Below are 57,522 nucleotides of genomic sequence, written 5' to 3'. Positions count from 1 at the left end.
CCTCAAACCTATGAGGCCTACATTGTGATTCCCGAGGCCGCGCGGGAAATCATGCGCAAACCGGAAAAGGCTTTTTGCAGACTGGATGGCAAATGGATCACAGATTACCGCGACCGCATAGGTATTGGCTTGGCTCCCGGCGGCATTGCCAAGGTCTGGCTGGGGGCGCCTTGTCTCAAGTCTGTCGAGATTGCTCGGGTTGAAGGGAGCATCGTCAAGCAAGGGCCGTATCAAGGGAAAAATGGAGGGCGCTACGCGCTACCTCTTTCACCGGAGTCCAAAACCTACATCGAAAAATACGGCATCCCCTTCGGGAGCTGGTAAGGCATCACAAACACCCTCCAGTCACTTGCCATGTGCAATCGCTGCACAAAGGGATTTGTAAGTAATAAAGGGAGCGTTAAAAGCATCATGAGCGGTAGACACAATAAACAATCAATATCGGGGATTGGATGCGCACTGGTTGTCATGTTGACGCTCACAACCAGCACCTCTGTTCGAGCGGAAGGCTGCGTTGGTATTGGATGCCTGGTGAACGGTGGCCCCCTGGAGTTCTCAATGCTGACGGGTATCGGCTTGCTTCTCACCGTGGCGGGACCGTTCATTTCCACTTCGGAAGCCAGTGCAAACAAATCCTCGAAACATTACACCCAAGCCCTGATAGACGATGCAGCCACACATCTGGCGACGGAGGGCGAATACGAAAGCCCCATACTCGAGTCCGAATGGCATAAATACCTGAAATCTTATGGACACCAGCCAAGCAAGAACGAGTTTGCCAAGATGGTATTGGCTACCTATGAGTGAACGGCTAAAAGCAGTATCTGCGGTCACCCGATTATCGAGCGCCGTCTACCGGAAGCAACGACAGCTGATCGGTGGCTGCATGTTCTGGATGACTCCGATCAGCTTCGCCGCACCGATTTTCTTTCACATGACCCGGTACATCTTCTCTACCTGATCAGACAAATGCCTCACCGAGATAGAGACGATGCGTCTTCTCGATCTCATCGATCAATCGCGGCGCAACGCCTACCGATCCCGCGATTTCGCGCCAGCGCTTAACAGCAGCGCAAACCTCCTTGATGATGGCCGGCGCGTCGATGCCCCGGATCTGTCCGGCCACAGCCTCCAGGTCCGCGAGTTCGAAGTTGTCGCGCTTGCCGTTGATCGTCATCTGGTGGGTAGCCACCCAAAAGCTGCCCGGCTGGTACGACCACGAAACGTCATAGGCCGGGGAAAGAGACCAGGTGCCTGCCCGATCCATCAGGAAGCTGGTGTTCTTGGTGTGGTCATCCTGATTGCGGCCCACCACGTTGAAAACCATGCGGCGGAAGTACTCTACGGCGTCACGGCGCGGCAAACCAAGAACCCGCATGACCCCGAACGCCTCCTCGTAGGAGTAGCCGCCCGGCTGTTTGTAGTCGGCATGATCCATGGCACACAGAGTGGCCATGTGGATCTTTTCCCCGTCATCGGTACGATCAAAGCGTTTGGTCAGAAAGTGCGCGCGGCCACCCTCTTCCAGCAATTCACACGGGCTCATGGTGATGCCGGCAGCTTTGGCCATGAGCGAATAGGCGTACTCCACGCGGCCGAAGCCTTGCGAATCGGCCAGGACGTCGGTGTTCTTCGCAACGTCGAACTTCAGCAGCCAGTAGGAAAACCCTTTTGGCGCCCTGACTTGCCCCGAGCGGATCTCGCCAGCCGCATTCATCGCGATAACCGCTTTGGCCCGGGCACCGCCAGCGCTGGTACCGACCTGGATCAAACGCTTCAGTGCCTCGTCATCGACCTCGGTGTCGTGATGGGCGAGGCGATCGGCCAGGCTTTCCCGCTGCGAGAGCACTTCACTGGCGAGCTCTACCAGCGCATCAATCTGAATACGTTCACTGGCATTTACGGAACCGCTGAGAGCGGGCCGGTATTCGAGCCCGCCCATTCCGCGCGAGCCCTGATACAGGACCCTTTCAACCGGGGTGAACGTCGCTTTGTCTCGGCCCTCCTTGGCGAGCCAGGCGTCGATCAGTGCGTTACCGAAATCATCCGGCAGAGAGTCCGCCAGGATGGCCGGAAGGCCTTTGTAGGTTTCCCGATTCAGGCCGGGAAAGGCGTATGTCTGATTGGCGGCCAATGGCATATGGATGGGCGAGATTTCGATACCGGTCTTGACGAATTCAGGATCGTATTCGAACAAACCCAGCTGGGTGCCCTCATCCCAGAGCAGCCCCCCGACAAACCGCTCGAAGAGATAGACCTTTGCCGTAATCACCAATCAACCTCCTTTTTGACTTCGCTGCCGGACACCGGATCGCCTGCGCTCCACGCCGAGGCCTTGCCCACCGCCCGCGTGCCGGTTGCCCGCATACGCCGGGTTCCGGCCATCTTGATTACCTGCAACGGGCTCGGTCGAACGGGCTCCACAAGTGAGGCCGCTCTTTCCAGCTCGCCGATGACACGCAGGACGGCCAGCAGATTCACCAGGGTGCCTTTGCCATGGAGAAGATTGATCAGGGTCTGGCGGCTGACGCCGGCTTCCCTGGCGACATGCTCCTGGCTGAGATTTTTCTTCAGGCGCAATTCCTGGAGCCGGGCACCAATGGCACTGGCAATCGCATCGTCGGTCATGGCTTGGAGGCGCATAGTGTCTGAATTCCTGGAGCGAATGTGCAAATCACGAAGTGTGTGTACTCAATACTAGACATTGCAGAAGGATCGATTTGCATGACAGCCAGCGCCAACCCTGCGTACGCGAATCTGGTCACTAACTGATGAAACGAACCTTATATCTCAATTCAAAGGCATTGGATTACAGCAATATCTACGACATGCGCAATATCAATACTGCCTAGATAGCTAGACAATAGCGAAGATTATGGCGGATAAAGTATGCATATCAAGACAAAGCGATACATGAATAAAGGCAAGAAGAGAACCGCCTCGGGATTCTCCAGACACAAAAAATGGGCACCCGACCGCAATCGGTGTGCCCATTTTTTATTACGGTTCTCCCCGCTATTCAGGGATGCGCCGCAATTATGGATTGACGCTGTCTTTCAACGACTTGCCCGGCTTGAACGCAACAGTGTTGCTGGCCTTGATTTTGACGGGTTCACCGGTTTGCGGGTTTTTGCCGGTGCGGGCACCGCGATGGCGTTGCAGGAAGGTGCCGAAGCCGACGAGCGTGACGCTGTCCTTGCGATGCAGGGCGCCGGTGATTTCTTCGAGGACGGCATTGAGAACGCGGTTGGCCTGCTCTTTGGTCAGATCCGCTTTTTCAGCGATTGCAGCGGCGAGTTCTGGTTTACGCATTAGTGAAGCCCCTTTGAGTCGGTTTTTTGTTGTTATGTCCGTGCTGCTCTCGTTGGAACAGCGCCCAAGGCGCCGCAGGCTCTACTCTGCGGCAGACGGGAGTGAGAATGGCACGCGGATAAGGGCGGCGCCAGTCTCCCCGCGACCTTTGTGGGGGCAAAAGCGGGGTGATTCCGACAGAACGACCGGTATTTACGCCAGCAAGGCCGGAAGCTGTTTGTTCAGCGCGAGTTTTTCCATCACCGCCGCACCCGTCAGGGCGTAGCCGAGCAATTGCCCTTGCGCATCGTGACAGAGCGCCTTGACGTCGGCGCCCTGCCCTTCGACGGTCCAGACACCTTCGCGGCCCCGTGGCGGCGGCGAAACCACCAACGGGCAGACCGGGGTTTTCACGGTGATCGGCATCGGTCCGTAGTTCACCACGGTCGGGTTGCCGGCCAGGGTCTGTGCCAGCGCTCGCGCACAACTCATGAGGGGCATGACGTACAGAAGATTCAGCCCGTCGACCTCGGCGCAGTCGCCCAGAGCGTAAATATTGGCGTGAGAGGTTTGCAGATGGCGGTCGACCATCACACCGCGGTTGGTCTGGATACCGGCAGCCGCTGCCAGATCGATACGCGGGCGCAGGCCAATGGCCGACACCACCACATCGCACGAAATCACCTGACCATCGGAGAGGTGTGCTTCCAGCCCATCGGCAACTTTTTGCAAACGGGTCAGCACCGGGCCGAGGTGGAAACGCGCGCCAAGGCTTTCCAGCCCGGACTGCACCGCTGCGGCGGCGGACGGGTGCAACAGGGTCGGCATCACCTGCTCGCACGGCGCAACCAGTTGCACTTCGTAGCCGCCGAGGATCAGGTCGTTGGCGAACTCGCAGCCGATCAGCCCGGCGCCGAGCAGCAACACCCGACGCTTGCCCGCCGCCGCGGCGCGAAAACGTGCGTAGTCTTCGAGATCGTTGATCGGGAACACCAGATCCCCGCCGTCGCCTTCGATCGGCACACGCACGGTTTCGGCGCCCCAGGCGAGGATCAGGTCGCGATAACTCACCGCTTCCTCACCGATCCACAGGCGCTTGTGGCCCGGGTCGATGCCGCTGATGCGAGTGTGGGTGCGGATTTCGGCCTTCAACTGCTCGGCCATGGCGCCCGGTTCGGCCATGCTCAGGCCGTCGGCGTCCTTGTTCTTGCCGAAACCGGTGGACAGCATCGGCTTGGAGTAGGAACGACCGTCATCGGCGGTAATCAGCAGCAGCGGGGTTTCGCCATCGAGTTTGCGAAACTCGCGGGCCAGGTTGTAACCCGCAAGCCCGGTGCCAACGATTACGACAGGTGCGCTCATGCCCTACTCCTCAGTGTTTTCTCAGTTGATTTCGATCATTTCGAAGTCCATCTTGCCGACGCCGCAGTCCGGGCACAGCCAGTCTTCCGGCACGTCCTGCCACAGAGTGCCCGGCGCAATGCCGTCATCCGGCCAGCCGTCGGCTTCGTTATAGATCAGGCCGCAGACCACACATTGCCACTTTTTCATTCAGGTACTTCCTCAGGATTCAGGCTTTAGCCGGCGCGGACGGTCGATGGTGCAGCACTGCCATCCGGCTCAGGGCGTTTTGTACTGATGGTACCGGCCAGATGCAAGCCTGTTCGGCGCAATGGCGGCCCGGATCAATCAAATTCGCGGTGCGCCATGGTAAGCTCGCCGCCTCATTTGCTGCCAATAATGACTCATTGTGCAACTCAAAAACGCCCCGCTGTGGCGCCCGCAAAGCCACCTGACACCCCTCCCCGACACGTCCACGCTCGACTGGCTGTTCGACGAAGGCTCCCTGACCCGCCGCCTGACCCGCCTGTCCGATGACGGTTTCAGCGTCACGCCGCTGTTCGAAGGCTGGCAGACCCTGCGCGACGATGAATGCGCGGCGCTGGACCTGGCCGAAGGCAGCGAAGGCTGGGTGCGCGAGGTGTATTTGCGCGGTCATGGCGAGGCCTGGGTGTTCGCCCGCAGCGTGGCGTCGCGCAGCGCCTTGCAGGGCGACGGGTTGCATATGGATGAGTTGGGCAGCCGCTCGCTGGGCGAACTGCTGTTCTGCGATCACGCGTTTCAGCGCCGCGCCATTGAAGTCTGCCATTACCCGGAACACTGGCTGCCCGAGGATTCCCGGGCCATCGGGTTGTGGGGTCGTCGTTCGCGTTTCGATCGTGGTGCCTTGAGCGTACTGGTGGCGGAGATTTTCCTGCCTACGCTGTGGGAAGCCGTCCGCGCCCGTCCGGAGAACTGCTGATGTATCAAAACCTGCTCAAATCCCTGAATCGCCTGAACCCGCGCGCCTGGGACTTCATCCAGCTGACCCGCATGGACAAGCCGATCGGCATCTATCTGCTGCTTTGGCCGACACTCTGGGCGCTGTGGATTGCCGGCAAAGGTTCGCCGTCGCTGGCCAACGTCGTGATTTTTGTCCTCGGCGTGGTGCTGACCCGTGCCGGTGGCTGCGTCATCAATGACTGGGCCGACCGAAAGGTCGACGGCCATGTGAAGCGCACCGCCGAACGCCCGCTGGCCGCCGGGCGGATCAGCTCGAAAGAGGCGCTGGTGTTCTTCGCCCTGCTGATGGGCGTAAGTTTCCTGCTTGTGCTGTGCACCAACGCTGCGACGATCTGGCTGTCGTTGGGTGGCCTGGCGCTGGCGTTCACTTATCCGTTCATGAAGCGCTACACCTATTACCCGCAGGTGGTGCTGGGCGCGGCGTTTTCCTGGGGCATGCCGATGGCATTCACCGCCGAGACCGGTGAGCTGCCAGCGACGGCCTGGCTGCTGTGGATCGCCAATCTGCTGTGGACCGTGGGCTACGACACTTATTACGCGATGACCGACCGCGACGATGACCTGAAGATCGGCGTGAAATCGACGGCGATCCTGTTCGGCGAGGCGGACCGGGTGATCATCCTGACCTTGCAGGCGCTGTCACTGGGCTGCCTGTTGCTGGCCGGGTCGAAGTTCGAGTTGGGGACATGGTTCCACCTCGGCCTGCTGGTGGCTGCCGGGTGCTATGCGTGGGAGTTCTGGTACACCCGCGACCGGGACCGGATGCGCTGCTTCAAGGCGTTCCTGCACAACCATTGGGCCGGTCTGGCGATCTTCGTCGGGATCGTCCTGGATTACGCGTTGCGCTGACTCACAAAACTGTGGGAGCGAGCTTGCTCGCTCCCACAGGGGACTTGCGTTTACTTGTGCTCGTGAACCACGTGCCACGCGTCCATCTTGCCGTCGCCCATCACGTCACCCGGCTTGGCGTCCATCTTGAAGGTATACAGCGGCTTGCCGTCGTAGGCGTACTGCATCTTGCCGTCGTCGCGCTTGATCACCGTCCACTTGCCTTCCGCCTTCGCACCGGCCGGCGCCATCATCGGAGGCCAGTTGTCGGCGCACTTGTCATTGCACATCGACTTGCCGCCAGCGTCCTTGTCGAACGTGTAAACGGTCATGCCTTTGTGATCGACCATCATGCCGTCTTTCATCATTGCCGGTTCAGCGGCCATCGCAAGGCCTGGCAGAGTCACGGCAGCAGCCATCAGCAGAGCTTTAAAGGAAGCAGTCATTTGAGTCATGGAAACCTTCTTTTGTGGTTGTCAGGATTCGGACTTAGAGCTTAGTTCAGGATTTGCACAATCGCCGCTGGACTAAAATACTGTCACACGACTGCAATAATTCCGTTATCTAATGCGGCGCAAGACAGTTAAATGACAAGAGGATTAAGGCATGGTTGGCAGGAGCATTCTGATCGTCGACGACGAAGCGCCCATTCGCGAAATGATCGCCGTTGCGTTGGAAATGGCCGGCTATGACTGCCTCGAGGCAGAGAACTCGCAGCAGGCGCACGCCATTATCGTCGACCGCAAGCCGGACCTGATCCTGCTCGACTGGATGCTGCCCGGCACCTCCGGCATCGAGCTGGCCCGCCGCCTCAAGCGTGACGAGCTGACCGGGGACATCCCGATCATCATGCTCACTGCCAAGGGTGAAGAGGACAACAAGATCCAGGGCCTGGAAGTCGGTGCCGACGACTACATCACCAAACCGTTTTCCCCACGCGAACTGGTGGCACGCCTCAAGGCCGTGCTGCGCCGCGCCGGCCCGACCGATGGCGAAGCGCCGATCGAAGTCGGCGGCCTGCTGCTCGACCCGATCAGCCACCGCGTGACCATCGACGGCCGTCCGGCCGAGATGGGCCCGACCGAATACCGTCTGCTGCAATTCTTCATGACCCACCAGGAACGCGCCTACACCCGTGGCCAGTTGCTGGATCAGGTCTGGGGCGGCAACGTCTATGTTGAAGAGCGCACCGTCGACGTGCACATCCGGCGCCTGCGCAAGGCTCTCGGCGACGCCTACGAAAATCTGGTACAAACCGTGCGCGGCACCGGCTATCGGTTCTCCACCAAGGCCTGAGCCTACCGCCAGACTCGCTGACAAGGACCGTATTTCCCGTGAATCAAAACTGGCATGGCACCCTGATTCGCCACATGGTGTTGCTGGTCACCGGCTGCCTGGTGATCGGCCTGATCACCGGCTACTACGGCTGGAGCCTCGCGGCGGGACTGGGCCTGTACCTGGCCTGGACGCTCAAGCAACTGCTGCGCCTGCACGAATGGCTGCGCCTGCACCAACCCGATGAAGCCCCGCCCGACGGCTACGGCCTGTGGGGTGAAGTGTTTGACAGCATCTACCACCTGCAACGCCGCGACCAACGGGTACGCGGACGCCTGCAAGCGGTGATCGACCGCGTTCAGGAGTCCACCGCCGCGCTGAAAGATGCGGTGATCATGCTCGACAGCGACGGCAACCTGGAATGGTGGAACCGCGCCGCCGAAACCCTGCTCGGCCTCAAGACCCCGCAAGACAGCGGCCAGCCCGTGACCAACCTGGTCCGCCATCCGCGCTTCAAGGAATACTTCGAGCAGGAAAACTACGCCGAGCCGCTGGAAATCCCCTCGCCGACCAACGACCGCGTGCGCATCCAGATGTACCTCACGCGCTACGGCAACAACGAACACTTGATGCTGGTGCGCGACGTTACGCGCATCCATCAGCTGGAACAGATGCGCAAGGACTTCATCGCCAACGTCTCCCATGAGCTGCGCACCCCGCTGACGGTGATCTGCGGCTACCTGGAAACCCTGCTCGACAACGTCGAGGAAGTGAACCCGCGCTGGAGCCGCGCCCTGCAGCAGATGCAGCAACAGGGCGGGCGCATGCAGACGCTGCTCAACGATTTGTTGCTGCTGGCCAAACTGGAAGCCACCGATTACCCGTCGGACAACCAGCCCGTGCACATCGACACCCTGTTGCAGTCGATCAAGAGCGATGCGCAACAACTGTCCGGGTCGAAGAATCAGAAAATCACCCTGGAAGCCGACGCCAGCATCCTGCTCAAGGGCAGCGAGGCGGAACTGCGCAGTGCGTTTTCCAACCTGGTGTTCAACGCCGTCAAATACACCCCGGCCGAAGGCAATATCCGCATCCGCTGGTGGGGCGACGATCAGGGCGCGCACCTGAGCGTGCAGGATTCCGGGATCGGCATCGACAGCAAACACCTGCCGCGCCTGACCGAGCGCTTCTACCGCGTCGACTCCAGCCGCAACTCCAACACCGGCGGCACGGGCCTGGGCCTGGCCATCGTCAAACACGTGTTGCTGCGCCATCGCGCGCGGATGGAGATCAGCAGCGTGCCCGGCCACGGCAGCACGTTCACCTGCCATTTCGCCCCGGCGCAGGTCGCCCAGGCACGGCTCATCAGCGCCGCTGAGTAATGCCGGACTAGGCAATCGCCAGGTCAGCCGCTACATTGGCTGACTTGCGCCTGCCTTTCAGGCGCGATTTCTTCTCTCTTACGAATCACACGGAACCCGCAAAACTCCATCATGGACCCTTCCCCTGGCTTGTCCCTCGCAACAATATTCGCCGATTTCGGCATGATTCTTTTCGCTCTGATCCTGGTTCTGCTCAACGGCTTCTTCGTTGCGGCGGAATTCGCCATGGTCAAACTGCGCTCGACCCGGGTCGAAGCCATCGCTGAACAGCACGGCTGGCGCGGGCACATCCTGCGCACCGTACACAGTCAGCTCGATGCGTATCTCTCGGCGTGCCAGCTCGGTATCACCCTCGCCTCCCTCGGCCTGGGCTGGGTCGGTGAGCCGGCGTTCGCGCACATTCTCGAGCCGCTGCTGAGCGCGGTCGGCGTGCAGTCGGCGGAAGTGGTCAAAGGCATCTCGTTCTTCACCGCGTTCTTCATCATTTCCTACCTGCACATCGTGGTCGGCGAGCTGGCACCCAAGTCCTGGGCGATCCGCAAACCCGAATTGCTGTCGCTGTGGACGGCGGTGCCGCTGTACCTGTTCTACTGGGCCATGTACCCGGCGATCTACCTGCTCAACGCCAGCGCCAACACCATCCTGCGCATTGCAGGCCAGGGCGAACCCGGCCCGCATCACGAACACCATTACAGCCGTGAAGAACTGAAACTGATCCTGCACTCCAGCCGTGGCCAGGACCCGAGCGACCAGGGCATGCGCGTGCTGGCCTCGGCAGTGGAAATGGGCGAACTGGAAGTGGTTGACTGGGCCAACTCCCGGGAAGACCTGATCACCCTCGAATTCAACGCACCGCTGAAAGAAATCCTGGCGATGTTCCGTCGCCACAAGTTCAGCCGCTATCCGGTGTACGACAGCGAGCGCAAGGAGTTCGTCGGCCTGCTGCACATCAAGGACCTGCTGCTGGAACTGGCGGCGCTGGACCACATTCCCGAGTCGTTCAACCTTGCCGAACTGACCCGCCCGCTGGAGCGCGTCTCGCGGCACATGCCGCTGTCGCAGCTGCTGGAGCAGTTCCGCAAGGGTGGCTCGCACTTCGCCGTGGTCGAAGAAGCCGACGGCAACATCATCGGTTACCTGACCATGGAAGACGTGCTGGAAGTGCTGGTCGGCGACATCCAGGACGAACACCGCAAGGCCGAGCGCGGCATCCTCGCCTACCAGCCGGGCAAACTGCTGGTGCGGGGCGATACGCCGCTGTTCAAGGTCGAGCGCCTGCTGGGTATCGACCTGGACCACATCGAAGCCGAAACCCTCGCCGGGCTGATCTACGAAACCCTGAAACGGGTGCCGGAAGAGGAAGAAGTGCTGGAAGTCGAAGGCCTGCGCATCATCATCAAGAAGATGAAAGGTCCGAAGATCATTCTGGCCAAGGTGCTGATGCTCGACTGACGGGGATTACCGCTTGCCCAACGCAAAGTTGGGCAATGCCCCCAGCGGCCGGTTGAACTGATACGGAATCGATACCAGACCCCCTCCGGTATTGCGCTGCACCACGAAGTGCAGGTGCGGGCCGCTGCTGTTGCCGGTATTGCCGGACAGCGCCAGCGGACTGCCCACCGCCACTCGCTGCCCCTCCCGCACACTCACCGACCCTTGCTTGAGATGCAGGTACACGCCCATCGTGCCGTCGTCGTGCAGCACCCGCACGAAATTGCCGGAAGGATCGGTGCCGCGCCCGTTCTGCGAGTTCTCTATCTTCACCACCACCCCGGCCCGCGCCGCGATGATCGGCGTGCCCACAGGCATGGCGATGTCCATCGCGTATTTGTTCTTCGGCCCGTAGTGGCTGTAGTCGCCGTTGGCGCCCTGACTCAGACGGAACGGCCCGCCACGCCACGGAAACGGATAGCGATAGCTCTGGGCAGCGCCTGCGGGGTCACCGAGGGAATACTGGAACTGCGGCGTGTAAACCAACGGCTTGCCGCCGGACACCGCCGTCAGCAACGCCAGCCGCGTATTGCTGCGCGCCGGCAGCACCCGGCGGATCGTTTCCGTCGGTGCACCACGCACATTGCTCATCCCGGTGAACGCCAGTGCGACCTCCACCGGCGCATACAGGTCGTTGCGCACGAACACCAGGTCCGTGCCCTTCTGCTTCTTGATGTCGAGATACACCTGACGCTCGAGCCTCTCGACCATCCGGTCCTGAAACACGAACACCTGGGAGCCTTTGCTCGGACGGTCGCTGTACGAAACCACTCCGTTGGCATCGGTGGATTTGTAGATCGTCATGGCCACAGTCGAGGTGGAGGCCATGAACAGACCACAGAAAAACAGCAGGCGCAGGGGCATGGGCAAAAGTTCTGTCGAGTAAGGCCTGGGAATGAGCCTAGCAGCTGAAGCAGACCAGGCTAGTCGACAGATGTTTCAAATTTGGCACAGCATGAAAAAAGACCGCAGCCTGTGTCAGGCGGCGGTCTTCTTTTGCCCGCGACGCTTACGCGCCCGGAACGAAGTGCTTCTGCGCCGTGCCGCGAGCGATCAGGCGGGAGATGTAGTCGAGCTTCTGCGCGTCCTGGTCGACGAAACGGAAGGTCAGTTGCAGCCAGTCGCTGTCGGGTTTCGGCTCGTGGGCGACGACGGCGTGCAGATAGCCGTTGAGGCGGGCGATTTCGGCGTTGTCGCCCTGCTCCAGATCGAGCACGGCGCTGTCGAGGATCTGCGGCAGGGTGTCGGTGCGCTTCACCACCAGCAGCGCTTCCTTGATGCTCAGGGCCTTGATCACGCATTGCTGGGTGCCACTTGGCAGACGCAACTGACCCTGGCCACGGCCGCTGGCCGGAGCAGCAGAGGCTGTCGGGGCTTTCACGGGCGGGCTGTTGAGCAGGCCACGCTGCGGCGCGGCGGCAGGTGCCGGGGCTGCTGCGGCAGGCTTGGCAAACGGGTTGGCCGCAGGCGCAGCCGGCGCGGAGCCGACCACTGCAGCCTTGCCGCCGGTCAGTGCGCTCAGGGAGTCGTTGCCGAATGCCGAGTTCATCTTGGTCGGGGCGCTGTTCATCAGGGCATCGAGCTTGCCGATCTTGTTCAGGGCCTGCTTGACCTTGGTCAGCAGTTGCTCGTTGGTGAACGGCTTGCTGACGTAACCGGAAACGCCGGCCTGAATCGCCTGCACCACGTTTTCCTTGTCGCCACGGCTGGTGACCATGATGAACGGCATGGTCTTGAGGTTGTCCTGCTCACGGCACCAGGTCAGCAGTTCGAGACCGGACATTTCCGGCATTTCCCAGTCGCACAGCACCAGATCGAAAGCCTCCTTGGCCAGCATGGCCTGGGCTTTTTTACCGTTGACGGCGTCCTCGGTGCGGATCCCCGGGAAGTAATTACGCAGGCACTTTTTCACCAGGTCACGAATGAACGATGCATCGTCCACGACCAACACACTGATCTTGCTCATCCAACACCCCTATTAAAATCCCGGCAAGCATAACGCTGGCTGATGGCACATTGCCAAAACTCTTCAGTCACGCCGGGACTTTTCGTTCGCGGGTGCTGCTTTTTAATTCGGTTCTGCCTATGAAAAGCAGAAACAAAAACGCCCGGCCAAAGGGCCGGGCGCTTTTCTCAGGCAATCTTACTTATCGTCAGCATCGCCCGGAACATTAGCGGTTTCGCCGCTTGTTCCTTCAACTTCTTCCTTCATGCGCTTGAGGCCCATGTGGCGTACGTCGGTGCCGCGCACCAGGTAGATCACCAGCTCCGAGATGTTGCGCGCGTGGTCGCCGATCCGCTCCAGCGAACGCAGCACCCAGATGATGCTCAAGACCCGCGAGATAGAGCGCGGGTCTTCCATCATGTAGGTCGCCAGCTCGCGCAGGGCGGTCTTGTATTCGCGGTCGATGATCTTGTCGTACTGCGCCACCGACAACGCCAGATCGGCGTCGAAGCGGGCAAACGCGTCCAGCGCATCGCGGACCATGTTGCGCACCTGGTCGCCGATGTGACGCACTTCGACGTAACCACGCGGCGCTTCACCTTCTTCGCACAGCTGGATCGCGCGGCGGGCGATCTTGGTCGCTTCGTCACCGATACGCTCCAGGTCGATCACCGACTTGGAGATGCTGATGATCAGACGCAGGTCGGACGCCGCCGGCTGACGACGGGCCAGAATGCGCAGGCATTCTTCGTCGATGTTGCGTTCCATCTGGTTGATCTGGTCGTCGATCTCGCGCACTTGCTGGGCCAGGCCCGAGTCGGCCTCGATCAGCGCGGTGACCGCGTCGTTGACCTGCTTCTCGACCAGCCCGCCCATGGCCAGCAGGTGGCTGCGCACTTCTTCCAGTTCGGCGTTGAACTGCGCGGAAATGTGATGGGTAAGGCCTTCTTTACTAATCATGTTGGCGTCCTTGGAGCGTCCGGTAAGGTGCGAGCGTCAATTCAGTGAGCGACAACCAGCGTCTGCTAGCCGTAACGACCGGTGATGTAGTCTTCGGTCTGCTTCTTGGCCGGATTGGTGAACAGGGTATCGGTGTCGCCGAATTCCACCAGTTTGCCCATGTACATGAACGCCGTGTAGTCGGACACCCGCGCCGCCTGCTGCATGTTGTGGGTCACGATGACGATGGTGAACTTGGATTTGAGCTCGTAGATCAGCTCTTCGACTTTCAGGGTCGAGATCGGGTCGAGGGCCGAGCACGGTTCGTCGAGCAGCAGCACTTCCGGCTCCACGGCGATGGTACGGGCGATCACCAGACGCTGCTGCTGACCACCGGACAGGCCGAGCGCCGAGTCATGCAGACGGTCTTTTACTTCGTCCCACAAGGCCGCGCCCTTCAGTGCCCACTCGACGGCTTCGTCGAGGATGCGCTTCTTGTTGATGCCCTGGATGCGCAGGCCGTAGACCACGTTTTCGTAGATGGTCTTCGGGAACGGGTTAGGCTTCTGGAACACCATGCCGACCCGGCGACGCAGCTCGGCCACGTCTTCGCCCTTGCGGTAGATGTTGTTGCCGTACAGGTTGATCGCGCCTTCGACGCGGCAGCCATCCACCAGGTCGTTCATGCGGTTGAAGGTACGCAGCAGCGTGGACTTGCCGCAGCCGGACGGGCCGATGAAGGCGGTCACGCGCTGTTTCGGGATGTTCATGCTGACGTCGTACAGCGCTTGTTTCTCGCCGTAGAACAGGCTCAGGCCCGGCACTTCGATGGCCACGGTTTCCTGCTCGAGGTTCAGGCTCTGCTTGTCGCGGCCCAGGGCAGACATGTTGATGCCGTGGGTATGTGTTTCGTGCTGCATGGGAGATCCCCTGTGCTAACAAATTCGGTTCGGTTGGCTGCCGGAAATCAGGCCGGCAGCCCTTCAATTCTTGTGACGGCGATCAGCTGTCCAGCGCCTTGTACTTCTCGCGCAGGTGGTTACGAATCCACACCGCCGACAGGTTCAGAGTGGCGATCACCAGCACCAGCAACAGCGCCGTGGCGTACACCAGCGGTCGGGCGGCTTCAACGTTCGGGCTCTGGAAGCCGACGTCGTAGATGTGGAAGCCCAGGTGCATGATCTTCTGGTCCAGGTGCAGGTACGGGTAGTTGCCATCCACCGGCAGCGACGGCGCCAGTTTCACCACACCCACCAGCATCAGCGGCGCCACTTCACCAGCGGCACGGGCCACGGCGAGGATCATGCCGGTCATCATCGCCGGGCTGGCCATCGGCAGAACGATCTTCCACAGGGTTTCAGCCTTGGTCGCACCGAGAGCCAGCGAGCCTTCACGCACGGTACGCGGGATACGCGCCAGACCTTCTTCGGTGGCCACAATCACCACCGGCACCGCCAGCAGCGCCAGGGTCAACGAAGCCCAGAGCAGGCCCGGCGTACCGAAGGTCGGTGCCGGCAGCGCTTCCGGGAAGAACAGACGGTCGAGCGAGCCACCCAGCACGTAAACGAAGAAGCCCAGACCGAACACGCCGTAAACAATGGCCGGAACACCCGCCAGGTTGTTCACCGCGATCCGGATCACCCGGGTCAGGGTGTTCTGCTTGGCGTATTCACGCAGGTACACCGCCGCCAGCACGCCGAACGGGGTCACGATCATCGCCATGATCAGGGTCATCATCACGGTGCCGAAGATCGCCGGGAAAATCCCGCCTTCGGTGTTCGCTTCACGCGGGTCGTCGGACAGGAATTCCCAGACCTTGCTGAAGTAGAAGCCGACCTTGGTGAAAGTACCCATGGCGTTCGGCTGGTAGGCGTGAACCACTTTGCCCAGACCGATTTCGATTTCCTTGCCGTTGGCATCACGAGCGGTCAGGGCATCGCGGTTGAACTGCGCATGCAGATCGGCCAGACGCGCTTCGACGTCCTGATAGCGGGCGTTCAGCTCGGCACGTTCGGCGTCCATGTCCGCTTGCGCGGTGGCGTCGAGCTTGCCTTCCAGTTCCAGTTTGCGGCCATGCAGACGGATACGCTCGAGACCGGCGTTGATCGCACCGATGTCGGTTTTTTCCAGGGTCTTGAGCTGCGCGGCGAGGCCGTTCACACGGTTGATTCGCGCCTGCAGCTCGGGCCAGGCCGCTTCGCCTTCGGCGATGACCTTGCCGTCCTGTTTGACGTTGACCAGGTAGCCGTAGAAGTTACCCCACTCACGACGCTCCAGCGCCATCAGCTCCGGCGGGTTCTTCTGGTCGGTCAGCCACTCGCCGACGATCCAGGTGAAGTCGTTGCCGTTCAGGTCGCGGTTGCCGACCTTGATCAGCTCGCGGGTCATGAATTCCGGGCCCTGGTCAGGCACCGGCAGGCCGGCGCTCTTCAGGCGTGCGCGGGGCACTTCTTCCTTCTGCACCACTTCGCCGATGACCAGGTGATTGCCCTGGCCCGGGACGTTGTAGCTGGCGTGGATCAGGTCCGCCGGCCAGAAGTGACCCAGACCGCGCACGGCAATCACCGCCAGCAGGCCAATGGTCATGATGACCGCGATGGACACCGCGCCACCGCTGATCCAGACGCCCGGGGCGCCGCTCTTGAACCATCCATTCAGGGAGTTCTGTTTCACAGACTTCTACCTTTCTTAAAGCGACGAGTATTTCTTGCGCAGACGCTGACGAATCAGTTCCGCGAGGGTGTTCATGACGAAGGTGAACAACAGCAGCACCAGCGCCGAGAGGAACAGCACGCGGTAGTGGCTGCCGCCGACTTCCGACTCCGGCATTTCCACCGCGACGTTGGCCGCCAGGGTGCGCAGGCCTTCGAACAGGTTCATTTCCATGACCGGGGTGTTGCCGGTGGCCATCAGCACGATCATGGTCTCGCCGACTGCACGGCCCATGCCGATCATCAGGGCCGAGAAGATGCCCGGGCTGGCGGTCAGGATCACTACGCGAGTCATGGTCTGCCACGGCGTGGCACCGAGGGCCAGCGAGCCCAGGGTCAGGCCGCGCGGCACGCTGAACACGGCGTCTTCGGCGATCGAGTAGATGTTCGGGATCACCGCGAAGCCCATGGCCAGACCGACCACCAGTGCGTTGCGCTGGTCGTAGGTGATGCCCAGGTCGTGGGAGATCCACATGCGCATGTCACCGCCGAAGAACCAGTTCTCCATGAACGGGCTCATGTACAGCGACAGCCAGCCCACGAACAGGATCACCGGGATCAGCAACGCACTTTCCCAACCGTCCGGGACTTTCAGGCGGATCGATTCAGGCAGGCGGCTGAAGGTGAACCCGGCCACCAGGATGCCGATCGGCAGCAGCATCAGCAGGCTGAAGATGCCCGGCAGATGCCCTTCCACATACGGCGCCAGGAACAAGCCGGCGAAGAAGCCGAGGATCACCGTCGGCATCGCTTCCATCAGTTCGATCACCGGTTTGACCTTGCGGCGCATGCCCGGGGCCATGAAGTACGCGGTGTAGATCGCCGCGGCAACCGCCAGCGGAGCAGCCAGCAACATTGCGTAGAACGCGGCTTTCAGGGTGCCGAAGGTCAGTGGCGACAGGCTCAGTTTCGGTTCGAAATCGGTGTTGGCCGCAGTCGATTGCCAGACGTATTTAGGCTCGTCGTAGTTCTCGTACCAGACCTTGCTCCACAGCGCGCTCCACGATACTTCCGGGTGCGGGTTGTCGAGCAGCAGCGGTTGCAGCTTGCCGCCGGCTTCGACGATCACACGGTTGGCCCGTGGCGACAGACCGAACAGGCCCTCGCCTTCGACCACCTGATCGACCAGCAAGGTGCGGTGCGCGGTGCTGTGGAACACGCCGAGCTTGCCGGAAGCATCCAGGGCAACGAAGCCCTTGCGGCGCTCTTCGGCGGTGATTTCAACGATCGGCGTCTTGCCCATCTGGAAGGTGCGGATCTGCTTCAGACGCAGCTCGCCATCGGTGTCGCGGGCCATGAACCACTGGGCCAGGCCACCGGTGGAGTCACCGACGATCAGCGAGATGCCACCTACCAGTTGAGTGGCGGCAGTGACTTGCGCGTCAGCGTTTTCCAGCAGCTTGTAGCGACCGTTGAGGCTCTTGTCGCGCAGGCTGAACACGTCGGCCTGGGCACGACCGTTGACCACATACAGCCATTGCTGGCGCGGGTCGACGAAGATGTTTTTCACAGGCTCGGTCATCTGCGGCAGATCGATACGCTTCTGCTCGTTGGTGACTTCGCCGGTCATCATGTTTTCTTCGCTGGTCAGCGACAGCACATTGAGTTGCGAACCGGTGGAGCCGACCAGCATCAGGGTCGAGTCGGTGGCGTTGAGGCTGACGTGCTCCAGCGCACCGCCGCTTTCGTTCAGCGCAATCGGCGCTTCGCCGTACGGGAACTCGATCGCCGGGGTGATGGTTTTCTTGCCTTCCGGGTAGCTGACTTTATAGGTGTGACGGAACACCAGTGCCTGACCGTTGGACAGGCCCACGGCCACCAGCGGATGGCCCGGCTGGTCTTCGCCGATGGAGGTCACACTGGCGCCTGCCGGCAACGGCAGATCGACGCGCTTCAATTCAGCGCCACTGTCGATATCGAAGAACAGCGCCTGGCCCTTGTCGGAAACGCGCATGGCCACCTGATTCTGCTCTTCGAGCGAAATCATCAGTGGCTTGCCGGCGTCCTGCATCCAGGCCGGGGTGATGGCGTCTTTCGCAGTCAGTTCGGCACCCTTGAACAGGGGCGCGACGACGTAGGCGAGGAAGAAGAAGATCAGGGTGATGGCTGCCAGCACCGCCAGACCGCCGACGAGGACGTACCAACGGGTGAAGCGATCCTTGAGCGCGCGAATGCGGCGCTTGCGTTGCAACTCAGGCGTATTGAAATCAATGCGCTTGGGAGGGTTCGTAGTCATTTTGGAATTGGCCAGATCATTCATGCGCACACCCTAGCGATCCTGTATGACAGAAAGATGACAATGCAGTGACGCACCAAATCCGCCGCCAGCAGGGCACTGGCAGTGGATAAAAGAATTCGGGGAGTGTGGGGGCCGGGCCGCTTGCGGGCCGGGCCCCACACGGGAGTCAGGCGGGCTTCACCCCTGACTCAGTTTGTTACTTTTTTGCGACTTCAGCGCCGCCTTCCTGCAGACCCAGGTCAGCCAGTGCTTTTGCAGCAACCTTGGCCGGCAGTGGGATGTAGCCGTCTTTCACTACCACTTCCTGACCCTGTTTCGACAGAACCAGTTTCACGAACTCGGCTTCCAGCGGGGCCAGAGGCTTGTTCGGGGCCTTGTTCACGTACACGTACAGGAAGCGGGACAGTGGGTACTTGCCGTTCAGGGCGTTTTCTTCGCTGTCTTCGATGAACTCGGTGCTGCCTTTCTTCGACAGAGCAACGGTTTTCACGCTGGCGGTCTTGTAGCCGATACCCGAGTAACCGATGCCGTTCAGCGAGGAGCTGATCGACTGCACGACCGAAGCCGAGCCTGGTTGTTCGTTGACGTTAGGCTTGTAGTCGCCTTTGCACAGGGCTTCTTCCTTGAAGTAGCCGTAGGTGCCGGATACCGAGTTACGGCCGAACAGCTGAACCGGCTTGTTGGCCAGGTCGCCGGTCACGCCCAGGTCGCCCCAGGTTTTTACGTCGGCTTTGGCGCCGCACAGACGGGTGGACGAGAAGATCGCGTCAACCTGTTCCATGGTCAGGTGCTGAATCGGGTTGTCCTTGTGTACGAAGACAGCCAGGGCGTCCACGGCAACCGGGATAGCGGTTGGCTTGTAGCCGTATTTCTGTTCGAAGGCCGCCAGTTCGGTGTCCTTCATCTTGCGGCTCATCGGGCCCAGGTTGGAGGTGCCTTCGGTCAGCGCGGGTGGCGCGGTGGCGGAGCCAGCGGCCTGAATCTGGATGTTTACGTTCGGGTATTCTTTTTTGTAGTTCTCGGCCCACAAGGTCATGAGGTTGGCCAGGGTATCGGAGCCGACGCTGGACAGGTTGCCCGACACACCAGTGGTCTTGGTGTAGCTCGGGATAGCAGGGTCAACAGCGGCAACCGCGTTGGCAGTCGCAACGCCAGCAGCGACAAAAGTCATTGCCGCCATCAAACGCTTCAGTTTCATGCCTTACTCCTAGCAGATAGGGGGTGTTAAGTCGGGGCCAAGTATCAGCAGGCCGTGTGAACACTCTATGGCTGAAATATGACAATTGGATGAAAGGCCAGCATCCCCTGTCGGAAGGCTGGCCTTTCAGTTGTAACTGAAGGTGTGAGGCGAATTTACCGACCCTTGCTCCACAGCCAGGCGCCGACCAGGATCCCCATCCCGCACAGTACCGCCACGTAATAGGCAGGCCCCATCGCACTTTCTTTCAGCAGCAGGCTGACCACCATCGGGGTCAGGCCACCGAAGATCGCGTAGGCGACGTTATAAGAGAAGGACAGACCGCTGAAGCGCACCACCGGCGGGAACGCCTTGACCATCACGTAAGGCACCGCGCCAATGGTGCCGACCAGGAAACCGGTCAGCGCATACAGCGGGAACAGCCAGTCCGGGTGATCGGCGAGGCTGTGATAGAAGGTCCAGGAACTGGCCAGCAAGCCCAGGCAGCCGAACACGAACACGCGACCGGCACCGAAGCGATCCGCCAGTGCGCCGGAAATAATGCAGCCCAGGCTCAGGAAGACGATGGCCAGGCTGTTGGATTGCAGCGCCATCGTCGGCGAGAAGTGATAGACCGTCTGCAGCACGGTCGGGGTCATCAGGATCACCACGACGATGCCGGCGGACAGCAGCCAGGTCAGCAGCATCGAGACTGCGATGGCCCCACGATGGTCACGCAGCACCGCGCGCAGCGGCACTTCTTCGGCCAGGGCCTTGCGCTGTTGCAGTTCAGCGAACACCGGGGTTTCGTGCAGCCAGCGGCGCAGGTAGACCGAGAACAGGCCGAACACGCCGCCGAGCAGGAACGGAATCCGCCAGGCGTAATCCGAAACTTCCACCGGCGTATAAATGCTGTTGATCGCGGTGGCGACCAGCGAACCCAGCAGAATGCCCGCCGTCAGGCCGCTGGTCAGGGTGCCGCAGGCATAACCAATATGCTTGCCCGGCACGTGTTCGGAAACGAAGACCCATGCCCCCGGCACTTCACCGCCAATCGCCGCGCCTTGAATGACGCGCATCAACAGCAGCAGGATCGGTGCCCACATGCCGATCTGCGCGTAGGTCGGCAGCAGGCCCATGATCAGGGTCGGCACGGCCATCATGAAAATGCTCAGGGTGAACATCTTCTTGCGCCCCAGCAGATCACCGAAGTGCGCCATCACGATCCCGCCCAGCGGCCGCGCGAGGTAACCGGCAGCGAAGATGCCGAAGGTCTGCATCAAGCGCAGCCACTCGGGCATGTCGGCCGGGAAGAACAATTTGCCGACCACGGTGGCAAAGAACACGAAAATGATGAAATCGTAGAACTCCAGCGCACCGCCCAGGGCCGATAGCGACAGAGTCTTGTAGTCATTGCGGGTCAAGGGTCGTGCGGGTTGGTCCGGCTGCGCGATGCTCGAGGGCGCTGTGGTCATGGCAAGGTCTTCTCTTATAGTCGGATCTGCCGCCACAACAACGCTGGCTGTGGCTCGGGCAGGTTCGGCACCATAGCAAATTGTTCGAAAAAGCACATAGAGGCGCGTATTTGACGGTCGAAATGAGAACCCGATGGTCGTCGCGGAGTCTACCGACCGATATACTCGCAACCTTGCTCCGGTTTGAAAGGGGTTGCTGTGCGAAAACGTCGTTGGCCCGACCCTTGCTCGGGATTAGCCGGTTTCGCAGAGTTTCTCCTTAGGCGCCTGATGGAAAACGTGACGAACGTAGTATGTTCGGTGCTGAATCGTTTTTCCCGAAGACGGCTACCACCAGCAATACCCAACGAAGAGTCACGGGTCAGAGGCACCCCCGGCATGATAGAGCTCGAACAAGAAGATCCGATCCCGCAAGGCGACCTGGCCCTGCAAATCACCGCGCTTCCCCGCGAAACCAACGGCTTCGGCGATATTTTCGGCGGCTGGCTGGTGGCGCAGATGGACCTGGCCGGCACTGCAATGGCCAGCCGCGTCGCCGGTGGCCGTGTGGCGACCGTTGCCATCGACCGCATGGCGTTTCTGGTGCCGGTGGCCGTCGGCGCGCAATTGTCCTTCTATACCCAGACCCTGGAAATCGGCCGCAGCTCGATCCAGATGATGGTCGAGGTGTGGAGCGACGACCCGCTGTCCAGCGAGTGGCGTAAAGTGACCGAAGCGGTGTTCGTGTTCGTGGCCATCGATGGCAGCGGTCGAACCCGTTCGGTTCCGCCGCGCGCACGTTAAACCTCGCGGCCGTTTGAAGGTCGATAGTCGTCCCAAGTTGCTGATTCGAGAGTTGTCCCATGAACACGCCCAACGTTGAAGCCGTGAAACTGGATGAACTGAACTGCTGGCGCATCCGCCACGGTCAGGCCGAAGTGCTGGTGGCCCAGCAAGGCGCGCACATCCTCAGTTATCAGGTGGATGGCCAGCCGCCGCTGATCTGGCTGAACGACAAGGCCGTGTTCAAGACCGGCAAGAGCATCCGCGCCGGCGTGCCGGTGTGCTGGCCGTGGTTCGGCGTCTTCGCCCGCAACCCGCAGAGCGTGCAGGCGATGCGTGTCAGCGAAGAACCGGCCGCCGCTCACGGGTTTGTCCGGGCGATGGATTGGGAGCTGGGCGGTATTGAAACCGAGGGCGAAAGCCTGAAGGTGGAGTTCAAGCTACCCTACCCCGAAGGCGGCTTTGCGGACTGGCCGCATCAGGTCGACCTGGCCCTGACCCTGCGCCTCGACGATCAGTTACACATCAGCCTGACCAGCCACAATCGCGGTACCGACACCGTCAGCATCAGCCAGGCGCTGCACAGCTATTTCGCCGTCAGCGATGTGCGCAACGTACGCGTCGAAGGTGTGGATGGCCTGAACTACATCGAGACCCTGGATGACTGGAAGACTCACTCCCAGCAAGGCGACCTGCGTTTTGCCGGGGAAACCGACCGCATCTACCTCGACGCTCCGCCGCAACTGAGCATCGTCGATCCGTCCTGGGAACGGCGCATCGTGCTGACCGCTACCGGTTCACGCACGGCGGTGATCTGGAACCCTTGGATCGACCGCGCCGCCGCGTTCAGCGACATGGACAACGACGGCTGGCAGCGGATGCTGTGCATCGAGACGGCGAATGTGATGGATGACATCGTGACCCTCGCACCGGATGCCAGCCACACCATGGGTGTCAGCGTCGGCAGCCAGCCGCTCTGAAAACAAAAATCGCAGCCCTTGGGCTGCGATTTTTTTTGCTGCTCGGGATTACAGATCCTTTTCCTGCACCACCCGCACCTTGTCCGCTTCCAGCGCATAGGCCGCATCGGCCAGGTCATTGCTGACCTTTTCGATCTTCAGCGTGCCGGTCACCCAAAGCGGCGTGTAGATGTCGTCCAGCTTCAAACCCTTGGGGTAGCGCACCAGCACCAGCTGATTCGGTGGCGGTGGCGGCACGTGGATGCAGGCGCCCGGGTACGGCACAAGGAAAAACAGCGTGCTGCGGCCCTTGGCGTCCGACTCCAGCGGCACCGGATAACCACCGATGCGGATGTGTTTGTCGTTCATCGACGCCACGGTCTTGGTCGAATACATCACCGCCGGCAAACCCTTGGCCTGCTTCATCCCGCCTTTCTGGGTGAAGGTGCCGGTGGCTTCCGGAGAGTTGTGGTCGATTTCAGGCATGGCCTCGAGGGCTTTCTGATCCGACTTGGGCATCAGTTCCAGCCAGTCGGTTTCCGGCAGTTCGCCGGCGTGGGCCAGACCGCTGCCCAGCAAAAGGAGAGTCAACAGAAGACGGCGCATGAAGATGCTCGTAGAAGATGCTCGGAAAAAGGGAAAACGGTAAATCGCCGAGCATTCTAGCCCTCCCCGCCGAGTGGCAGAGAGGGCTTTATCGCCCGGATCAGTTCTTTTTGATCAGGCCGTAGATCACCAGCAGGACGATCGCGCCCACCAGCGCGCCGAAGAAGCCGGCGCCCTGGCCCGCGTGATAAATGCCCAAGGCCTGGCCGCCGTAGGTGGCTGCCAGCGAACCGCCGATACCCAGCAGGATGGTCATGATCCAGCCCATGCTGTCATCGCCCGGCTTGAGGAACCGTGCCAGCAGGCCGACGATAAGGCCGATAAAGATGGTTCCGATAATTCCCATGGCATTTCCCTCTGAATTGGTCGATAGGCCAAAGCCTAGTCAGACTTTGGCATCCTGCCATCAGAGAACGGCGGCCCTTAATGGTTCCGCCGCTGCCAGATGAAACTCTCGTTACTCGGCGATCAGCGCCTCGACCTTGAGGATCTGCTGTTCGAGGGTCGCCTTGTCCTTGCAACGCAGGTTGGCGTGACCGACCTTGCGCCCGGCCTTGAAGGCCTTGCCGTAGTGATGCAGATGGCAATCATCGATGGCGATGACCTTCTCGACCGGAGGCACGACGCCGATGAAGTTGAGCATCGCGCTCTCGCCGACCTTGGCCGTCGAACCCAGCGGCAGACCGGCAACGGCCCGCAGGTGGTTTTCGAACTGGCTGCACTCGGCGCCTTCGGTGGTCCAGTGCCCGGAGTTGTGCACGCGCGGGGCGATTTCGTTGGCCTTGAGGCCACCGTCGACTTCAAAGAACTCGAACGCCATCACGCCGACATAGTCCAGCTGCTTGAGAACGCGGCTGGAGTAGTCTTCAGCCAGGGCCTGCAGCGGGTGATCGGAGCTGGCGACCGACAGCTTGAGGATGCCGCTGTCGTGGGTGTTGTGCACCAGTGGATAGAACTTCGTCTCGCCATCGCGGGCACGCACGGCGATCAACGACACTTCGCCGGTGAACGGCACGAAGCCTTCCAGCAGGCACGGCACGCTGCCCAGTTCGGCGAAGGTGTCGACCACATCTTCCGGCTTGCGCAGGACTTTCTGGCCCTTGCCGTCGTAACCCAGGGTGCGGGTCTTCAACACGGCCGGCAGACCGATCGAAGCGACAGCGGCGTCCAGATCGGCTTGCGACTGAATGTCGGCGAACGCCGGGGTCGGAATCCCCAGGTCCTTGAACATGCTCTTCTCGAACCAGCGGTCGCGAGCGATGCGCAGGGCTTCGGCGCTCGGATAGACCGGCACGAACTGCGAAAGGAAGGCCACGGTCTCGGCCGGGACGCTTTCGAACTCGAAGGTCACCAGATCGACTTCATCGGCCAACTGACGCAGATGATCCTGATCGCCGTAATCGGCCCGCAGGTGTTCGCCCAGCGCAGCGGCGCAAGCGTCCGGCGCAGGGTCGAGGAAAGCGAAGTTCATGCCCAGCGGGGTGCCCGCCAGGGCCAACATGCGACCCAACTGGCCGCCACCGATTACACCGATCTTCATCTCAACAACCTCAGGCAATACGTGGGTCTGGATTGTCCAGGACGCTGTCCGTCTGCTCGGCACGGAAGGTCTTCAGTACCGCGTGGAATTGTGGATGCTTGGCACCCAGGATGCTCGCCGACAGCAGCGCGGCGTTGATCGCACCGGCCTTGCCGATGGCCAGGGTGGCAACCGGAATGCCAGCCGGCATCTGCACGATCGACAGCAGCGAATCGACGCCCGAAAGCATGGCCGACTGCACCGGCACGCCCAGCACCGGCAGGTGGGTCTTGGCCGCACACATGCCTGGCAGGTGGGCCGCACCACCGGCACCGGCGATGATCACCTCGATGCCGCGGCCTTCGGCCTCTTCAGCGTACTGGAACAGCAGATCCGGGGTGCGGTGGGCAGAAACCACCTTGACCTCGTACGGGATGCCGAGCTTTTCCAGCATATCGGCGGTGTGGCTAAGGGTGGACCAATCGGACTTGGAGCCCATGATCACGCCAACCAGTGCACTCATCGTCGCGCCTCTTCTCTCTGGGCGCCCGCAGGCGCGTCAAAAACAACAAGCCACGCAGATTGCGTGGCTTGTTGTAGGAAAAATGGCCGGACGAACCGGCCGAAGGCCGCGCAGTATACCGCAAAGAAAGCAATAAACAGCCCCCGTTGCGACCATCTGTCTTGTGCTTCGAACCACTGGCTTTATTGACTCAGAGATCAAGAACATGACGCTCATTCCACATAGTTAAAGAGCGCTCAATAAATTGCATGAAGGCCGCACTTGGAAACTTAATCAAACTTCATGCAATAAAATCAAAAATACCGAGAAACGCATTCAACCCTTGATGGTGATATATATTCACCGACTGCCAGGTACTCACTATTGAATCGAACAATCCTGCACCAGTTCGAGCATTCAGCTTTCAACAAAAAACAGAATATGAACGACCACTCTTTGCAAAAAACCGGCGACCGGGTGAATTGCATAGTCACCCATTAACATTTATAGAAAAAAGAAAATCATGCTCAAGGAACCACTGTCACTCATTGTATTCATCCATAAAGACCTCGAGGACTACAGCAAAGACGAATTGTACGATAGACATTTTTCCTGGTTCGCGGAGGAAATGGAAAACATCTCCGGTCGCAAAATGTTGATTGTATTGGTCCGTCCTTCTGATGCCGAAGAGTTCAGCAATCATCCGTATCAGAACGTGGATGCATCAATATCGCTGAAAACCTGGAAGTTAAAAATTGACAACTATCGAAACTCTCGAACACCCGAAAGGCGAGACCCACGTTTTAACAAGTTTCTGTTGTTGACGCGCCATCCTATAAACGTAAAGGTATTAGGCATCGCCAGGCGCCCAGGCTACGTGGGTATCGCGGCCACAAAAGAAGCCAGTACTCCCGCTCATGAAGTCGGCCATATGTTCAATGCAGTACATGAAGACGGTGAAGTCTTGTACAACGGCTGGTGGAGCGAAACAGTTATGAGAGAAACAGATGAATTCTCTGGACTTCGCCACGATGCCAACCGTTTTAGCGATAAAAACCGGGAAAACATACGCGCTTACCTGGACTCGGAAAATAATTCTCGGTTCGTGCGATACGTATGATCAATATCCCATCAGGATGAAGGGCTGGACGCTCCGCCTTCAAGCTTGCGCCACAACAACCGCACATTGGCCTTGCGCACCAGCGCGCAGCGGTACAGGCGAATTTCCAGCGGCACATGCCATTGCGGGCCGCCGCAGACAACCAGTTCGCCACGAGCCAGTTCGGCACGTACGCTCAATTGCGGAACCCAGGCGATGCCCAAGCCTTCGAGGGCCATGCTTTTAAGGCTGTCGGCCATGGCGGTTTCGTAGATTGTGGTGAAGCGCAGCTGACGCTGGCGCAGCAAGCCATTCACCGAACGGCCGAGAAATGCCCCGGCGCTATAGGCCAGCAGCGGCACGCTGGCCTCGCCTTCGAGATCGAACAACGGTTTGCCATTGGCATCCGCCGCACATACCGGAAGCATCTCGGTCTGGCCCAGGTGCAGCGACGGGAAAATTTCCGGGTCCATCTGCATCGCCGCGTCCGGGTCGTAGAACGCCAGCATCAGATCGCAGCCACCTTCACGCAGCGCGTGCACCGCGTCGCCGACGTTGGTCGCCACCAGCCGCGTGGCAATGTTCAGGCCTTCGTTGCGCAGTTGCGCAATCCAGCGCGGGAAGAACCCCAGTGCCAGCGAGTGCGCCGCCGCCACCTGGATCACTTCACCCTGCCCGCCTTCCAGGTGATGCAAATGGCGCAGCACCTCGCCGAGCTGTTCAACCACAGTGCGAGCGGTCACCAGAAACAGTTGCCCCGCCGCCGTCAACTCGACCGGCGTGCGCGAGCGATTGACCAGCGTCAGGCCCAGCGCGGCTTCCAGGCTGCGGATCCGCCGACTGAACGCCGGCTGGGTCACGAAGCGCCGTTCGGCCGCCTGCGAGAAGCTGCGGGTGGCGGCCAGGGCACTGAAGTCCTCGAGCCATTTGCTTTCCAGATTCATCACGTCCTCCCGGACACGCACCAAAACAGGTCACACGTCTGCCGCGCACGCGGCGTCACACGGGCATTATGCCGAATGTGCATAGGGCAGTGTTTAACAGCATTGGCCCAAAAATTCCCACAAGCCTAGCATTCGCAGCGTTCCGGCACAGACCGGGTCCATATCGAGATGATTTCTATCATGTCCTCCGCTGCATCATTCCGCACAGAAAACGACCTGCTTGGCTCCCTGGAAGTCCCTGCTCAAGCGTATTACGGCATCCAGACCCTGCGAGCGGTGAACAACTTCCGCCTCTCGGGCGTTCCGATTTCGCACTACCCGAAGCTGGTTGTCGGTCTGGCGATGGTCAAACAGGCCGCCGCTGACGCCAACCGTGAGCTGGGCCACCTGAGCGAAGCCAAGCACGCTGCCATCAGCGAAGCCTGTGCCCGTCTGATCCGCGGTGATTTCCACGAAGAATTCGTGGTCGACATGATTCAAGGTGGCGCCGGTACCTCCACCAACATGAATGCCAACGAAGTGATCGCCAACATCGCGCTGGAAGCGATGGGTCACCAGAAAGGCGAGTACCAGTACCTGCACCCGAACGACGACGTGAACATGGCGCAGTCGACCAACGACGCCTACCCGACCGCGATCCGCCTGGGTCTGCTGCTGGGTCACGATGCGTTGCTGGCCAGCCTCGACAGCCTGATTCAGGCGTTCGCGGCCAAGGGTGAAGAATTCAACCACGTCCTGAAGATGGGCCGTACCCAGCTGCAAGACGCCGTGCCGATGACCCTGGGTCAAGAGTTCCGCGCATTCGCCACCACCATGGGCGAAGACCTGGCCCGTCTGAAGACACTGGCCCCGGAAGTGCTGACCGAAGTGAACCTGGGCGGCACCGCGATCGGTACCGGTATCAACGCCGACCCGCGCTACCAGGCCCTGGCCGTACAGCGTCTGGCCCTGATCAGCGGTCAACCGCTGGTTCCAGCCGCCGACCTGATCGAAGCCACCTCCGACATGGGCGCCTTCGTGCTGTTCTCCGGCATGCTCAAGCGCACCGCAGTCAAGCTGTCGAAGATCTGCAACGACCTGCGTCTGCTGTCCAGCGGCCCGCGCACCGGCATCAACGAAATCAACCTGCCGGCGCGTCAGCCAGGCAGCTCGATCATGCCAGGCAAGGTCAACCCGGTAATCCCGGAAGCCGTGAACCAGGTTGCGTTCCAGGTCATCGGTAACGATCTGGCGCTGACCATGGCGGCCGAAGGCGGCCAGCTGCAACTGAACGTGATGGAGCCGCTGATCGCCTTCAAGATCCTCGACTCGATCCGTCTGCTGCAACGCGCCATGGACATGCTGCGCGAGCACTGCATCGTCGGCATCACCGCCAACGAAGCGCGCTGCCGCGAACTGGTCGAACACTCGATCGGTCTGGTCACCGCACTAAACCCGTACATCGGCTACAAAAACGCCACCCGCATCGCCCGTATCGCTCTTGAAAGCGGCCGTGGCGTGCTGGAACTGGTGCGCGAAGAAGGTCTGCTCGACGACGCCATGCTCGCCGACATCCTGCGCCCGGAAAACATGATTGCTCCGCGTCTGGTGCCTCTGAAGGCCTGATCCGACGCGTTACTTGTAGCACCGCTCACCAGGTCGAGGGACTAGACACCTCTCACCTTTTGAGGGCTTGGGGATCATTCCCCAAGCCCTTTTTTTTAACTATTTGAAAGGACAATCGTCTTCTGTGGGAGCCATCCCGCAAAAGCCCCGACGCCGGTAACGTCGGGTGTTTCAAAGCTTCGTTTCGTCGCTTGCACCACAACCGTGCAGACGGGCGCCGCACTGATCGGTATAGTGCCGCCCCTCTTCGCGTGAGCGGTCGTCGGTAACGAGGCCATAACCCATGCGAAACCCGAACTAATAACAAACCCGCGATATGGATCCGGGACGAAACCCTCGCCTCGCCCGTTGTGCCGCGCGCACACCGGTGTAACGCGATGTTTCCGACCATCCAGCATTTGCTTACACAATAAACAGCGAGGAAAAATCCATGCTCGAAGTCATCAACGACTTCCTCTCAGGGAAAGTACTGATCGTGCTCATTGTCGGGCTCGGTAGCTACTTCACGATTCGCTCGCGTTTCGTTCAATTGCGCCACTTCTTCCACATGTTCGCGGTGTTCCGCGACAGCCTCAAAGGCAGCGCCGGTCAACTCAGCTCGTTCCAGGCCCTGATGCTCAGCCTTGCCGGCCGCGTCGGTGCAGGCAACATCGCCGGTGTCGGTATCGCCGTGACCCTGGGTGGTCCGGGTGCAGTGTTCTGGATGTGGGTGACCGCACTGGTCGGCATGTCCAGCAGCTTCTTCGAATGTACTTTGGCCCAGGTCTACAAACGTGCCGATGGTGATGGTCTGTACCGTGGTGGTCCGGCCTACTACATCCAGCACGGCCTGAAGCTCAAGGGCATGGCGGTGGTGTTCTCGATCCTGCTGCTGGTCACCTACGGCTTCGCCTTCATCGGCCTGCAGTCCTACACCGTGACCCACTCGCTGCAAAACGCCTTTGCCTTTGACCCGCAACACACCGGCATCGTCCTGGCTGTGCTGCTGGCCATCACCTTCATCGGCGGCATCAAGCGCATCGCCTCGGTGTCCGACCTGCTGGTACCGGTCAAGACCCTGGCCTATATCGCCGTGACCCTGTACGTGATCGGCACCCAGATCGAACACGTACCGGCCATGCTGGTCACCATCTTCAAGAGCGCCTTCGGTCTCGACCCGGCCTTCGGTGGCCTGCTCGGCAGCGCCATCGTCATGGGCGTGAAGCGTGGCGTGTTCGCCAACGAAGCGGGCCTGGGCAGTGCGCCGAACGTCGCCGCCGTGGCGGCCGTGAAACACCCGGGCGCTCAGGGCGTGGTTCAGGCGTTCAGCGTGTTTCTCGACACCTTCGTGATCTGCACCTGCACCGCGCTGCTGATCCTGCTGTCGGGCTTCTACACCCCGGGCTTCGAAGGTGACGGCATCGTCCTGACCCAGAACTCGCTGGCCGCCGTGGTCGGTGACTGGGGCCGCATGTTCGTCAGCGTCGCGCTGTCGCTGTTCGTCTTCACTTGCATCCTCTACAACTACTACCTGGGCGAAAACAGCCTGCAGTTCCTCACCCGCAACCGCGTTGCGCTAATGACGTTCCGCGGTCTGGTGCTGGCGCTGGTGGTCTGGGGTTCGATGCAGGACCTGTCGACCGTGTTCGCCTTCGCCGACATCACCATGACCTGCCTGGCCTTCGTCAACCTGGTGGCCCTGGCCCTGCTGTTCAAGGTCGGCATGCGTGTCATGCGCGACTACGACGAACAGCGTCGCGCCGGCGTCGACCAGCCAGTGTTCGACTCCAGCAAATTCGCCGACCTGGACCTGGACCTCAAAGCCTGGCCAACCAGCCCGTCGGCTGCTGCCAAGGCTGACACTCAGGCGCAAGGCATCCCTGCAGCGCAACGCTGATCGGGAAAAAACCGGGCGCAGGTCCTGCGCCCGGCGTGACACAAGCGGCGGTCAGCGTCATGCTCGACCGCCTGCTGTCTTCGTTCAGGAGAACTCCCCATGAATTCCTCGACTTACCCTGCCGCCCAGCACGTCATGGTGCTGTACACCGGTGGCACCATCGGCATGCAGGCCAGCGCCAACGGTCTGGCCCCGGCCTCCGGTTTCGAAGCGCGGATGCGCGACTACCTGCACAGCCAGCCTGAACTGGTCGTACCGCAGTGGCGCTTTCGCGAGATGTCGCCGCTGATCGACAGCGCCAACATGACCCCGGCCTACTGGCAGCAACTGCGCGAAGCCGTTGTCGATGCCGTCGATGTGCAAGGCTGCGACAGCGTGCTGATCCTGCACGGCACCGACACCCTGGCCTACAGCGCCGCCGCCATGAGCTTCCAGCTGCTCGGCCTGCACGCCCGCGTGTGCTTCACCGGCTCGATGCTGCCGGCCGGCGTCACCGACAGCGACGCCTGGGAAAACCTCAGCGGCGCATTGGTCGCCCTCGGCCACGGCCTGGCGCCGGGTGTGCATCTGTATTTCCACGGCGAGCTGCTGGCGCCGACCCGTTGCGCGAAAGTGCGCAGCTTCGGCCGTCACCCGTTCAAACGCCTGGAGCGCCAGGGCGGCGGCGTGAAAGCCACTTCGCTGCCGGCAGCGCTGAACTACAACCAACCGAAGCAACTGGCCAGGGTTGCCGTGCTGCCGCTGTTCCCGGGCATCGGCGCCGAGATCATCGACGGCCTGCTCGACAGCGGCATTCAGGGTCTGGTGCTGGAATGCTACGGCAGCGGCACCGGGCCGAGCGACAACCCGGAATTCCTCGCCAGTCTCGGCCGGGCGCGGGACAGCGGCGTGGTCGTGGTTGCAGTCACGCAGTGCCATGAAGGCGGTGTGGAACTGGATATCTACGAAGCGGGCAGCCGCTTGCGTGGCGTTGGTGTGTTGTCCGGTGGCGGCATGACTCGTGAGGCGGCGTTTGGCAAGTTGAATGCGTTGCTCGGGGCAGGCCTTGAGACGGCGGAAGTACGGCGTCTGGTCGAACTCGACCTGTGCGGCGAGCTCAGCTGATCGCAACCGGCCGTGGGAGCTTCGCCGCTCCCCCGGCCCGGCATGCAACTTGCTGCCGTTTCCAGCATCCCAAGGCTGGAAGATCCCATGCTCCACTCCCACCTCACCACGCTCAATGCGGTCTCGCTGATCCTCAACACGTTCAAGTCCGAAGGTCTGTCCAGCGAAGCACTGCTGGCCGGCAGCGGCATCAGCGCGGCGGATCTGAGCCGGGCCGACACCCGCATCACCACCAATCAGGAGATGCAGGTCTGCGCCAACGCAGTCGCGCTCAAGCACGACATCGGCCTGGAACTGGGCCGGCGCATGCATGTTTCCTGCTACGGCATCCTCGGTTACGCGCTGCTGACCTGTGCCACCTTCGGTGACGCTTTGCGCCTGGCGATCCGTTATCCGGCGCTGCTGGGAACACTTTTCGAGCTGAGCCTGGAAGACGACGGCGAGCGTGTCTGGTTCGTTGCCGCCGATTACCGCGAGAGTCCGTCGATGGCAGTGTTCAATGCCGAGTTCTGTCTGGTATCGCTGAAAGTCATCTGCGACGACCTGCTCGGTCATCCGCTTGCTCTGCTGGCCGCCCGCTTCGAACACGCCGCGCCGGATTACCGCGACAGCTACGCCGAACACTTCAAGGCGCCCCTGCACTTCGGCGCCAAGGACAACGCCTTCGCATTCGACCGGCGCTGGCTCGACCAGCCGCTGCCGCTGGCCGACATCATTACCCACCAGGCCATGGCCGAACGCTGCCGCAAACAGAACACCGAGTTCACCGGCCGCCAGGCGTGGCTGGGGCGCATCCGTCAGTTGCTGACTGCGCAACTCAACGCCGCACCGGGGCTGGAAGGTCTGGCGCAGCAGATGAACTGCTCGCCGCGCACCCTCCGCCGACATCTGAAGGACATGGGTTGCAGCTATCAGGAACTGCTCGACGAACTGCGCTTCGAGCGGGCCAAGCAGATGCTTTGCGAAGATCAGTTGCCGATCTACCGCATCGCCGAAACCCTCGGTTTCAGCGAGACCGCGAGCTTCCGCCATGCCTTCGTACGCTGGAGCGGCGTGGCGCCGAGTCAGTTCCGTCCACACGGTTAAACCGTCGAGGGGCGATATCAGGTCAGTATTTTTGGCCACATCGATCCCCTTTTGGCCTCTCTGGCCGTTCTCCGATTCGCCCTGCGCCGCAACACTGGAGCCAACCGAATCAGCCCCTGCGGAGAACAACAAATGCTGACGATCTACTCTGACGATCACCACCTGCACCATGGCCGCTGCGAATTGATCGACGGGCAACTCAAGCCTTGCTTCGAGATGCCGTCGCGCGCCGACCACGTGCTGCAACGAGTAAAAAATCAAAACCTCGGCCCAGTCGAAGAACCGAAGGATTTCGGCCTCGGGCCGATCGAGCGTATTCACAGCCGCGACTACCTCGACTTTTTCAAAGGCGCCTGGGCACGCTGGACCGAATTCAACACCGACGGCGACTTGCTGCCTTACACCTGGCCCGCGCGCACCCTTCGTCAGGTCAAACCCACCAGCCTGCACGGCCAGCTTGGCTATTACAGCTTCGACGGCGGCGCGCCGATCACTGCCGGCACCTGGCAAGCGGCGTACAGCGCAGCGCAAGTGGCGTTGACAGCCCAAGCGGAAATCCAGCGCGGCGCCCGTGGCGCCTTCGCCCTGTGCCGTCCGCCGGGACACCACGCTGCCGGCGATTTGATGGGCGGTTATTGCTACCTCAACAACGCCGCCATCGCCGCTCAGGCATTTCTCGATCAGGGCCACAAGAAGGTCGCGATCCTCGACGTCGACTACCACCACGGCAACGGCACCCAATCGATTTTCTACGAGCGCAGCGACGTGCTGTTCACTTCGATCCACGGCCACCCGGAAGCGGAATTTCCGTTCTTTCTCGGCTACGAAGACGAGCGCGGCGAAGGGGCCGGCGAAGGCTTCAACTTCAACTATCCGCTGCCGGCCGGTTCCGGCTGGGATGTCTGGAGCGCGGCGCTGGATCAGGCCTGCGCGGAGATCGAAAACTATGGCGCCGACATCATCGTCGTGTCGCTGGGCGTCGACACCTTCAAGGACGATCCGATCTCGCAGTTCAAGCTCGACAGCCCGGACTACCTGGCCATGGGCAAACGCATCGCCGCCCTCGGCAAACCGACCCTGTTCGTCATGGAAGGTGGCTACGCGGTGGAAGAAATCGGCATCAACGCGGTGAACGTGCTGGAAGGTTTCGAGTCATGAAAAGTCTCAAGCACTTCATCGCACCCGCGCTGTGCGCAGCGCTGCTGAGCGGCGCCGCCCACGCCGAAGAACGCACCCTGCGCGTCTACAACTGGTTCGACTACATCACTCCCAAGGCACTGGAAGATTTCAAGGCGCAGAACAGCCAGACCAAACTGGTCTACGACATCTTCGACACCAACGAAGCGCTGGAAGCCAAGCTGCTGACCGGCAACTCCGGCTACGACGTGGTGGTGCCGTCCAACGTGTTCCTCGCCAAGCAGATCGAGGCCGGGGTGTTCCAGCCGCTGGATCGCAGCCAGTTGCCGAACTGGAACCACCTCGACCCGAAACTGATGAAGCTGATCGAGGCCAACGACCCGGGCAACAAGTTCGCCGTGCCGTACATGTACGGCACCATCCTGATCGGCTTCAACCCGGCCAAGGTCAAGGCAGCGCTGGGGGACAACGCGCCGGTGGACAGCTGGGACCTGATCTTCAAGGAAGAGAACATCAGCAAGCTCAAGCAGTGCGGCGTCGCCCTGCTCGACTCGCCGTCGGAGATCCTGCCGCTGGCCCTGCAACACCTGGGTCTGGATCCCAACAGCAAGAACCCGGCGGACTACGCCAAGGCCGAAGCCTTGCTGATGAAGATTCGTCCGTACGTGACCTACTTCCATTCGTCCAAATACATGGCCGATATCGCCAACGGTGACATCTGCGTCGCGGTTGGCTATTCGGGCAGCTTCTCGCAAGCCGCCAACCGCGCCAAAGAGGCGAAGAACGGCGTGGTGGTCGACATGCGCCTGCCGAAGGAAGGTGCGCCGATCTGGTTCGACATGCTCGCCATTCCGAAAGGCGCAAAGAACCCGCAGGATGCCTACACCTTCATCAACTACCTGCTGCAACCGCAGGTGATCGCCCCGGTCAGCGATTTTGTCGGTTACCCGAACCCGAACAAGGACGCCACCGCGCAGGTCGATCCGGCGATACGCAACAACCCGAATCTGTACCCGACGGATGCGGCGATGAATACGCTCTACACCCTGCAACCGCTGCCGCGCGACGCGGAGCGGGCACGCACCCGGGCATGGACCAAGATCAAGTCCGGCACCTGAAGCCAGCCCCCGGAAAAGACCCGCCTTCGCGGGTCTTTTTTTGCGGTATCCATGTACCGCACCGTGTCGCCGACAAGCCTTTAACGTGTCCCGATCCCGGCGTTGCAGGAGAGCGCCGCTACCGACAAACAAGGACACGGACATGCCTGAAACGCCTCGCCCCAACGTCACCGATCTGCAAACCCGGCTGCTGTCCGGACCGTCACTCAGGGACGCCGCATCGCATGCCTTGCGCCCGGCGCTGAAGGCTCTGTACCCGGATCTCAACATCGACCCGCAACTGGCTATCGTCGTGACTCCCACCTGGAGCATCGAGGAAAATCACGTCATCGCCGGGCCTGAACAGTTCGAATCACTGACCGACGTCCTGGTGCGTCTGGGCGTCCATGGCTCCACGGTGACCTGGCTGGATGGCGAGCACTTTCTGACGCGCCATCCGGGAAGCGAACCGATCATTCATCTACCGGTAAAGATCGAAGCAGTGGGCCGCCTGATCAACGAACTCGCAACACTTCTGTTCGTGGCGTATCAGGAACAGCAACTCGCCTACTGGAACACTGCCACCCGAGCGGATGAGCCACGCTGGTATCAGCTGTCGGATGCACTGCGGGAGCAATGGAACGTCATCGACTCACAAGGTTGGGGCGCCGAACGACTGGCCATGGCCAGAACCGTGTACCGGTTTCCCGACAAGCGACAGCGTCTGCACAACGACCCTTACAAGACGCGAGCGTGCCTGATCGATGTCGATCGGGAACACAGCACTGGAGACCGGCACCTGAATGTGCTGCCGATTGCGGTACTGGCGGGAACTTCGGGCCAGCGCACAATCATCACCACTCACTCCATCACCCGTGGGTTTCGCGATTTCGATTCATTCGATGACCTCGGTGAGGCGCTGGCAGACCTGCTGGCCCGGGCCACTCCCACAGTTCATCTGAAATGGCGACTGTTCGAACCCGAAGGCAACTTCTTCGATCATCAGGCTTGCACGTTGCTGGCAACGGACGCGGATGTCATCGGCTCATTCGGCCTGTCACAGCGTGCAAGCGATATTCCGTCCCTACCCATCGGCGAGAGCCTGGCAGCGAACATGCGGGCAGCGTCTGATTTCGAACAGCTGCGGCCGTTGCTGCCAGATTGGCTGGACAGCGCCTCCACCGCCGACCAGACCTGCTTCAGCCGACATCTGCTGGATCTGGCAATCCTGCAAAACCGCACCCGCGGAAAATCCTTTCAACACGAGATTCCCACACTCCACGCCTACACCGTGACGCAACTGACCGCGCAGATTCGCAAGGATCACCCGGCGGCACCCGACATCAAGGTCGAGAACATCGAGATCACCATCACCAGCCTCGTCGTGTGGGGTACTTTCGTGGTGCCGGGACAGACAGAAACCCTGACACTGACGCTCATCGAACTGGCGTTGCAGAACCTGGCCGGTTTGCCGATGGGCATCAAAACCGTTCGCCATGTGGACGGCTCGCCGACTCCGGCCTGGATGACCCCGCAGTATCTGGAAACCCTGGTGACCACGGTGGACATCGGCAATGTCTACCCCGCCATGCTCAAGCGCCGGTTGATCGAAGATCCGGTCGAGGCACCTGCCCTGCGCAAGCTGTACACCGATCAGTTACCGATCGAGCTGGCGCTGCTGGCCCTGCAATGCAAGATCCGTGGCGAGAGAGGCCTGGATGAGCAAGGTTATCGCTATGTCGTCGCAGCCCTCGCCACCGCCCCCGGTGACCGGCTGGTGAACGGGCAAAGGATCGTGGTCCGCCCGTTGGCGTTTCGGGCCCATCGCACAAACGGCAGCACCGATACCGTGGCCAACATGTTCATCATCGGTCCGCAGGAAGCCGAAAAGGGACCGTGCCTGCTCTATCGACCGCTGCTCGACCCGCCGCTGATCCAGTATCCGGGCCAGACCAATCTGTTGTATGCGATCCAGCACTCCCGGACGCTCCGGCAATCGGTACTGGCGTGGCTGCCCGACGACGTGCGGTTCAATTATTCCCAGTACGTGTTTCCCGGCTCGCTGATGTCGGTATGGACCCTCCCGCAAATGCTGGTCGACCCGACTGTCGCACTGGACATGACCGGGCCGGTCGCACTGGCACAGGACAACGCCATCGAAGCGGAGGTAGCGACAGCGCTATTCAATGCCAATGCTCAGGCCATGATCGCCCAGGCCGATCGTCAGTCCGTTTCCAACGCCGAAGCCCGCTGGGCAACGCTCAAGCACGGTGGCTGGATGCTGTTCAACGCAGCCTTGCCATTCCTGGGTCGCAGCATTGGCACTGCCGCATGGATCTGGCAGATCCTGGATGACCTGCAAGCCCTGATCGATACGCAAAACGAAACACCGGGCACCATCGAGTGGTCGGCCCTGACCGATGTGTTGCTCACGCTGGGCATGATCCTCGCCCACCGGGCGGCCTCCAATCGACAGACACAACATCGAACGGTCATCGCGCCAGAGGAAAAGCCCGTACCGCTCAAGCCCGAGGTCACGCGTCTTGCGGACATTGGCGGAGCGGTTTTTCCATCCGCACATGAAACGTCACTGATCACTGTGGGCGCCCTGAGCAGGTCGAAGCCGTCACTCGGCATGCTCCTCGACACCCTGAAGATCGAAAAGCCGGCAGAGCTCACCGGGCCCGAGAACGCGGGACCGCATCAACACCTCTACAGCCATGGAGCGAAGTGGTACGCGCCTGTGGGCGAGCGCTGGTTCGAGGTGTCCATCAACGACGATGATCTGATGCAGATCATCGATTCGCGCCAACAGCACATTCGAACGGGACCGTTGCTGACCCACAACGCACAGGGCCAGTGGTTCATCGACCTGCGATTGCGTCTGCGGGGAGGCGGACTGGGCAGTCGACGGAAAAAAATGCAGCAGGAGAACAAGCAGCGACTGAACCAGAAGAAAGTCGCGCTGGCCGCCTTCGAAGCCACTCTGGCGGACAAAAAGCAAGAATTGATCAACTTACGCAAGGCGATGCTGGACGCCACACCGCAAACAGCTTCAGCGGCACGCCAGAACTTTCTGGACAACCTGGATACCCAGATCCGGGCATACGGCGCCCATGCCCAGGATCTCAAGGCCCTGAATGCGCTGGAACCGGTTCCCAACTACCGCTCCGCGATGGTTCAGCGGCTGTCGTTTCAGTTGTTTCTGATGCAGTCCTGGCTCGACGAGCACACCCGGGATTTTCGTGACGGCTTGCACACCACGCTGACGCTGCTGGACGAAGAGCAGACCGTGCGTGGCCCTGAGCGCTCTGCATCCTTTACCCGCATGACCGACGTGACTCAGGGCATGATCGAAAAGATCGAGCTCGCCAACTCGCGTTTTCAGGAGCTCAGTCTGCTGGGCAAGGAGGCCTGCGAGGTCACTCGTGTCTACAAGGCCAAACTTCCTACCTACTCGCTCAGTGACCTCAAACTGTTGCAGATCACGCTGGCGGAACACCTGTGCCTGAAAGAAGAGTCCACTCCGAATCTGGATGCACAGATAGCACTCGATCGATTGATCGACGACGCCAGTCTCAACATTCGCAGCACTCTGGACCTGGGCAGCGATGAAAGTCTGCTTAATCTCGGAGACCGGATCGAAGCCATGGACATGGTGGCGCAACAGTTTTCCGCCCTCGACCAGCGCTTTATCGATCTGGCTGCCGAGTATCCCGAACACATCATTGCCGATCGCCTGGAACATATACGCACCCGGGTTGCAGAATTCGGGCAGGACACGCTGAACCATCTCACCCGCCTTCTGCAGGAACGGCGTCTCGTCGAGCCGACCCCCGGTCCATCCCGGCCCGCAACGACGCCCACGAAAAAGATCATCAAGACCCGCTTCAAAGGCACGATTGTCGGTGAGCCACGCAAAGGCGCCGACGGCCGGGACACGGGGCTGGTAGACGTCAAGGCACCCCTGACCGGCAAGGTCATCGCCACTTTCCATGAAAAAACGCCGGGTGTGTGGCTGCACAGAGTCACGGCTCGCCCCACGCCCGAAAGGCCTGTGCCCAAACTGGCGGAAAGTATTGCCAGAGGCCAGGCGCTACTTGACGGGCTCGCGGATTTCGACCGGCGCATGCAGGCTCAGGTCAGTCGTGCACCCAGAATTCCTGCCGAAATCCAGGACCTCTACCAACAGCATGCCGGACGTTTGCGGGAAGTCATCAAACACATCGATCAGTCGCTGCTCGCCAGCAACCGCACCGAAGAACGCAACGATGCGGCCGTCACCCTGCGCAATGCTCTCGAGAGCGCAGCCAGCACGCTTCACGAGACAGGCCGCAATACCCGCATCCGGATGATCAAGGAACAACCTCCCACGGCCGCACGGGTGGAGTGGCTCAAAAGCGAGGGCGAAGTGGACATCGCCAAGGTCACCACCCGGCGTCGACTCAAAGGGCCAGGAAAAGACTATCTGGACGAGTACGAGGTGCTCGATCGCGGAACCCGCGAGGTACTTTGGTACGCCCATTTCCACTACGCCAGTCCGGCGGACCCCGTCGGATCGTTCACCGCCGCGCATCTGAAAACCGTTGCACAAAGGCGACTGGGAGGCGCCATCGAGCGTGACAGTGCAAGTCAGGAACTGATCGCCATTTATCGCAGCGAGATCAGTAACGCGCTGGCTTCGTCGATGTTCTTCAACTGATGTCGACGCGTCGCGATTAACCGAGCCAGACCCGGCGCAATCGGGTCAAGGCCGACTCGATTGCCGGCTCCGGTACTGCGGCAAATCCCAGCACCAGACCGGCGCGCTGATCGATCGGCACGGTCGAATCCGGCAGCCAGTATTCGCTCAGGCCCTGGACTTCCACTTCCACGCTGGCAGCCTGCTCGATCAGTTGCCGCTGTCGGGCCGCGCTGTCGACCGCGACCGTGAGGTGCAATCCGGCCGATACGGCCGGCAGCTCACCCACCCCCTCCAATCCCTGGGGCCAACCGTTGATAAGGGCATTACGCCGGCTCAAGGCTGCCCGACGCATCCGCCGGATGTGCCGCTGAAAGTGACCGGCCGCCATGAACTCGGCCATCACTGACTGGGTACTCACTTCGGAATGCCGGACATCCACCGCACGTCGCTGCGCAAAGACCTCCACCAACCCGGGTGGCAAGACCAGATAACCCAGGCGCAACGCCGGGAACGCGACTTTGCCGAAAGTACCGACATACAGCACACGACCCTGTCGATCGAGTGCAGCCAACGGGGCCAGCGGCGCACCGGTGTAGCGATACTCGCCATCGTAGTCATCCTCGACGATCCAGCCACCGGTGCGCTCGGCCCAGGCCAGCAGTTCCAGGCGTCGCGCCAGGCTCATCACGACCCCGGTCGGGTACTGATGAGACGGCGTGACATAAGCCACCCGGCAATCTTCGGCGGCCGCCAGTGCAGCGCAGTCGATACCCTCCTCGTCCACTGCTATGCCATGCAATCGACCACCGGCCAGCGCGAACGCATGACCTGCTGCGCGATAGCCGGGATTCTCGATGCCCACCCCGGCGCCAGGCTCCACCAGCAACTGTGCACAAAGGCTGATTCCCTGCTGTGCTCCACTGGTGATCACAATTTGCTCAGCCGAGCACTGCATGCCGCGCGAACTGCGCAAATACGCGGCGATCAAGCCGCGCAGGCGCGCATCGCCCGCCGGGTCGCCGTAACACAGTTGCTGCAAGTCGGGCTTGCGCCAGAACGCCGCATTCAGCTTGGCCCAGACGTCGAACGGAAACAGGTCGAACGCCGGAACCCCCACCCTGAAAGCCCGTAGCGGACCACTCGGCGGCGTCGGCAAATGGTTCTGTTCAAGCCGCTGCATTGCACCGCTGTGGATAACTTTGCTGGATAAATCAACAGTGGAATCGGCGGATTTTGTGGATAAATCTGTGGGTAAGCCTGTTGAAAAGCCTGTGGATACTTTTGTGGATAGTTTTTTCGTCGATCTCGTCGATTGTGGCAACTGCGCCACATAAGTGCCGTCCCCGACCCGCCCTTCGATGAAGCCTTCGGCATACAGCTGATCGTAGGCACGCACTACGCTGTTGCGGGAAATCGCCAGCGCTGCCGCCAGATCACGACTGGCCGGCAGCCGCGTGCCGCTGGCCAGGCGCCCGTCGAGCACTCGCAGGCGCAAAGCCTGATAGAGCTGGCGGCTCAGGCCTTTGCGGCGATCGAGTTCGATACCGGCAGGGTTGAACGGCAACGACAGCGTGGTCGGATCGGGCATGGCAATGGACCTATGAAATTGGTCATCAATGGCTCTTACAACAGACCAATAGCCTGCCTAGGATGCAGGCATTCGCCAAGGAAAATCTCTCCATGTACACGCCCCGCGCCTTTGCCATCGACGACTTGTCCCAACTGCACGAACTGATCCTTGCCACCCGCCTCGCCATTCTGGTGACCCACGGCGAGCAAGGCTTGCAGGCCAGTCATGTGCCGGTGCTGCTGCATCGCGAACAGGGTCCGAACGGCACGCTGTACGGGCATCTGGCCAAAGCCAATCCGCAGTGGAAAGACCTGCGCGACGGTGCCGAGGCCATGCTGATTTTCCCGGGGCCCGACGCCTACGTCAGCCCGGGCTTTTACCCGAGCAAGGCCGAGCACGGCAAAGTCGTGCCGACCTGGAACTACGTCGCCGTGCACGCCTACGGTCACGCCGAAACCTTCAGCGATGGCGGTCGGCTGCTGGACATCGTCAGCACCCTCACCGATCGCCATGAAGCGGGCCGCGCCCAGCCCTGGTCCGTCGACGATGCCCCGGCCGATTACATCGACGGCATGCTCAAGGCCATCGTCGGGTTCGCCATTCCGATCGACCGCCTCGAAGGCAAGCGCAAGCTCAGCCAGAACCGCAGCCCCGAAGATATCGCCGGCGTACGCGAAGGGCTGGCCGCCAGCCCCGACATCAACGATCAAACCCTCGCTCACTTGATGCGTTAAGGAAATCACCATGAGTCAGATCGACATCCGCCCGGTCAGCGCCGCCGATCACGCGGCCTGGCTGCCGCTGTGGCAGGCCTACCTGCGCTTCTACAACACTGAATTGCCGGACGCCGTCAGCCAGAGCACCTGGCAGCGTTTTCTCGACCCGAACGAACCGACCCACGCCGCCCTCGCCTGGGCCGACGGCAAAGCGGTGGGCATGGTGCATTTCATCTACCATCGTTCGAACTGGAGCATCGAAAACTCCTGCTACCTGCAAGACCTGCTGGTGGAGCCGCAAACCCGTGGCACCGGCGTCGGCCGCCTGCTGATCGAACACGTTTACGCCACGGCCAAGGCCGACGGTTGCTGCAAGGTGCACTGGCTGACCCACGAAACCAACGCCACGGCGATCCAGCTCTACGAGCGCATCGCCGAACGCCCGGGTTTCATCCAGTTTCGCAAAGCCATTTAAGGAGCCAAGCGCATGACGATTTCTCTCGCCGACTGGAAAGGCGTGCCGCCACCCTCCACCACGCTGATCGAAGGCCGCTTCATCCGCCTTGAAAAACTCGACCCGTCGCGCCATGGCGACGACCTGTTCAACGCCCTGCAGGGCCCCGGCGCCGATCCGAAACTCTGGGATTACTTGCCCTACGGCCCGTTTCCGGAGCGCAGCGCCTTCAATGACTGGCTGAACAATTACGCCGCCCACAGCGATCCATATTTCTTCAGCGTCATCGACCGCGCCAGCGGCCAGGTGCAAGGCATCCTCAGCCTGATGTCGATCGTCCCGGCCCAGGGCCGCATCGAAATCGGCCACGTCACCTTCGGCGCGCCGATGCAGCGCTCGCCGAAAAGCACCGAAGCGGTCTACCTGCTGGCCAGGGAATCCTTCGCCCTCGGCTACCGTCGCCTCGAATGGAAATGCAACAACGGCAACGCCCGCTCCAAATACGCGGCCGAACGCTTGGGCTTCAGCTTCGAAGGCGTGTTCCGCCAGCACATGGTTGTAAAAGGCCAGAACCGCGATACCGCGTGGTACTCGATTCTGGACTCGGAATGGCCGGCGATTGCGGCGGGGTTCGAGCGCTGGTTGAGCGATGAGAATCAGACGGCTGAGGGGCAGGTGAAGGGATTGGTTGAGTGCCGCACCTGAAACTTGCTCGACACTAAGCGGGTTGCGGGTTCAGCTGTTGTTTCGCCGAACCCGTACCACGCCCATTTTCAGCCCGAACGGGCGGAACACGGCATTCAGCGATTTCAGTGTCTGATTACCCTCGCCGTGTTCGATGTGCACCAGCGTGCGTACCGAAATCTTGCACATCTTCGCGAACTGGGTCTGATGCAGCCCGGTCACCTCCACGCGTAAACGGCGAACGGCTTCACCGATTTCTACGGCTCCTTCAGCCAGCGCTTCTTGAATACTTTCGATGAGCACGGTGCGCTCGGCGACGGTCATGCTCATTTCAGATCCCACTCTTTCAATCGTTGCTCCAGGTTTTTCAGGTGAACGCCTGGATGATTCATTGTGCGGTCAGGCAAACCGCTGGCGCTCAAAATGTCCGGCAACTCGGCCAGGCACTGCGCATCCTCACGCAATCGCTCGAAAGACTCCGGCGCGTCGGACAACCCTGCCAATGGGTCATCCGGATCGGAAATGTCCGCCAAAGCGCGGCAAACACCCCGCCAATCGACATCACCCGCCCTCTCCAGTTCTTTTGGCCATTTGGTCGTGCGAGTTACACCTTCGTCATCCATGACCATGGGGGCCAGGTCATAAATCGGCGCCAGACGATACGAATCCACATCGCGAATGATTGCAGTGTTGCGACCGTGGTTATCCGAGTTGCCAAGAATTTTGTTGATCAGGTCACGGCGTAAATAGTCCGCCACCAGCGCCGGAATCTCATCCGCTTGCCCCGCTTCGCGCCAGAGATTGGCAAGCATGCGAATGACATCCATATGGTTCATCGCGCTTCCCGGTGTCGTCACTTCGGCCAGCGAGTAAATCGACTCCACGGCAAAACGCTCTACCCCACGGCTCGTCACCTGACGATCAAAACGCTGCATCCACAAACTGGGTTTGTTCGCTTCCTCTAACGCCAGACCTTCTGCCGCGACGGTTTCGATACCCAGTGCCTGAAGCGCCTGGTAGTAGTGGAATTCGCTGCGCAAGATGTCTTGATCGGTTTGACCTCCCTTATTCCGGGCGAACTTCACAAACCAGTGCTGATGGACGTTTTCATCATCCAGCACAGCATCGGGGTACAGAAGACCGGCACGATCCTCCGCCAGGAGGATCTTGGGAGCCTCACCTCCGGCCCCGGTCGCACCGCCGATCGCAGCCCCCATTTCATAGGCGTATTCAAGAAACCGGTGGTCACGGCTGACGACATCCTGGCGTTGAAACCCAATGGGTTTGCGCTCGTCGACAGCCTCGGCTGATTCTTTTATCCGCATGTTGCCGATCGGAGCCGGAGTGCAGCGTCCGAGCAGATAAAGATCGGCACTGATGTCTGCAGGTTTCTCCTGCCCCAGACGTGCGAGAAGAAACCTTTTAGCGGCGCCTGCCGGCGCAATGTCATGCACGAATGCGGGCGTGATGGATCGCCGGCCTTCCCAATCCAGGGGATACAGGGCACTCACGGCCTTGGAAAAAGGAGAGCCGATGGCCTCAATGTTCTCGACCAGATAGGCCGACTCGTAGCCAAAACTGCAGCGGCTTTCGAAGCCTTTTTCGGGCGAGTCGAAACTCAACACCATCGCGTCGTGCCATTTGCCGTCGTTGAATATCTGCAATGTCAGGTTGTGCATGCGGCTCTCACCTGCAATTAAATGCATCTCTGCGATCATCTAGTGGACCATATGTGCAATATAGTGCATTTCAGAAGATCAAGATGATCCTTTATCTGCAATAAAGTGCAGATATGGCAACAAAACTTCGAGATAGATGCAAAATAATGCAGATGCAGCCGAGTTCGTCCCAGACATCATTCTGTAAAAACCCTCCGCTATACAGAACGCCCTCGCTAATAACTAAAAGGACGTTCCCCCCATGCCGCTCCCGCCTCAGCGCCTGTCGCTTGCCACCGCCCTGTTGATCGCCACGGGCGCCGCCCACGGCAAGACCGTGCAGATCGACACCGCCACCACCGCGTCGCAGACATTGGGCGGCAACGACACCCTGACGATTTCGGCGCCGGGCAGCATCACCAACAGCGGCAAGGCTGTGAGCCTGAAGGACAAGACCAGCGGGATCGGCGTGATCATCGACAACGCCGGCAAGATCATTTCTACCGGTGGCCGGGCCATCGACAGCAGCGGCGACCTGACCCAGGCACGCAACTACGCCATCTATAACCGCAGCGGCGGGCAGATTCTCGGCTCCAACGACGCGATTCGCATCGACAGCAACTTCGTCAGCGGCAGCCTGTTGATCGACAACAGCGGCACCATTCGCTCGACCACCGGCCAAGGCCTGGATCTGGATGCGCAGCGCAGCGACGGGGTGAAAACCACCATCATCAACCGTGCGGGCGGGCTGATTCGTGGCGACGCCAGCGACGGCATGAAAACCGGCGCCAATGCGACCATCAGCAACTACGGCGAGATTTCCACTGGCGACTCGCACAACGCCGACCAGAAGTTCGACGGCATCGATATCGACACCGCGACCGGCGTCAGCGTGACCAACTACGGCGTGATTTCCGGTGGCCGTCATGGCATCACCACCGACCTGGGGGCGACGCTGGTCAACTACGGGCAAATCACCGGGCGCAACGGCTCCGGTTTCGGTTCCGATGGCGACGGCACGGTGATCAACCACGGCACCATCACTGGTGCGTATTCCGGGTTGCAACCTAATGGCGACGGTGACGGCGTGGACATCGACAAGATCGCTCACATCGAAAACTACGGCACCATTCAGGGTGTCGGCGCGGGCGGCGTGGACAAGGGCGGTTTTGCCAACGGCAGTGAAGGCATCGCCCTGGGTGGCGGTTACATCCTCAACGCCAAAGGCGCGCTGATCAGCGGCGCCAACAGCGCGATTCTGGTGGACGACGGTAGCGGCGGTTCGGGACTGGCAGCCACCACGCTGGAGAACTACGGCACCATTCAAGGGCTCGACGGTTTTGCCGTGAAGTTCGTCGGTGAATTCGCCGACAACGTGATCAACGGCGGCACCATCAGCGGCAGCAACGGCCTGGCGCTGGATCTGGGCGGCGGCAACGACAGCCTGACCCTGCGCAGCGGCAGCCGGTTTATCGGCATGGTCGATGGCGGCACCGGTTATGACCACGTGGTGATGGACGACGCGGCGGGCGGCAGCTTCGGTAACAGCCGCAATTTCGAATGGCTGGAGGTCAAGCAAGGCGCCTGGACGCTCACCGGCAGCGGCGATTTCAGCGACGGCGGTGCGGTACGCAATGGCGCGACCCTGATCAACCAGGGCGGTATCGCCGGCAACCTGACCGTGGACGCCGGTGGTGTGTATGCCGGCGGTGGTTCGGTGGGCAACCTCAACGTGAATGGTACGTTGCGCACCGACACTCGACTCGGCACGGCTACCATCGTGCACGACTTGAACATGGGCAGCGCATCCACCCTCGCCTACGGCGTCAACGCCGATGGCAGCAGCGCACCGGTCCAGGTCGGTGGCACGGCCAACCTCAACGGCGCAACGCTGGCGGTCAATCCCGGTAGCGGCACGTATCCGTGGCAGAGCCAATACACGGTGTTGCAGGCTGCGCGGGTCAACGGCACGTTCGGCGCGGTCACCAGTGACTACGCGTTCCTCACCCCGACCCTCGCCTACACGCCGACTCAGGTCGATCTGACCTACACCCGCAATGACGTGGCGTTCAATGAATTCGCCGTCACCGGCAACGGCAGCAACGCCGCCAACAGCCTGGCCTCGATGGGCAAGAACAACGCGCTGTACAACGCCCTGCTCAACACGACTCAAAGCAGCGCAGGCGCGGCCATCGAACAACTGGCCGGCGCCAGCAACGCCAACCTGACCAGCGCCACCCTCGGTGCCAGCAGCCAGGTCGGCAGCAGCATGCTATCGGCGATGCAGCAGATGGGCGGCAGCCCGGGATTGATGGTCGGCCTCGATCAGCGCGACACACCGGTCCTCGCCGCCAACGGCGTACCCTCCGAAGCGCGAAACCTGAATGACCCGAATGCTCGCGGACGACTCTGGCTGCAAGCCATCGGCGGCTACGGCAAGCTCGATGGCGAACACGGCAACAGCAGTCTGGAACAGCGCACCAAGGGCAGCGTGCTCGGTGCCGATTGGGCACTGAATCCACAATGGCGTCTGGGCGTACTTGGCGGTTATTCCAAGACCGATCTGGACGCCACCGGCGTCGATGGCAATGTCGAGAGCTGGCATGCCGGAGTCTACGCCCAGCATCAAAACGGCCCGATCGCCCTGCGCCTGGGCGCGGCTTACAGCGGTCATCAAGGCGAGAGCAAACGCACGGTCGCGTTCAACGGTTTCAGTGACCGTCCCAAAGGCGATTACGACGCCAACAGCCAGCAAGCCTTCGCCGAACTCGGCTACGCCATGGGCAGCGGCCGTTTAAGCGCCGAACCTTACGCCAGCCTCGGCTACCAGCGTTATCACCGCGACCGCTACCAGGAAAAGGGCGGCGCGGCGGCGTTGCAGGTCGATAGCCAGACCCAGGACAACTTCAGCAGCACCGTCGGCCTGCGCCTGGCACACCTGAACTCGCTGGAAAACGGCATGAGCCTGACCCCGCGCATGGCGGCAGGCTGGAAACACACATACGGCGATGTCAGCAGCTCGACCCGTCAGGCATTCGTCGTCGGCGGTACAGCGTTCAGTGTCGATGGCAGCTCGCTGGATCGTGACAGCCTGGTGCTGGAAGCGGGGCTGGATCTGGGCGTTTCGGCTCGGCACACCCTGGGACTTGGTTACAGTGGCGAGATTGGCAGCAACAGTCGAAATCATGGGTTGATCGGGCAGTGGCAGATGAGCTTTTGATCGTTGAACAGCCAGCAAGATCCTGATTGGTTGTAGGAAAAGGAGCCGGTGCAGTCGAGTAAATACACCGGTTCGTCATCCCTTGGTGATTTTCAACAAAACGATCCGACACCCCCTGCATAGGTCCCGGAAGTAGCCGACATCCCTGTTGTCTGAGCGTCAATAAAGTTTGGTCTCCTGTCAAAAGAGGCCCGACTTGATGCCCGTTCAACATCGATATAAACCACAACACTTGGCGTTGGCCATTGCCATGGCGTTTGGTGGCGCAGCGCTTGCGAACGCTCAACAATCGCCTGAAGACCCTGTGTCTTCACCAGGCATGAACGTTCCCGAACTGTCCGAGGCCAGCCCCTATGAAGACGCTCTTGAAAGGCTTCAGGGCTTTTTCAACGATCCAGCTACTGTTCCCATCGCATTCAATTCACCGGAAAGTGCTTTCCTGGGAACAACCGTCAACGATCTGATCGTTCTCAAAGACGGAGCCAGCTTCACGGGTCGACTGGACGGCGGCGAAGGCGTGAACGTTCTGGTAGTGGACGCTTCTGCCGAAAACACGCTGAAAGACACCCGCAATTTCAACGGGCTGCATCTCCTCCGGGGCGACCTGACGCTGAACAGCAAGGGAGACTTCAAGGAAGGTGTGCTGATAGACCGTAACGGATCGCTGACCAACCTGGGCATCATCGACGGCAGCGCAGTAACCGTCGGCAAGCTTTTCAACAAGGGAAGCATCAAAGGCGATGTGCATGTCGAGAAGGGTGGTAGTTATGCGGGCAAGGGCACAACGGGAAATTTGCACGTTGACGGCCTGCTCACGGTCAATGCACTGCACGGCAGTCCACGAGTGAAGGGCAATTTGAATCTGTCCCCAAATGCCGAACTGGCTTATGAAGTCGCCCCGGGAACCGGTGGTCAAACCATCAAGGTCGACGGAATAGCCAATCTCGACGGCGCTACCCTGAAAATAGTAGCGGCGCCGGGAGAGTATCCGGAGACCAGTCAGTACAAAGTTATCGAAGCCAACAAGATTGAAGGAAAATTCGGGGCGATCCTGAATGATCTGGCCTTCATGACCGCCACGCCTCAATACAACAGGAAGTCCGTCAATCTGACTTACGCCCGCAATGAGACACCGCTGGCAAGCATGGCCACGACAGACAATGGTCGTTCGGTTGCCGACAGTATTGAGGAGCCCCCGCCTTCATCCCGCCTCCCATCCGCAACGCCAGCACCTTTGACGGCCTCGCCCCCGTCGCCGGCGTCCGATACCTCACCCGCCTCAGAAGAAACAGCAGTTGCGCGCGGCGCAGGTCCTGCGCCAGTCACTCAGCCTCAAACACCCGCAAACGCAGCTGTCGCTGCATTGCTGGCAAGCAATAAAACCATCGCGCCAGTCGCCATCGAACAACTCGCCGCCGGTAGTAACGCAAACCTCGCCAAAGCCACGTTGAGCAGTATTGCGCCCGTGAGCGCAAGTATGCTGTCGGCCATGAACCAACTGGACAACCGCACCGCTTCCGGTAAATCACCTCGTCAGACATCTGGCACTACGGATTCCGGTCGTGTCTGGGTCAAGGCCCTCGGTCACGGCGGCGAGGTCGATCGGGAGTACGACAGCGCGCTCAAGCACGCTACTCAAGGTTTGGTCATGGGTGCTGACTGGCGGCTGGATGATATGTGGCATATCGGCCTGCTGGGCGGCAAATCCCAGACGAAACTCGATGCCCGCCAGTACGACGGAGATCTCGACAGCTGGCATCTGGGCGTCTATGCGGTACGTCAGGACGGACCGTTGGCCCTGCGCCTCGGTGCTACCTATGCCAGCCATGACGGCAGCAGCAAACGACGAGTATCTTTCAATGGATACCGCGACCGTCTCCAAGGCAACTACAACGCCAATACTCAGCAGGCATTTGCCGAACTGGGCTTCAATTTCGGCCGATACAATGTGACGTTCGAACCGTTTGCCAGCCTCGGCTATCAGCGGTATCAACGTGACAGCTATGCCGAAAAAGGTGGGGACGCGGCGCTGAAAATCTTCGGGCAAACCCGCGATAACCTGAGCAGCACCTTCGGTCTGCGCACGGCAAAAATCGCTCGGCTGGACAACGGCATGAGTTTGACGCCGCGATTCAGCGCCGGCTGGAAACACACCTTCGGCGAACTCGACAGCGACACGCACCAGCAACTGGTCAAGGGTGGCAAGCGTTTCGAAGTAATCGGTGCCACGCTGGATCGCAACAGCCTGGGCGTCGATGCCGGCCTCGACCTCGGACTGTCGACCAACCACACGTTGGGAGTGAACATCACGACAGAATTCGGCACTGAAAGCCGCAATCACGGTGTAACGGGCCAGTGGCGAATGGCGTTCTGATGTCCTGAACGCCGTTCCTGCGGGGCTGCGTTCATCTGAAACCTGCGAGCAAAAAAAGGGGAGCACATGCTCCCCCGAGGTTTAAAGCGTTGTATCGAGGCCGTTATCTCAGCCTTCGATTTCGATCAGGATTTCGCCCGGGTTCACCCGGTCGCCCTTGGCAACGTGGATGGCGGTGACCTTGCCGGCAACGGCAGCCTGGACTTCGGTTTCCATCTTCATCGCTTCGGTGATCAGCACAGCCTGGCCAGCCTTGACGGTGTCGCCCTCCTTGACCAGCACATCGACGATGTTGCCCGGCATGGTGGTGCTGACGTGGCCCGGAGCCGAAGCCTGCTTGCGCTTGCTGCTGCCTCCGCCGACGAATTCGTTGAGTGGCTCGAAGACCACTTCTTCCGGCATGCCGTCGATGGACAGGTAGAAGTGACGCTTGCCTTCGGCCTTGACGCCGACACCAGTGATGTCCACGCGGTAGGTTTCGCCGTGGACGTCGATGACGAACTCGGTCGGTACGCCTTCGCCGCCGGCCGAAGCCACCTTGCCTGCTTCCGGAATCGGCAGCAGCACTTCCGGGGTGAGGGTGCCGGCGGCACGCTCTTCGAGGAACTTGCGACCGATGTCCGGGAACATGGCGAAGGTCAGCACGTCTTCTTCGGACTTGGCCAAGGCGCCGATGTCGGCACGCAGCTTGGTCATTTCCGGCTTGAGCAGGTCTGCCGGGCGGACGTCGATGACTTCTTCGCTACCGATGGCCTGGCGACGCAGCTTCTCGTTCACGGTGCCCGGCGCCTTGCCGTAGCCGCCCTGCAGGTAGAGCTTCACCTCGTTGGTGATGGTCTTGTAACGCTCACCGGCCAGCACGTTGAAGAACGCCTGGGTGCCGACAATCTGCGAAGTCGGAGTCACCAGCGGCGGGAAGCCGAGGTCTTCACGTACGCGCGGGATCTCCGCCAGCACTTCGTTCATGCGGTTCAGAGCGCCCTGCTCTTTCAACTGGTTGGCCAGGTTGGAAATCATCCCGCCCGGTACCTGGTTGACTTGAACGCGGGTGTCGACAGCAGTGAATTCGCTTTCGAACTGGTGGTACTTCTTGCGTACGGCGTAGAAGTACAGACCGATTTCCTGCAGCAGCTCCAGGTTCAGACCGGTATCGAACTCGCTGCCCTTGAGGGCGGCGACCATCGACTCCGTGCCCGGATGGCTGGTGCCCCAGGCGAAGCTGGAGATGGCGGTGTCGATATGGTCGGCACCGTTTTCGATGGCCTTCAACTGGCACATCGCGGCCAGGCCGGCGGTGTCGTGGGAGTGGATGAACACTGGCAGCGATTGCTCGGCTTTCAATGCTTTGACCAGTTCGCCCGTCGCATACGGAGTCAACAGGCCGGCCATGTCCTTGATCGCCACCGAGTCGCAACCCATGGCTTCCATCTGCTTGGCCTGGGCCACGAACGCATCAATGGTATGCACCGGGCTGGTGGTGTAGGCGATGGTGCCCTGGGCGTGCTTGCCGGCAGCCTTCACCGCTTCGATGGCCACACGAAGGTTACGCACGTCGTTCATCGCGTCGAAGATGCGGAATACGTCGATGCCGTTGACCGCAGCCTTGGCGACGAACGCCTTGACCACGTCATCGCTGTAATGGCGGTAACCCAGCAGGTTCTGCCCGCGCAGGAGCATTTGCAGGCGGGTGTTGGGCAGCGCGGCGCGCAGTTGGCGCAGACGTTCCCACGGGTCTTCTTTCAGGAAGCGTACGCAGGCGTCGAACGTCGCGCCGCCCCAGACTTCCAGCGACCAGTAGCCGACCTTGTCCAGTTTGTCGCATATCGGCAGCATGTCTTCGGTGCGCATGCGGGTGGCGAGCAGCGATTGGTGGGCGTCGCGCAGGATGGTGTCGGTTACGAAAATCTTTTTAGTCATTGTTCTATTCCTCACAGGCCTGCGTGGGCGGCGATGGCGGCGGCGATGGCCAGGGCCAGCTCTTCGGGTTTGCGCTTGATCGAGTAGTTGGTCAGCTCAGGATGGCTTTCAACGAAGCTGGTGTTGAACTGACCGCTACGGAATTCCGGGTTGCGCAGGATTTCCTGGTAATACGCGGCGGTGGTCTTCACACCTTGCAGACGCATGTCGTCGAGGGCGCGCAGACCACGGTCCATCGCCTCTTCCCAGGTCAGTGCCCACACAACCAGTTTCAGGCACATCGAGTCGTAGAACGGCGGAATGGTGTAGCCGGTGTAGATCGCCGTGTCAGTGCGTACGCCCGGGCCGCCGGGGGCGTAGTAACGGGTGATCTTGCCGAAGCTCGGCAGGAAATTGTTTTTCGGATCTTCGGCGTTGATCCGGAATTGCAGGGCAAAACCGCGATGCTGGATGTCTTCCTGTTTCACCGACAGCGGCAGGCCGGAGGCGATGCGGATCTGTTCGCGGACGATGTCGATCCCGGTGATTTCTTCGGTGATGGTGTGTTCCACCTGCACCCGGGTGTTCATCTCCATGAAGTACACCTCGCCCTCGGCGAGCAGGAACTCCACGGTGCCGGCGTTCTCGTAGCCCACAGCCTTGGCCGCGCGCACCGACAGGTCGCCGATGTAGGCACGCTGTTCCGGGGTCAGTTGCGGACTCGGGGCGATTTCGATCAGCTTCTGGTTGCGGCGCTGGATCGAGCAGTCACGCTCGAACAGGTGCACCACATTGCCGAAGCTGTCGCCGAGGATCTGCGCTTCGATGTGCTTCGGATTGACGATGCATTTTTCCAGGAACACTTCCGCCGAACCGAAGGCCTTGGTGGCTTCGGAAATGACCCGGGGGAAATTCTGTTCGAGTTCTTCGCGGCTGTTGCAGCGACGGATACCGCGACCGCCACCACCAGAGGTGGCCTTGAGCATCACCGGGTAACCGATGCGGTCGCCCTCGCTCAACGCTTCTTCAATACCCGAGACGTTGCCTTCGGTGCCCGGCGTGACCGGCACACCGGCCTTGATCATGCTGCGGCGCGCCTCGGTCTTGTCGCCCATGCGGCGGATGACTTCCGCCGACGGGCCGATGAATTTGATCCCGCGTTCGGCGCAGATCTCTGCCAGCTCGGCGTTTTCCGAAAGGAAACCGTAGCCGGGGTGTAGTGCATCGCAACCGGTTTCCACCGCCAGGTTCACCAGCTTGCGCGGGTTGAGGTAACCGGCCAGCGGCTCGGCACCAATGCTGTGGGCCTCGTCCGCACGCTTCACATGCAAGGCATGGCGGTCGGCGTCGGAAAAAATCGCAACCGAGCGAATGCCCATCTCGGCGCAGGCACGCACGATTCGTACGGCAATCTCACCACGGTTGGCGATCAGGATCTTTGTTATCACTTGGAGGTTCCCTTGAGCCGGTGGTACCCACGACCTGCTAGACCCAGGTCGACGCGTGACCAAATGTTTCAATCTGGTCGCGGCTTCACACTAGCGCTCACAAGGGATTAACAAAAATGAATAAAAATTGGGTCAGGCATAAGTAAAGACTTATAGTCATTGCACCAGCCAGCGCCCAGAGTCGTTAGAAAATGCGTAAGTCCTTGATGCGTATGACATTGCGTCAATTGCAGATCTTCAACGAAGTGTGTGATTTACGTTCCTACAGCCGCGCAGCCGAGGAAATGTCTCTCACACAACCGGCCGTCAGCCTACAGATTCGTCAGCTTGAAGAGCTGATCGGGCAGCCGTTGTTCGATTACGTCGGCAAAAAACTCTACATGACCGAGGCCGCCGAAGCACTCCAGCGCGCCAGTCGGGACATCTTCGGCCGGCTGGAAAACCTCGACATGCAGCTGTCGGACATGCAGGGCTCGCTACAGGGCCAGTTGAAACTGGCAGTGGAGTCCAGCGCCAAATACTTCGTGCCGCACTTGTTTGCAGCGTTCAAGCGCCAGCATCCGGAGGTGAACCTGCAATTGACGGTGGTCAACCGCGGCCAGGTGATTCGCCGGCTCTCGGACAACCGCGACGACCTGGTGATCATGTCGATGGTCCCGCAGGACATGGGCCTGGAGTTCCTCCCCTTCCTCAACAACCCGATCGTGGCAACCGCTCGACCGGACCATCCGCTGGCACACATGGGACCGCTGCGCCTGCAGGATCTTGAGCCCTACACCCTGCTGATTCGCGAACCCGGTTCGGGAACGCGGCTGGCCTGCGAGGAATATTTCAAGGAGAAACGCGTGCACTTCACTCAGACTCAAGAAGTGGCGTCGGCTGAAGCTCAGCGCGAGTGCGTTCTGGCGGGTCTGGGCGTGGCACTGTTGACGCGCCACGCCCTGAACCTGGAGCTGGCGACCGGCGGACTGGTGGAGCTGCCGGTCGAAGAATTGCCGCTGTTTCGCAGCTGGTGCCTGGTGCAGGCCAAGGCCAAACGCCTGTCACCGGTGGCGCACGCCTTCCTGGCGTTTATCCGCAGCGAACGGGTGCAGATCAGCGCGCTGGTTGAGCGCTTCGACGGGAAGCTGCGGGAGCTGCCTGCCAGTAGTTGAGTTCGATGTCCTCGGGAAAATCGCTGATTTCGGTCTGAAGCTGACGAAGTTCGAAGCGATCTTCGATGGCGCGGCGGAATTCCATGCGGCGCTGGTCTTCCTGCTGACGACGGGTTTTCGCGGCGCTGTTGCGTTCTTCGTAAGGCTGAGCCATTTCGAGTCTCCCAAGGCGAGTACGGGAGTTTCACGATAGGCGCGAGGGATGACGGTTTGGCTTCGCCGGGGTTACAGGCAGATGAAGATTGCCTTCACCCCATGACTTTCAGTCATCCAGCGCTTTCACCGATTTTGGCGACAGCCGCAAGCTGCGCAGACTGCGCTTGACGCTCTTGAGGTGGTTGACCAGGCTCGGCCCGCGCGCCATGGCCACGCCCATGGCCAGCACGTCGATCACCACCAGGTGGGCAATGCGCGAGGTCAGCGGCGTGTAGATTTCGGTGTCTTCGTGCACGTCGATCGCCAGGTTGACGGTCGACAGCTCGGCCAAAGGCGTCTGGCTCGGGCACAAGGTGATCAGCGACGCACCGCTCTCGCGCACCAGGTTGGCGGTGATCAGCAGGTCCTTGGAGCGACCGGACTGGGAAATGCAGATCGCCACGTCGGTCGGCTTCAGGGTCACCGCCGACATCGCCTGCATGTGCGGGTCGGAATAGGCCGCCGCCGTCAGCAGCAAGCGGAAGAACTTGTGCTGTGCATCCGCCGCCACCGCGCCCGACGCGCCAAAACCGTAGAATTCGACGCGTTGGGCCTGGGACATCAACGTCACCGCACGCTGCAACTCCAATGGATCGAGCTTCTCGCGAACCTCCATCAGGGTGTGCAGGGTGGTGTCAAAAATCTTCAGGCTGTAGTCAGCGACGGAATCGTCTTCATGGATCGCGAACTGACCGAAACTGGCGCCGGCCGCGAGGCTTTGTGCGAGCTTGAGTTTCAGATCCTGAAAACCGGAACAGCCGATGGCCCGGCAGAAGCGCACGATGGTCGGCTCGCTGATGCCGACGCTGTGGGCCAGGTCAGCCATGGAACTGTGCATCACTGCCGCAGGGTCAAGCAGCACGTGGTCGGCGACCTTGAGCTCCGACTTGCGTAACAGGTGACGTGACTGGGCGATGTGTTGCAGCAGATTCAAGGGGCTGGACTCTTGTTATGGAAAGATGTGCTTTGGCCAGATGCCGGGGATGTAGCAAGCTTGTAGTTATACTACATGAATCGGCTTTTTGCCTGCTCAATGCGTAACTGGATCGCCCCGAATCAGGCGACATGCACTGCATGTAGCCCTTTACCGGGGATTTTCCTGCTGACGCAGCAACCCGGCCAGACCGGCAGCCTCCACCGGACGGCTGATCAGATACCCCTGCACCTCGTCGCAACCCTCGGCCTTCAGGAACTCGAGCTGCTCCGGCCGTTCGACGCCCTCGGCCACTACTTTCAGCGACAACCCATGAGCCATCGCAATGATCGCCCGGGTGATCGCCGCGTCCTCACTGCCCTCGCCCAACCCGCGAATAAACGCCTGATCGATCTTCACGTAATCCACCGGAATCCGTTTCAGATAACTCAGCGACGAATACCCGGTGCCGAAATCGTCGATCGCCAGTTTCACCCCCAAGTCCCGCAGTTGCTGGAAGGTGGCGATGATGTGTTCGACGCTGTCGAGCAACTGGCTTTCGGTCAGTTCCAGTTCGAGGTAGTGCGGCGCCAGCCCGGTTTCCTCCAGCACCTGGCGCACCAGGCTGACCAGCTTGCCCTGACGCAATTGATGCACCGACAGGTTTACCGAAACCCGGATCGGCGCCAGCCCCTGCCGCTGCCATTCGCAGGCCTGCCAACAGGCCTGACGCAGGACGAATTCGCCGATCGGCCCGATCAGTCCCGTCTCCTCTGCCAGACCGATGAAGTCCCCCGGCGGCACCCGGCCCATGGTCGGGTGATCCCAGCGCACCAGCGCTTCGGCGGCATTGAGACGACCGGTCGCCAGGCACAGTTTCGGTTGATAGAAGACGTTGAGCTGCCTGTCCTCGATGGCTTTGCGCAGCTGGTTTTCCAGTTGCAGGCGTTCCAGCGTGCTGGCTTGCAGGCTGTCGGTGTAAAACTGGAAGTTGTTGCCGCCCAGGTGTTTGGCATGTTGCATCGCCATGTTCGACTGGCTGACCAGCGCGGAAATCTCCCGGGCGTTGTCCGGCAACATGCTGATGCCCATCGAGGCGCTGACCACCAGCTCATGCCCTTCCACCGTCAGCGGCAGGCGCAGTTTGGCCGACAGCCGCGTGGC

Annotated in this window: 50 protein-coding genes (2 of these 50 cut by a window edge); 23 read left to right on the top strand and 27 right to left on the bottom strand. The window is 60.8% G+C overall.

Annotated elements, in window-relative coordinates:
• Positions 1-324, top strand: partial view of a DUF2931 family protein gene (locus ACKLNA_RS08495; RefSeq protein ID WP_408985620.1) — the 3' end only. It extends 348 nt beyond the left edge of the window; the window shows 324 of its 672 coding nt (coding positions 349-672); its start codon lies beyond the left edge, outside the window; its stop codon occupies positions 322-324.
• A gap of 234 nt (positions 325-558) precedes the next feature.
• Positions 559-807, top strand: a complete 249-nt coding sequence (locus ACKLNA_RS08490) for a hypothetical protein (RefSeq protein ID WP_408985619.1) — start codon at positions 559-561, stop codon at positions 805-807.
• Positions 808-961: 154 nt separating this feature from the next.
• Here ACKLNA_RS08490 and ACKLNA_RS08485 read toward each other — a convergent pair whose 3' ends face one another.
• From ACKLNA_RS08485 to ACKLNA_RS08465, 5 genes are all read right to left on the bottom strand, one after another.
• Positions 962-2,269 (bottom strand): type II toxin-antitoxin system HipA family toxin, encoded by a 1,308-nt coding sequence (locus ACKLNA_RS08485; RefSeq protein ID WP_408985870.1) that lies wholly within the window; start codon positions 2,267-2,269, stop codon positions 962-964.
• Entirely contained in the window at positions 2,269-2,643 is a 375-nt protein-coding gene (locus tag ACKLNA_RS08480; protein WP_408985618.1) for a helix-turn-helix transcriptional regulator, read from the bottom strand. Before ACKLNA_RS08480 ends, ACKLNA_RS08485 begins: the two co-directional genes overlap by 1 nt.
• A gap of 393 nt (positions 2,644-3,036) precedes the next feature.
• The gene (locus ACKLNA_RS08475; protein WP_003213368.1) at positions 3,037-3,312 is read right to left on the bottom strand and encodes an HU family DNA-binding protein; all 276 of its coding nucleotides are present in this window, start codon (positions 3,310-3,312) and stop codon (positions 3,037-3,039) included.
• Between the two features lie 192 nt (positions 3,313-3,504).
• Positions 3,505-4,653 (bottom strand): NAD(P)/FAD-dependent oxidoreductase, encoded by a 1,149-nt coding sequence (locus ACKLNA_RS08470; protein ID WP_408985617.1) that lies wholly within the window; start codon positions 4,651-4,653, stop codon positions 3,505-3,507.
• Positions 4,654-4,674: 21 nt separating this feature from the next.
• Positions 4,675-4,842, bottom strand: a complete 168-nt coding sequence (locus ACKLNA_RS08465) for a rubredoxin (protein ID WP_007954349.1) — start codon at positions 4,840-4,842, stop codon at positions 4,675-4,677.
• 199 nt (positions 4,843-5,041) lie between these two features.
• Here ACKLNA_RS08465 and ACKLNA_RS08460 point away from each other — a divergent pair, with 199 nt between their 5' ends.
• Together ACKLNA_RS08460 and ubiA are read left to right on the top strand one after the other, a co-directional pair.
• On the top strand, positions 5,042-5,593 hold the full coding sequence (locus tag ACKLNA_RS08460) for a chorismate--pyruvate lyase family protein (protein ID WP_408985616.1): 552 nt from the start codon (positions 5,042-5,044) through the stop codon (positions 5,591-5,593).
• Complete coding sequence (gene ubiA, locus ACKLNA_RS08455) at positions 5,593-6,483, top strand: 4-hydroxybenzoate octaprenyltransferase (protein ID WP_408985615.1); 891 nt, start codon at positions 5,593-5,595, stop codon at positions 6,481-6,483. The genes ACKLNA_RS08460 and ubiA overlap by 1 nt, the downstream gene beginning before the upstream one ends.
• A gap of 50 nt (positions 6,484-6,533) precedes the next feature.
• On the opposite strand, the gene ACKLNA_RS08450 is transcribed toward ubiA, so the two are convergent.
• On the bottom strand, positions 6,534-6,917 hold the full coding sequence (locus ACKLNA_RS08450; RefSeq protein WP_408985614.1) for a hypothetical protein: 384 nt from the start codon (positions 6,915-6,917) through the stop codon (positions 6,534-6,536).
• Between the two features lie 151 nt (positions 6,918-7,068).
• Here ACKLNA_RS08450 and phoB point away from each other — a divergent pair, with 151 nt between their 5' ends.
• The 3 genes from phoB to ACKLNA_RS08435 all read left to right on the top strand — a co-directional run bounded on the left by phoB (position 7,069) and on the right by ACKLNA_RS08435 (position 10,571).
• Positions 7,069-7,758, top strand: coding sequence for a phosphate regulon transcriptional regulator PhoB (gene phoB, locus ACKLNA_RS08445; RefSeq protein WP_003229608.1), 690 nt, complete (start codon positions 7,069-7,071; stop codon positions 7,756-7,758).
• A gap of 74 nt (positions 7,759-7,832) precedes the next feature.
• A complete protein-coding gene (phoR, locus tag ACKLNA_RS08440) occupies positions 7,833-9,119 on the top strand; it encodes a phosphate regulon sensor histidine kinase PhoR (RefSeq protein ID WP_408985869.1) in 1,287 nt (428 codons plus the stop codon).
• A 111-nt stretch (positions 9,120-9,230) separates the two neighbouring features.
• Entirely contained in the window at positions 9,231-10,571 is a 1,341-nt protein-coding gene (locus ACKLNA_RS08435) for a hemolysin family protein (RefSeq protein ID WP_007954342.1), read from the top strand.
• 6 nt (positions 10,572-10,577) lie between these two features.
• On the opposite strand, the gene ACKLNA_RS08430 is transcribed toward ACKLNA_RS08435, so the two are convergent.
• The 8 genes from ACKLNA_RS08430 to ACKLNA_RS08395 form a co-directional block, all read right to left on the bottom strand.
• The gene (locus tag ACKLNA_RS08430; protein WP_408985613.1) at positions 10,578-11,474 is read right to left on the bottom strand and encodes a peptidoglycan DD-metalloendopeptidase family protein; all 897 of its coding nucleotides are present in this window, start codon (positions 11,472-11,474) and stop codon (positions 10,578-10,580) included.
• Positions 11,475-11,619: 145 nt separating this feature from the next.
• Entirely contained in the window at positions 11,620-12,576 is a 957-nt protein-coding gene (locus ACKLNA_RS08425) for a response regulator (RefSeq protein WP_085708817.1), read from the bottom strand.
• Between the two features lie 177 nt (positions 12,577-12,753).
• Complete coding sequence (gene phoU / locus ACKLNA_RS08420; RefSeq protein WP_007954334.1) at positions 12,754-13,515, bottom strand: phosphate signaling complex protein PhoU; 762 nt, start codon at positions 13,513-13,515, stop codon at positions 12,754-12,756.
• Between the two features lie 65 nt (positions 13,516-13,580).
• Positions 13,581-14,414, bottom strand: a complete 834-nt coding sequence (gene pstB / locus ACKLNA_RS08415) for a phosphate ABC transporter ATP-binding protein PstB (protein ID WP_065258233.1) — start codon at positions 14,412-14,414, stop codon at positions 13,581-13,583.
• A gap of 82 nt (positions 14,415-14,496) precedes the next feature.
• The gene (gene pstA, locus ACKLNA_RS08410) at positions 14,497-16,167 is read right to left on the bottom strand and encodes a phosphate ABC transporter permease PstA (protein WP_408985612.1); all 1,671 of its coding nucleotides are present in this window, start codon (positions 16,165-16,167) and stop codon (positions 14,497-14,499) included.
• A 15-nt stretch (positions 16,168-16,182) separates the two neighbouring features.
• Complete coding sequence (locus ACKLNA_RS08405) at positions 16,183-18,216, bottom strand: ABC transporter permease subunit (RefSeq protein WP_408985868.1); 2,034 nt, start codon at positions 18,214-18,216, stop codon at positions 16,183-16,185.
• A gap of 424 nt (positions 18,217-18,640) precedes the next feature.
• On the bottom strand, positions 18,641-19,642 hold the full coding sequence (locus tag ACKLNA_RS08400) for a phosphate ABC transporter substrate-binding protein PstS (protein ID WP_016985762.1): 1,002 nt from the start codon (positions 19,640-19,642) through the stop codon (positions 18,641-18,643).
• 155 nt (positions 19,643-19,797) lie between these two features.
• Entirely contained in the window at positions 19,798-21,096 is a 1,299-nt protein-coding gene (locus ACKLNA_RS08395) for an MFS transporter (RefSeq protein WP_085708813.1), read from the bottom strand.
• Positions 21,097-21,474: 378 nt separating this feature from the next.
• Between ACKLNA_RS08395 and ACKLNA_RS08390 the strand changes: the two genes are divergently transcribed.
• Together ACKLNA_RS08390 and ACKLNA_RS08385 are read left to right on the top strand one after the other, a co-directional pair.
• Positions 21,475-21,879, top strand: a complete 405-nt coding sequence (locus ACKLNA_RS08390; protein ID WP_003229628.1) for an acyl-CoA thioesterase — start codon at positions 21,475-21,477, stop codon at positions 21,877-21,879.
• A gap of 59 nt (positions 21,880-21,938) precedes the next feature.
• Entirely contained in the window at positions 21,939-22,838 is a 900-nt protein-coding gene (locus ACKLNA_RS08385; protein ID WP_408985611.1) for a D-hexose-6-phosphate mutarotase, read from the top strand.
• Between the two features lie 48 nt (positions 22,839-22,886).
• Here ACKLNA_RS08385 and ACKLNA_RS08380 read toward each other — a convergent pair whose 3' ends face one another.
• The 4 genes from ACKLNA_RS08380 to purE form a co-directional block, all read right to left on the bottom strand.
• Entirely contained in the window at positions 22,887-23,468 is a 582-nt protein-coding gene (locus ACKLNA_RS08380; RefSeq protein WP_408985867.1) for a DUF3299 domain-containing protein, read from the bottom strand.
• A gap of 55 nt (positions 23,469-23,523) precedes the next feature.
• Positions 23,524-23,769 (bottom strand): GlsB/YeaQ/YmgE family stress response membrane protein, encoded by a 246-nt coding sequence (locus tag ACKLNA_RS08375; protein WP_248742420.1) that lies wholly within the window; start codon positions 23,767-23,769, stop codon positions 23,524-23,526.
• Positions 23,770-23,880: 111 nt separating this feature from the next.
• Positions 23,881-24,963, bottom strand: coding sequence for a 5-(carboxyamino)imidazole ribonucleotide synthase (locus ACKLNA_RS08370; protein ID WP_114886417.1), 1,083 nt, complete (start codon positions 24,961-24,963; stop codon positions 23,881-23,883).
• Positions 24,964-24,973: 10 nt separating this feature from the next.
• Positions 24,974-25,465 carry a 5-(carboxyamino)imidazole ribonucleotide mutase gene (gene purE, locus ACKLNA_RS08365; RefSeq protein ID WP_007954291.1) on the bottom strand — a complete coding sequence of 164 codons (492 nt, stop codon included), beginning with the start codon at positions 25,463-25,465 and terminating at the stop codon, positions 24,974-24,976.
• Positions 25,466-25,967: 502 nt separating this feature from the next.
• Between purE and ACKLNA_RS08360 the strand changes: the two genes are divergently transcribed.
• Positions 25,968-26,564, top strand: a complete 597-nt coding sequence (locus ACKLNA_RS08360; RefSeq protein WP_408985610.1) for a hypothetical protein — start codon at positions 25,968-25,970, stop codon at positions 26,562-26,564.
• Between the two features lie 11 nt (positions 26,565-26,575).
• On the opposite strand, the gene ACKLNA_RS08355 is transcribed toward ACKLNA_RS08360, so the two are convergent.
• On the bottom strand, positions 26,576-27,487 hold the full coding sequence (locus ACKLNA_RS08355) for a LysR substrate-binding domain-containing protein (protein ID WP_408985609.1): 912 nt from the start codon (positions 27,485-27,487) through the stop codon (positions 26,576-26,578).
• 180 nt (positions 27,488-27,667) lie between these two features.
• Between ACKLNA_RS08355 and aspA the strand changes: the two genes are divergently transcribed.
• The 7 genes from aspA to ACKLNA_RS08320 all read left to right on the top strand — a co-directional run bounded on the left by aspA (position 27,668) and on the right by ACKLNA_RS08320 (position 40,094).
• Positions 27,668-29,092, top strand: a complete 1,425-nt coding sequence (gene aspA / locus ACKLNA_RS08350; RefSeq protein ID WP_085708808.1) for an aspartate ammonia-lyase — start codon at positions 27,668-27,670, stop codon at positions 29,090-29,092.
• Between the two features lie 430 nt (positions 29,093-29,522).
• Positions 29,523-30,968, top strand: a complete 1,446-nt coding sequence (locus ACKLNA_RS08345; RefSeq protein ID WP_408985608.1) for an alanine/glycine:cation symporter family protein — start codon at positions 29,523-29,525, stop codon at positions 30,966-30,968.
• 99 nt (positions 30,969-31,067) lie between these two features.
• Positions 31,068-32,072: an asparaginase gene (locus ACKLNA_RS08340; RefSeq protein ID WP_408985607.1), complete on the top strand. Its 1,005-nt coding sequence runs from the start codon at positions 31,068-31,070 to the stop codon at positions 32,070-32,072.
• 87 nt (positions 32,073-32,159) lie between these two features.
• Positions 32,160-33,158 (top strand): AraC family transcriptional regulator, encoded by a 999-nt coding sequence (locus ACKLNA_RS08335; protein ID WP_408985606.1) that lies wholly within the window; start codon positions 32,160-32,162, stop codon positions 33,156-33,158.
• Positions 33,159-33,290: 132 nt separating this feature from the next.
• Positions 33,291-34,316, top strand: coding sequence for a histone deacetylase family protein (locus ACKLNA_RS08330; RefSeq protein ID WP_408985605.1), 1,026 nt, complete (start codon positions 33,291-33,293; stop codon positions 34,314-34,316).
• Positions 34,313-35,413, top strand: a complete 1,101-nt coding sequence (locus tag ACKLNA_RS08325; RefSeq protein ID WP_085708803.1) for a polyamine ABC transporter substrate-binding protein — start codon at positions 34,313-34,315, stop codon at positions 35,411-35,413. The genes ACKLNA_RS08330 and ACKLNA_RS08325 overlap by 4 nt, the downstream gene beginning before the upstream one ends.
• 142 nt (positions 35,414-35,555) lie before the next feature.
• A complete protein-coding gene (locus ACKLNA_RS08320) occupies positions 35,556-40,094 on the top strand; it encodes a hypothetical protein (RefSeq protein ID WP_408985604.1) in 4,539 nt (1,512 codons plus the stop codon).
• A 16-nt stretch (positions 40,095-40,110) separates the two neighbouring features.
• On the opposite strand, the gene ACKLNA_RS08315 is transcribed toward ACKLNA_RS08320, so the two are convergent.
• Positions 40,111-41,664 carry a PLP-dependent aminotransferase family protein gene (locus tag ACKLNA_RS08315; RefSeq protein ID WP_408985603.1) on the bottom strand — a complete coding sequence of 518 codons (1,554 nt, stop codon included), beginning with the start codon at positions 41,662-41,664 and terminating at the stop codon, positions 40,111-40,113.
• Between the two features lie 92 nt (positions 41,665-41,756).
• On the opposite strand from ACKLNA_RS08315, the gene ACKLNA_RS08310 reads away from it, so the two are divergent.
• Genes ACKLNA_RS08310 through ACKLNA_RS08300 form a run of 3 tightly spaced genes read left to right on the top strand, consistent with a single transcriptional unit; the run spans position 41,757 to position 43,521 of the window.
• A complete protein-coding gene (locus tag ACKLNA_RS08310) occupies positions 41,757-42,380 on the top strand; it encodes an FMN-binding negative transcriptional regulator (RefSeq protein ID WP_408985602.1) in 624 nt (207 codons plus the stop codon).
• Between the two features lie 10 nt (positions 42,381-42,390).
• Complete coding sequence (locus ACKLNA_RS08305; RefSeq protein ID WP_011336633.1) at positions 42,391-42,837, top strand: GNAT family N-acetyltransferase; 447 nt, start codon at positions 42,391-42,393, stop codon at positions 42,835-42,837.
• A gap of 12 nt (positions 42,838-42,849) precedes the next feature.
• Positions 42,850-43,521, top strand: a complete 672-nt coding sequence (locus tag ACKLNA_RS08300) for a GNAT family N-acetyltransferase (protein ID WP_408985601.1) — start codon at positions 42,850-42,852, stop codon at positions 43,519-43,521.
• Between the two features lie 30 nt (positions 43,522-43,551).
• On the opposite strand, the gene ACKLNA_RS08295 is transcribed toward ACKLNA_RS08300, so the two are convergent.
• Both ACKLNA_RS08295 and ACKLNA_RS08290 read right to left on the bottom strand, forming a co-directional pair.
• On the bottom strand, positions 43,552-43,830 hold the full coding sequence (locus ACKLNA_RS08295) for a helix-turn-helix domain-containing protein (protein ID WP_408985600.1): 279 nt from the start codon (positions 43,828-43,830) through the stop codon (positions 43,552-43,554).
• Complete coding sequence (locus ACKLNA_RS08290) at positions 43,827-45,179, bottom strand: HipA domain-containing protein (protein WP_408985599.1); 1,353 nt, start codon at positions 45,177-45,179, stop codon at positions 43,827-43,829. Before ACKLNA_RS08290 ends, ACKLNA_RS08295 begins: the two co-directional genes overlap by 4 nt.
• A gap of 241 nt (positions 45,180-45,420) precedes the next feature.
• Between ACKLNA_RS08290 and ACKLNA_RS08285 the strand changes: the two genes are divergently transcribed.
• Positions 45,421-48,378 (top strand): autotransporter domain-containing protein, encoded by a 2,958-nt coding sequence (locus ACKLNA_RS08285; protein WP_408985598.1) that lies wholly within the window; start codon positions 45,421-45,423, stop codon positions 48,376-48,378.
• Between the two features lie 199 nt (positions 48,379-48,577).
• Positions 48,578-50,752 carry an autotransporter domain-containing protein gene (locus ACKLNA_RS08280; protein ID WP_408985597.1) on the top strand — a complete coding sequence of 725 codons (2,175 nt, stop codon included), beginning with the start codon at positions 48,578-48,580 and terminating at the stop codon, positions 50,750-50,752.
• Between the two features lie 108 nt (positions 50,753-50,860).
• On the opposite strand, the gene oadA is transcribed toward ACKLNA_RS08280, so the two are convergent.
• On the bottom strand, positions 50,861-52,669 hold the full coding sequence (gene oadA / locus ACKLNA_RS08275) for a sodium-extruding oxaloacetate decarboxylase subunit alpha (RefSeq protein WP_085708795.1): 1,809 nt from the start codon (positions 52,667-52,669) through the stop codon (positions 50,861-50,863).
• Positions 52,670-52,680: 11 nt separating this feature from the next.
• On the bottom strand, positions 52,681-54,096 hold the full coding sequence (locus ACKLNA_RS08270) for an acetyl-CoA carboxylase biotin carboxylase subunit (RefSeq protein WP_085708794.1): 1,416 nt from the start codon (positions 54,094-54,096) through the stop codon (positions 52,681-52,683).
• Positions 54,097-54,287: 191 nt separating this feature from the next.
• Here ACKLNA_RS08270 and ACKLNA_RS08265 point away from each other — a divergent pair, with 191 nt between their 5' ends.
• A complete protein-coding gene (locus ACKLNA_RS08265; RefSeq protein ID WP_085708793.1) occupies positions 54,288-55,250 on the top strand; it encodes a LysR family transcriptional regulator in 963 nt (320 codons plus the stop codon).
• On the opposite strand, the gene ACKLNA_RS08260 is transcribed toward ACKLNA_RS08265, so the two are convergent.
• The 3 genes from ACKLNA_RS08260 to ACKLNA_RS08250 all read right to left on the bottom strand — a co-directional run.
• On the bottom strand, positions 55,192-55,404 hold the full coding sequence (locus ACKLNA_RS08260) for a PA3496 family putative envelope integrity protein (protein WP_085708792.1): 213 nt from the start codon (positions 55,402-55,404) through the stop codon (positions 55,192-55,194). The genes ACKLNA_RS08265 and ACKLNA_RS08260 overlap by 59 nt on opposite strands.
• 108 nt (positions 55,405-55,512) lie before the next feature.
• A complete protein-coding gene (gene hexR, locus ACKLNA_RS08255) occupies positions 55,513-56,379 on the bottom strand; it encodes a transcriptional regulator HexR (protein ID WP_007954250.1) in 867 nt (288 codons plus the stop codon).
• A 150-nt stretch (positions 56,380-56,529) separates the two neighbouring features.
• Positions 56,530-57,522 carry the 3' portion of an EAL domain-containing protein gene (locus ACKLNA_RS08250; RefSeq protein WP_408985596.1) on the bottom strand. Its footprint extends 1,881 nt past the window's final position, so the window shows 993 of its 2,874 coding nt (coding positions 1,882-2,874); the start codon falls outside the window, past its right edge; the stop codon is at positions 56,530-56,532.

This window comes from Pseudomonas sp. UV AK001 (assembly GCF_046097675.1).
In the GTDB taxonomy this organism is placed as follows: domain Bacteria; phylum Pseudomonadota; class Gammaproteobacteria; order Pseudomonadales; family Pseudomonadaceae; genus Aquipseudomonas; species Aquipseudomonas kribbensis.
This window is presented reverse-complemented; position numbering and strand designations above follow the sequence as displayed.

Excerpts from the sequence above, each read along its gene's own strand:
- ACKLNA_RS08465 (WP_007954349.1), bottom strand. The coding sequence starts at position 4,842 with ATGAAAAAGTGGCAATGTGTGGTCTGCGGCCTGATCTATAACGAAGCC.
- ACKLNA_RS08335 (WP_408985606.1), top strand. The coding sequence starts at position 32,160 with ATGCTCCACTCCCACCTCACCACGCTCAATGCGGTCTCGCTGATCCTC.
- ACKLNA_RS08425 (WP_085708817.1), bottom strand. The coding sequence starts at position 12,576 with ATGAGCAAGATCAGTGTGTTGGTCGTGGACGATGCATCGTTCATTCGT.
- ACKLNA_RS08400 (WP_016985762.1), bottom strand. The coding sequence starts at position 19,642 with ATGAAACTGAAGCGTTTGATGGCGGCAATGACTTTTGTCGCTGCTGGC.
- pstB (WP_065258233.1), bottom strand. The coding sequence starts at position 14,414 with ATGCAGCACGAAACACATACCCACGGCATCAACATGTCTGCCCTGGGC.
- ACKLNA_RS08315 (WP_408985603.1), bottom strand. The coding sequence starts at position 41,664 with ATGCCCGATCCGACCACGCTGTCGTTGCCGTTCAACCCTGCCGGTATC.
- ACKLNA_RS08360 (WP_408985610.1), top strand. The coding sequence starts at position 25,968 with ATGCTCAAGGAACCACTGTCACTCATTGTATTCATCCATAAAGACCTC.
- phoB (WP_003229608.1), top strand. The coding sequence starts at position 7,069 with ATGGTTGGCAGGAGCATTCTGATCGTCGACGACGAAGCGCCCATTCGC.
- purE (WP_007954291.1), bottom strand. The coding sequence starts at position 25,465 with ATGAGTGCACTGGTTGGCGTGATCATGGGCTCCAAGTCCGATTGGTCC.
- ACKLNA_RS08480 (WP_408985618.1), bottom strand. The coding sequence starts at position 2,643 with ATGCGCCTCCAAGCCATGACCGACGATGCGATTGCCAGTGCCATTGGT.
- ACKLNA_RS08285 (WP_408985598.1), top strand. The coding sequence starts at position 45,421 with ATGCCGCTCCCGCCTCAGCGCCTGTCGCTTGCCACCGCCCTGTTGATC.
- ACKLNA_RS08295 (WP_408985600.1), bottom strand. The coding sequence starts at position 43,830 with ATGAGCATGACCGTCGCCGAGCGCACCGTGCTCATCGAAAGTATTCAA.
- ACKLNA_RS08290 (WP_408985599.1), bottom strand. The coding sequence starts at position 45,179 with ATGCACAACCTGACATTGCAGATATTCAACGACGGCAAATGGCACGAC.
- ACKLNA_RS08405 (WP_408985868.1), bottom strand. The coding sequence starts at position 18,216 with ATGCAGGACGCCGGCAAGCCACTGATGATTTCGCTCGAAGAGCAGAAT.
- ACKLNA_RS08475 (WP_003213368.1), bottom strand. The coding sequence starts at position 3,312 with ATGCGTAAACCAGAACTCGCCGCTGCAATCGCTGAAAAAGCGGATCTG.
- ACKLNA_RS08490 (WP_408985619.1), top strand. The coding sequence starts at position 559 with ATGCTGACGGGTATCGGCTTGCTTCTCACCGTGGCGGGACCGTTCATT.
- ACKLNA_RS08310 (WP_408985602.1), top strand. The coding sequence starts at position 41,757 with ATGTACACGCCCCGCGCCTTTGCCATCGACGACTTGTCCCAACTGCAC.
- ACKLNA_RS08375 (WP_248742420.1), bottom strand. The coding sequence starts at position 23,769 with ATGGGAATTATCGGAACCATCTTTATCGGCCTTATCGTCGGCCTGCTG.
- ACKLNA_RS08435 (WP_007954342.1), top strand. The coding sequence starts at position 9,231 with ATGGACCCTTCCCCTGGCTTGTCCCTCGCAACAATATTCGCCGATTTC.
- ACKLNA_RS08280 (WP_408985597.1), top strand. The coding sequence starts at position 48,578 with ATGCCCGTTCAACATCGATATAAACCACAACACTTGGCGTTGGCCATT.
- ACKLNA_RS08345 (WP_408985608.1), top strand. The coding sequence starts at position 29,523 with ATGCTCGAAGTCATCAACGACTTCCTCTCAGGGAAAGTACTGATCGTG.
- ACKLNA_RS08470 (WP_408985617.1), bottom strand. The coding sequence starts at position 4,653 with ATGAGCGCACCTGTCGTAATCGTTGGCACCGGGCTTGCGGGTTACAAC.
- ACKLNA_RS08355 (WP_408985609.1), bottom strand. The coding sequence starts at position 27,487 with ATGAATCTGGAAAGCAAATGGCTCGAGGACTTCAGTGCCCTGGCCGCC.
- ACKLNA_RS08340 (WP_408985607.1), top strand. The coding sequence starts at position 31,068 with ATGAATTCCTCGACTTACCCTGCCGCCCAGCACGTCATGGTGCTGTAC.
- ACKLNA_RS08325 (WP_085708803.1), top strand. The coding sequence starts at position 34,313 with ATGAAAAGTCTCAAGCACTTCATCGCACCCGCGCTGTGCGCAGCGCTG.
- ubiA (WP_408985615.1), top strand. The coding sequence starts at position 5,593 with ATGTATCAAAACCTGCTCAAATCCCTGAATCGCCTGAACCCGCGCGCC.
- phoR (WP_408985869.1), top strand. The coding sequence starts at position 7,833 with ATGGTGTTGCTGGTCACCGGCTGCCTGGTGATCGGCCTGATCACCGGC.
- ACKLNA_RS08390 (WP_003229628.1), top strand. The coding sequence starts at position 21,475 with ATGATAGAGCTCGAACAAGAAGATCCGATCCCGCAAGGCGACCTGGCC.
- ACKLNA_RS08265 (WP_085708793.1), top strand. The coding sequence starts at position 54,288 with ATGCGTAAGTCCTTGATGCGTATGACATTGCGTCAATTGCAGATCTTC.
- ACKLNA_RS08305 (WP_011336633.1), top strand. The coding sequence starts at position 42,391 with ATGAGTCAGATCGACATCCGCCCGGTCAGCGCCGCCGATCACGCGGCC.
- ACKLNA_RS08450 (WP_408985614.1), bottom strand. The coding sequence starts at position 6,917 with ATGACTCAAATGACTGCTTCCTTTAAAGCTCTGCTGATGGCTGCTGCC.
- ACKLNA_RS08260 (WP_085708792.1), bottom strand. The coding sequence starts at position 55,404 with ATGGCTCAGCCTTACGAAGAACGCAACAGCGCCGCGAAAACCCGTCGT.
- ACKLNA_RS08300 (WP_408985601.1), top strand. The coding sequence starts at position 42,850 with ATGACGATTTCTCTCGCCGACTGGAAAGGCGTGCCGCCACCCTCCACC.
- ACKLNA_RS08385 (WP_408985611.1), top strand. The coding sequence starts at position 21,939 with ATGAACACGCCCAACGTTGAAGCCGTGAAACTGGATGAACTGAACTGC.
- ACKLNA_RS08330 (WP_408985605.1), top strand. The coding sequence starts at position 33,291 with ATGCTGACGATCTACTCTGACGATCACCACCTGCACCATGGCCGCTGC.
- ACKLNA_RS08320 (WP_408985604.1), top strand. The coding sequence starts at position 35,556 with ATGCCTGAAACGCCTCGCCCCAACGTCACCGATCTGCAAACCCGGCTG.
- aspA (WP_085708808.1), top strand. The coding sequence starts at position 27,668 with ATGTCCTCCGCTGCATCATTCCGCACAGAAAACGACCTGCTTGGCTCC.
- phoU (WP_007954334.1), bottom strand. The coding sequence starts at position 13,515 with ATGATTAGTAAAGAAGGCCTTACCCATCACATTTCCGCGCAGTTCAAC.
- oadA (WP_085708795.1), bottom strand. The coding sequence starts at position 52,669 with ATGACTAAAAAGATTTTCGTAACCGACACCATCCTGCGCGACGCCCAC.
- ACKLNA_RS08370 (WP_114886417.1), bottom strand. The coding sequence starts at position 24,963 with ATGAAGATCGGTGTAATCGGTGGCGGCCAGTTGGGTCGCATGTTGGCC.
- ACKLNA_RS08430 (WP_408985613.1), bottom strand. The coding sequence starts at position 11,474 with ATGCCCCTGCGCCTGCTGTTTTTCTGTGGTCTGTTCATGGCCTCCACC.
- ACKLNA_RS08395 (WP_085708813.1), bottom strand. The coding sequence starts at position 21,096 with ATGACCACAGCGCCCTCGAGCATCGCGCAGCCGGACCAACCCGCACGA.